This window comes from Paracoccus nototheniae (assembly GCF_004335005.1).
Taxonomy (GTDB): Bacteria; Pseudomonadota; Alphaproteobacteria; order Rhodobacterales; family Rhodobacteraceae; genus Paracoccus; species Paracoccus nototheniae.
In genome coordinates this window covers 1-54,868 of record NZ_RQRT01000008.1, presented here as the reverse complement: position 1 = coordinate 54,868, position 54,868 = coordinate 1, and the positions used below count along the sequence as shown (strand labels likewise).

General features: G+C 66.4%; 57 protein-coding genes, 1 tRNA gene and 1 pseudogene (1 of these 59 cut by a window edge). 22 read left to right on the top strand and 37 right to left on the bottom strand.

Annotated elements, in window-relative coordinates; genetic code table 11:
- The 4 genes in view from EG885_RS05785 to EG885_RS05770 are tightly spaced (at most 2 nt apart) and all read right to left on the bottom strand, a layout consistent with a single transcriptional unit that may run on beyond the window.
- A protein-coding gene (locus tag EG885_RS05785; protein ID WP_131573531.1) for a hypothetical protein crosses the window boundary here: on the bottom strand, window positions 1-124 show its 5' portion. It extends 68 nt beyond the left edge of the window; 124 of the gene's 192 nt are visible here — the first part of the coding sequence; its start codon is at window positions 122-124; the stop codon falls past the left edge of the window.
- Between the two features lie 2 nt (window positions 125-126).
- Window positions 127-315: a hypothetical protein gene (locus EG885_RS05780; RefSeq protein WP_131573530.1), complete on the bottom strand. Its 189-nt coding sequence runs from the start codon at window positions 313-315 to the stop codon at window positions 127-129.
- A complete protein-coding gene (locus tag EG885_RS05775) occupies window positions 312-617 on the bottom strand; it encodes a hypothetical protein (RefSeq protein WP_131573529.1) in 306 nt (101 codons plus the stop codon). The genes EG885_RS05780 and EG885_RS05775 overlap by 4 nt, the downstream gene beginning before the upstream one ends.
- 2 nt (window positions 618-619) lie before the next feature.
- Complete coding sequence (locus EG885_RS05770; protein WP_131573528.1) at window positions 620-841, bottom strand: Arc family DNA-binding protein; 222 nt, start codon at window positions 839-841, stop codon at window positions 620-622.
- A 103-nt stretch (window positions 842-944) separates the two neighbouring features.
- Here EG885_RS05770 and EG885_RS23440 point away from each other — a divergent pair, with 103 nt between their 5' ends.
- Complete coding sequence (locus EG885_RS23440; protein ID WP_131573527.1) at window positions 945-1,292, top strand: Arc family DNA-binding protein; 348 nt, start codon at window positions 945-947, stop codon at window positions 1,290-1,292.
- A 415-nt stretch (window positions 1,293-1,707) separates the two neighbouring features.
- Here EG885_RS23440 and EG885_RS05760 read toward each other — a convergent pair whose 3' ends face one another.
- The 15 genes from EG885_RS05760 to EG885_RS05690 form a co-directional block, all read right to left on the bottom strand.
- Entirely contained in the window at window positions 1,708-2,205 is a 498-nt protein-coding gene (locus EG885_RS05760) for a hypothetical protein (RefSeq protein ID WP_242679525.1), read from the bottom strand.
- 12 nt (window positions 2,206-2,217) lie between these two features.
- Window positions 2,218-3,291 carry a phage portal family protein gene (locus tag EG885_RS05755; RefSeq protein ID WP_131573525.1) on the bottom strand — a complete coding sequence of 358 codons (1,074 nt, stop codon included), beginning with the start codon at window positions 3,289-3,291 and terminating at the stop codon, window positions 2,218-2,220.
- A gap of 1 nt (window position 3,292) precedes the next feature.
- On the bottom strand, window positions 3,293-3,847 hold the full coding sequence (locus EG885_RS05750) for an HK97 family phage prohead protease (RefSeq protein WP_379107471.1): 555 nt from the start codon (window positions 3,845-3,847) through the stop codon (window positions 3,293-3,295).
- The gene (locus EG885_RS05745) at window positions 3,844-5,079 is read right to left on the bottom strand and encodes a phage major capsid protein (protein ID WP_131573524.1); all 1,236 of its coding nucleotides are present in this window, start codon (window positions 5,077-5,079) and stop codon (window positions 3,844-3,846) included. Before EG885_RS05745 ends, EG885_RS05750 begins: the two co-directional genes overlap by 4 nt.
- A gap of 9 nt (window positions 5,080-5,088) precedes the next feature.
- A complete protein-coding gene (locus EG885_RS05740) occupies window positions 5,089-5,421 on the bottom strand; it encodes an HNH endonuclease (protein WP_131573523.1) in 333 nt (110 codons plus the stop codon).
- Window positions 5,412-7,040 (bottom strand): terminase large subunit domain-containing protein, encoded by a 1,629-nt coding sequence (locus tag EG885_RS05735; RefSeq protein ID WP_131573522.1) that lies wholly within the window; start codon window positions 7,038-7,040, stop codon window positions 5,412-5,414. Before EG885_RS05735 ends, EG885_RS05740 begins: the two co-directional genes overlap by 10 nt.
- A complete protein-coding gene (locus EG885_RS05730) occupies window positions 7,037-7,246 on the bottom strand; it encodes a hypothetical protein (protein ID WP_131573521.1) in 210 nt (69 codons plus the stop codon). Before EG885_RS05730 ends, EG885_RS05735 begins: the two co-directional genes overlap by 4 nt.
- A gap of 378 nt (window positions 7,247-7,624) precedes the next feature.
- Window positions 7,625-7,864 carry a hypothetical protein gene (locus tag EG885_RS05725; protein ID WP_242679520.1) on the bottom strand — a complete coding sequence of 80 codons (240 nt, stop codon included), beginning with the start codon at window positions 7,862-7,864 and terminating at the stop codon, window positions 7,625-7,627.
- On the bottom strand, window positions 7,861-8,397 hold the full coding sequence (locus EG885_RS05720) for a head-tail connector protein (RefSeq protein WP_131573520.1): 537 nt from the start codon (window positions 8,395-8,397) through the stop codon (window positions 7,861-7,863). Before EG885_RS05720 ends, EG885_RS05725 begins: the two co-directional genes overlap by 4 nt.
- Window positions 8,394-8,864 (bottom strand): hypothetical protein, encoded by a 471-nt coding sequence (locus tag EG885_RS05715; RefSeq protein WP_131573519.1) that lies wholly within the window; start codon window positions 8,862-8,864, stop codon window positions 8,394-8,396. The genes EG885_RS05720 and EG885_RS05715 overlap by 4 nt, the downstream gene beginning before the upstream one ends.
- Window positions 8,865-8,952: 88 nt before the next feature.
- Entirely contained in the window at window positions 8,953-9,249 is a 297-nt protein-coding gene (locus EG885_RS05710; protein ID WP_131573518.1) for a PRC-barrel domain-containing protein, read from the bottom strand.
- A 99-nt stretch (window positions 9,250-9,348) separates the two neighbouring features.
- Complete coding sequence (locus tag EG885_RS05705; protein WP_131573517.1) at window positions 9,349-9,618, bottom strand: hypothetical protein; 270 nt, start codon at window positions 9,616-9,618, stop codon at window positions 9,349-9,351.
- 151 nt (window positions 9,619-9,769) lie between these two features.
- Window positions 9,770-9,973, bottom strand: coding sequence for a hypothetical protein (locus EG885_RS05700; RefSeq protein ID WP_131573516.1), 204 nt, complete (start codon window positions 9,971-9,973; stop codon window positions 9,770-9,772).
- A 167-nt stretch (window positions 9,974-10,140) separates the two neighbouring features.
- On the bottom strand, window positions 10,141-10,641 hold the full coding sequence (locus tag EG885_RS05695) for a PaaI family thioesterase (protein ID WP_131573515.1): 501 nt from the start codon (window positions 10,639-10,641) through the stop codon (window positions 10,141-10,143).
- A 1-nt stretch (window position 10,642) separates the two neighbouring features.
- Window positions 10,643-11,068, bottom strand: coding sequence for a PaaI family thioesterase (locus EG885_RS05690; protein WP_131573514.1), 426 nt, complete (start codon window positions 11,066-11,068; stop codon window positions 10,643-10,645).
- Window positions 11,069-11,199: 131 nt separating this feature from the next.
- Here EG885_RS05690 and EG885_RS05685 point away from each other — a divergent pair, with 131 nt between their 5' ends.
- The 11 genes from EG885_RS05685 (at window position 11,200) to EG885_RS05635 (ending at window position 24,008) form a co-directional block, all read left to right on the top strand.
- Complete coding sequence (locus EG885_RS05685) at window positions 11,200-11,577, top strand: MerR family transcriptional regulator (protein WP_131573513.1); 378 nt, start codon at window positions 11,200-11,202, stop codon at window positions 11,575-11,577.
- Window positions 11,578-11,684: 107 nt separating this feature from the next.
- Entirely contained in the window at window positions 11,685-12,083 is a 399-nt protein-coding gene (locus tag EG885_RS05680; RefSeq protein ID WP_131573512.1) for a MerR family transcriptional regulator, read from the top strand.
- Between the two features lie 45 nt (window positions 12,084-12,128).
- Window positions 12,129-13,907 (top strand): acyl-CoA dehydrogenase C-terminal domain-containing protein, encoded by a 1,779-nt coding sequence (locus EG885_RS05675; RefSeq protein ID WP_131573511.1) that lies wholly within the window; start codon window positions 12,129-12,131, stop codon window positions 13,905-13,907.
- A gap of 300 nt (window positions 13,908-14,207) precedes the next feature.
- Complete coding sequence (locus EG885_RS05670) at window positions 14,208-14,849, top strand: glutathione S-transferase family protein (protein WP_131573510.1); 642 nt, start codon at window positions 14,208-14,210, stop codon at window positions 14,847-14,849.
- A complete protein-coding gene (locus EG885_RS05665) occupies window positions 14,846-16,057 on the top strand; it encodes an acetyl-CoA C-acetyltransferase (protein WP_131573509.1) in 1,212 nt (403 codons plus the stop codon). The genes EG885_RS05670 and EG885_RS05665 overlap by 4 nt, the downstream gene beginning before the upstream one ends.
- Before the next feature lie 10 nt (window positions 16,058-16,067).
- Complete coding sequence (locus EG885_RS05660) at window positions 16,068-18,254, top strand: 3-hydroxyacyl-CoA dehydrogenase NAD-binding domain-containing protein (RefSeq protein WP_131573508.1); 2,187 nt, start codon at window positions 16,068-16,070, stop codon at window positions 18,252-18,254.
- A 178-nt stretch (window positions 18,255-18,432) separates the two neighbouring features.
- Entirely contained in the window at window positions 18,433-19,635 is a 1,203-nt protein-coding gene (locus tag EG885_RS05655; protein ID WP_131573507.1) for a toxic anion resistance protein, read from the top strand.
- Window positions 19,635-20,693, top strand: a complete 1,059-nt coding sequence (locus EG885_RS05650) for a DUF2927 domain-containing protein (RefSeq protein WP_242679519.1) — start codon at window positions 19,635-19,637, stop codon at window positions 20,691-20,693. Before EG885_RS05655 ends, EG885_RS05650 begins: the two co-directional genes overlap by 1 nt.
- Before the next feature lie 52 nt (window positions 20,694-20,745).
- Window positions 20,746-21,876, top strand: coding sequence for an SPFH domain-containing protein (locus EG885_RS05645; protein WP_131573506.1), 1,131 nt, complete (start codon window positions 20,746-20,748; stop codon window positions 21,874-21,876).
- Window positions 21,877-23,034 (top strand): TFIIB-type zinc ribbon-containing protein, encoded by a 1,158-nt coding sequence (locus EG885_RS05640; RefSeq protein ID WP_131573505.1) that lies wholly within the window; start codon window positions 21,877-21,879, stop codon window positions 23,032-23,034. It abuts the gene before it with no gap.
- 56 nt (window positions 23,035-23,090) lie between these two features.
- Window positions 23,091-24,008: a carbohydrate kinase family protein gene (locus tag EG885_RS05635; RefSeq protein WP_131573504.1), complete on the top strand. Its 918-nt coding sequence runs from the start codon at window positions 23,091-23,093 to the stop codon at window positions 24,006-24,008.
- Between the two features lie 115 nt (window positions 24,009-24,123).
- On the opposite strand, the gene hflX is transcribed toward EG885_RS05635, so the two are convergent.
- The 9 genes from hflX to dusB all read right to left on the bottom strand — a co-directional run bounded on the left by hflX (window position 24,124) and on the right by dusB (window position 36,360).
- Window positions 24,124-25,515, bottom strand: a complete 1,392-nt coding sequence (gene hflX / locus EG885_RS05630) for a GTPase HflX (RefSeq protein ID WP_131573503.1) — start codon at window positions 25,513-25,515, stop codon at window positions 24,124-24,126.
- Window positions 25,516-25,749, bottom strand: coding sequence for an RNA chaperone Hfq (hfq, locus tag EG885_RS05625; RefSeq protein ID WP_042250201.1), 234 nt, complete (start codon window positions 25,747-25,749; stop codon window positions 25,516-25,518).
- A 121-nt stretch (window positions 25,750-25,870) separates the two neighbouring features.
- The gene (locus EG885_RS05620; RefSeq protein WP_131573502.1) at window positions 25,871-27,502 is read right to left on the bottom strand and encodes a TrkH family potassium uptake protein; all 1,632 of its coding nucleotides are present in this window, start codon (window positions 27,500-27,502) and stop codon (window positions 25,871-25,873) included.
- 13 nt (window positions 27,503-27,515) lie between these two features.
- Window positions 27,516-28,892, bottom strand: a complete 1,377-nt coding sequence (gene trkA / locus EG885_RS05615) for a Trk system potassium transporter TrkA (RefSeq protein ID WP_131573501.1) — start codon at window positions 28,890-28,892, stop codon at window positions 27,516-27,518.
- A 129-nt stretch (window positions 28,893-29,021) separates the two neighbouring features.
- Window positions 29,022-30,413 carry a nitrogen assimilation response regulator NtrX gene (gene ntrX / locus EG885_RS05610; protein WP_131573500.1) on the bottom strand — a complete coding sequence of 464 codons (1,392 nt, stop codon included), beginning with the start codon at window positions 30,411-30,413 and terminating at the stop codon, window positions 29,022-29,024.
- Window positions 30,410-32,671 carry a sensor histidine kinase NtrY-like gene (locus tag EG885_RS05605; RefSeq protein WP_131573560.1) on the bottom strand — a complete coding sequence of 754 codons (2,262 nt, stop codon included), beginning with the start codon at window positions 32,669-32,671 and terminating at the stop codon, window positions 30,410-30,412. The genes ntrX and EG885_RS05605 overlap by 4 nt, the downstream gene beginning before the upstream one ends.
- A gap of 75 nt (window positions 32,672-32,746) precedes the next feature.
- Window positions 32,747-34,198 (bottom strand): response regulator, encoded by a 1,452-nt coding sequence (locus EG885_RS05600; RefSeq protein ID WP_131573499.1) that lies wholly within the window; start codon window positions 34,196-34,198, stop codon window positions 32,747-32,749.
- A 12-nt stretch (window positions 34,199-34,210) separates the two neighbouring features.
- Complete coding sequence (locus EG885_RS05595; protein WP_131573498.1) at window positions 34,211-35,320, bottom strand: two-component system sensor histidine kinase NtrB; 1,110 nt, start codon at window positions 35,318-35,320, stop codon at window positions 34,211-34,213.
- Window positions 35,317-36,360: a tRNA dihydrouridine synthase DusB gene (gene dusB / locus EG885_RS05590; RefSeq protein WP_131573497.1), complete on the bottom strand. Its 1,044-nt coding sequence runs from the start codon at window positions 36,358-36,360 to the stop codon at window positions 35,317-35,319. The genes EG885_RS05595 and dusB overlap by 4 nt, the downstream gene beginning before the upstream one ends.
- Window positions 36,361-36,601: 241 nt before the next feature.
- On the opposite strand from dusB, the gene EG885_RS05585 reads away from it, so the two are divergent.
- Window positions 36,602-37,984 carry an L-serine ammonia-lyase gene (locus EG885_RS05585; protein ID WP_131573496.1) on the top strand — a complete coding sequence of 461 codons (1,383 nt, stop codon included), beginning with the start codon at window positions 36,602-36,604 and terminating at the stop codon, window positions 37,982-37,984.
- A gap of 12 nt (window positions 37,985-37,996) precedes the next feature.
- On the opposite strand, the gene EG885_RS05580 is transcribed toward EG885_RS05585, so the two are convergent.
- A complete protein-coding gene (locus tag EG885_RS05580; protein WP_131573495.1) occupies window positions 37,997-39,010 on the bottom strand; it encodes a PAS domain-containing sensor histidine kinase in 1,014 nt (337 codons plus the stop codon).
- A 437-nt stretch (window positions 39,011-39,447) separates the two neighbouring features.
- Here EG885_RS05580 and EG885_RS05575 point away from each other — a divergent pair, with 437 nt between their 5' ends.
- The 3 genes from EG885_RS05575 to EG885_RS05565 all read left to right on the top strand — a co-directional run bounded on the left by EG885_RS05575 (window position 39,448) and on the right by EG885_RS05565 (window position 43,062).
- Entirely contained in the window at window positions 39,448-40,029 is a 582-nt protein-coding gene (locus EG885_RS05575; RefSeq protein ID WP_131573494.1) for a COG3650 family protein, read from the top strand.
- 178 nt (window positions 40,030-40,207) lie between these two features.
- On the top strand, window positions 40,208-42,394 hold the full coding sequence (locus EG885_RS05570) for a YjbH domain-containing protein (protein ID WP_131573493.1): 2,187 nt from the start codon (window positions 40,208-40,210) through the stop codon (window positions 42,392-42,394).
- Complete coding sequence (locus EG885_RS05565) at window positions 42,391-43,062, top strand: YjbF family lipoprotein (protein ID WP_131573492.1); 672 nt, start codon at window positions 42,391-42,393, stop codon at window positions 43,060-43,062. The genes EG885_RS05570 and EG885_RS05565 overlap by 4 nt, the downstream gene beginning before the upstream one ends.
- Window positions 43,063-43,236: 174 nt before the next feature.
- Here EG885_RS05565 and EG885_RS05560 read toward each other — a convergent pair whose 3' ends face one another.
- From EG885_RS05560 to EG885_RS05545, 4 genes are all read right to left on the bottom strand, one after another.
- A complete protein-coding gene (locus EG885_RS05560; RefSeq protein WP_379107460.1) occupies window positions 43,237-43,440 on the bottom strand; it encodes a hypothetical protein in 204 nt (67 codons plus the stop codon).
- A 198-nt stretch (window positions 43,441-43,638) separates the two neighbouring features.
- A complete protein-coding gene (locus tag EG885_RS05555; RefSeq protein WP_131573490.1) occupies window positions 43,639-44,421 on the bottom strand; it encodes a metal ABC transporter permease in 783 nt (260 codons plus the stop codon).
- Window positions 44,422-44,448: 27 nt separating this feature from the next.
- Window positions 44,449-45,303 (bottom strand): metal ABC transporter ATP-binding protein, encoded by an 855-nt coding sequence (locus EG885_RS05550; protein WP_131573489.1) that lies wholly within the window; start codon window positions 45,301-45,303, stop codon window positions 44,449-44,451.
- A complete protein-coding gene (locus EG885_RS05545; protein WP_165571050.1) occupies window positions 45,300-45,797 on the bottom strand; it encodes a Fur family transcriptional regulator in 498 nt (165 codons plus the stop codon). The genes EG885_RS05550 and EG885_RS05545 overlap by 4 nt, the downstream gene beginning before the upstream one ends.
- A 110-nt stretch (window positions 45,798-45,907) precedes the next feature.
- Between EG885_RS05545 and EG885_RS05540 the strand changes: the two genes are divergently transcribed.
- Complete coding sequence (locus tag EG885_RS05540) at window positions 45,908-46,990, top strand: zinc ABC transporter substrate-binding protein (RefSeq protein WP_131573488.1); 1,083 nt, start codon at window positions 45,908-45,910, stop codon at window positions 46,988-46,990.
- A 145-nt stretch (window positions 46,991-47,135) separates the two neighbouring features.
- Window positions 47,136-47,312: a hemin uptake protein HemP gene (hemP, locus tag EG885_RS05535; protein WP_131573487.1), complete on the top strand. Its 177-nt coding sequence runs from the start codon at window positions 47,136-47,138 to the stop codon at window positions 47,310-47,312.
- 68 nt (window positions 47,313-47,380) lie between these two features.
- Here hemP and EG885_RS05530 read toward each other — a convergent pair whose 3' ends face one another.
- On the bottom strand, window positions 47,381-49,198 hold the full coding sequence (locus EG885_RS05530) for a pseudouridine synthase (RefSeq protein ID WP_242679518.1): 1,818 nt from the start codon (window positions 49,196-49,198) through the stop codon (window positions 47,381-47,383).
- A 109-nt stretch (window positions 49,199-49,307) separates the two neighbouring features.
- Between EG885_RS05530 and EG885_RS05525 the strand changes: the two genes are divergently transcribed.
- Both EG885_RS05525 and EG885_RS05520 read left to right on the top strand, forming a co-directional pair.
- Window positions 49,308-49,760, top strand: a complete 453-nt coding sequence (locus tag EG885_RS05525; protein ID WP_242679517.1) for a nucleoside deaminase — start codon at window positions 49,308-49,310, stop codon at window positions 49,758-49,760.
- Window positions 49,761-49,811: 51 nt separating this feature from the next.
- Window positions 49,812-49,885 (top strand) — tRNA-Gly (locus tag EG885_RS05520).
- A gap of 131 nt (window positions 49,886-50,016) precedes the next feature.
- Here the strand turns inward: EG885_RS05520 and pheT are convergent.
- Window positions 50,017-52,404, bottom strand: coding sequence for a phenylalanine--tRNA ligase subunit beta (pheT, locus tag EG885_RS05515; protein ID WP_131573486.1), 2,388 nt, complete (start codon window positions 52,402-52,404; stop codon window positions 50,017-50,019).
- Between the two features lie 197 nt (window positions 52,405-52,601).
- On the opposite strand from pheT, the gene EG885_RS05510 reads away from it, so the two are divergent.
- Both EG885_RS05510 and EG885_RS05505 read left to right on the top strand, forming a co-directional pair.
- Window positions 52,602-53,942, top strand: a complete 1,341-nt coding sequence (locus EG885_RS05510; protein ID WP_131573485.1) for a DVUA0089 family protein — start codon at window positions 52,602-52,604, stop codon at window positions 53,940-53,942.
- Window positions 53,943-54,076: 134 nt separating this feature from the next.
- Window positions 54,077-54,376 carry a TM2 domain-containing protein gene (locus tag EG885_RS05505; RefSeq protein ID WP_131573484.1) on the top strand — a complete coding sequence of 100 codons (300 nt, stop codon included), beginning with the start codon at window positions 54,077-54,079 and terminating at the stop codon, window positions 54,374-54,376.
- A 56-nt stretch (window positions 54,377-54,432) separates the two neighbouring features.
- On the opposite strand, the gene EG885_RS05500 is transcribed toward EG885_RS05505, so the two are convergent.
- Together EG885_RS05500 and EG885_RS05495 are read right to left on the bottom strand one after the other, a co-directional pair.
- The gene (locus EG885_RS05500; protein ID WP_131573483.1) at window positions 54,433-54,729 is read right to left on the bottom strand and encodes a hypothetical protein; all 297 of its coding nucleotides are present in this window, start codon (window positions 54,727-54,729) and stop codon (window positions 54,433-54,435) included.
- A gap of 27 nt (window positions 54,730-54,756) precedes the next feature.
- Window positions 54,757-54,868: pseudogene (locus tag EG885_RS05495) on the bottom strand (IS5/IS1182 family transposase); the annotation flags it as partial.

Below are 54,868 nucleotides of genomic sequence, written 5' to 3'. Positions count from 1 at the left end.
CGAAGGTGATGCCTTCGGGGCCGACGCGCGCGATGCGCGCGCCGGGATTAACAAGCGTCACGGCCTTGAACGCGTCTTGGATCTGGCGTTCCGTCGGCATGGACGGTGCGGAAGGCCGGGACATGATCAGGCCGCCTCGCTCTGTTCTTGTTCCCAGTCCTTGCCATCCGCAAGCGACAGCAGCGGGGCCGCCAGGTCGGGCAAACCACCTGCGGCTTCACCGCTGCAGAGGACTGCCAATTTCCGGATCTGGGCCGGGGACAGCCGGTCGAGGATCGACAAAAATTGAGCTTCGTTCAGCGGGGCAGAAGTCATGCCGCACCCCCGAAAGCATCCCTGATCGCCGCGTCGTAGCTGTCGGTTTCAACCTCGATCAAGATTGCATTCGCACGCTCCTTGATCGCGCCGATGATGCCTCTTAGAGCCAGCACCTCGGGCGCGCTTTCAAGGTGGCGCAGCTTGTCAGAGTTCAACAGAATGAACATGCCCGCGATGCACAGCTCAAGCTGGCTGTTCATTGCAGCCTCGACCCGATCGCAGAACTGTTCGACCTCTTGATCGGCCTCCGACAGCTGCGCGCGGTCCTTGCTTTCGTCCTTGGTCTGATCCATATTCATGGCTAGATCCTTTCTGAGAGTTGGGATTGCTCAAGACCGTCAGGGTAGCCGCCCTGGCGGTCTTTTTCATGGCTGGTCAGTGCGGCGGACAGGATCATCACCGCATGGGTGTTGTATGACCGCCCGGCTCTGATCGCTTGGATTTTCAGCGCGTCGCGAACGTCTTTGGGCATCCGAAGAGAGGTCGCAACAACCTCCTCACTGCCCGCTGCACTTTGGATCATGATGATTGCCCTCTATGATATGCAATTCCTATGATATGCAAAGCGTAGGATTGCAGTCAAGGTGGAATAATCGCATCTGCGTATCACACAATGGATAAGCGTCATGACAAAACCTCCCAGCAAGCAACTTGATCAGTTTGTAGTGCGGCTCCCTGACGGGATGCGCGACCAGATCAAGTATGCCGCAGAGCTAAACAACCGGAGCATGAACGCTGAGATTGTGGCCAGGCTTGAAGGTTCTTTTGATCCTAGATCAATAAAAGTCTTTGACGCCCGGTCGATCTATGAAGCGAGGCGCGCGGTTAAGGACATTGCCGAGATGGTTGCCAGCCCATCATTCAAGTGGGTTTTGAGTGGGCTTTCGCCTGACCCAGATGGGCGATACTTGCCCAACAGTGACGAGTCCCTGCATGGTGATGGATCTCTGCCCGGCGATGAAAAAGAAAATTAGAGCTTTTCACGCGCGCGCCTGCACCTCTGCGAACAGCAAACCTGCTCGACACGGTGAGGTCTGAACGTCCGACGGCAGACCGGGCATTCCTTTGGATGCCGCGTCCGCTTGCTCTTCCCATAGCATTCATGACGGCAGAACCGCCCGTGCCCACGGAAAACCTTGCCACAATTGTCGCAGGATCTGCGTTTCTTTTCCTGATCGCTTTGACATCTCCAGCTGCATCGTCGGCTGCAGTATATCGTTCCTGGGCGCAGTTCGGGGGCGATCGGTCCGCTACACCACAGGCATTTGCGGTCTGCGACCGTCCGGGCGCGCTTGTCAGCGGCGCGGAAGCGGGCAGCACATGCCTTGTCGCAGTATTCGCGGCGGATCGTGCAGCCTGCGGGCAGTTCAGCGCCGCACCAGGCGCAGGTCAACCCATGCGCGCAGCTATCTGCATCACGTTGCTCTCCTCTGCCCGGCGCATGTTCGAAAGCCACGAATTGAAGGCCGTGCTGCACAGGCGTGAGCAGAACTTGTAATGCCCCTCCGGCAGCGGTGCTTGGCACCGGGCGCAGCGCGTCCGCGCGATCAACGTCCCTTGCTCGATCGTCCATTCCGGCTGTCCCTCATTCCATGTCGGGCGGATCGCCCAAAGGCTGGCCAGCGCAGCCGCGACCAGCTGGCGGGCCGTGTCGTCGGCATCCGCCCATTGCCAGCCTTGCAGGCACAGCGTTTCCCGCATCGCGTGACGCATCGGTCCTTCCAGTCCGAACAATGTTGCCGTGCGACCCTCGACAAACTCATGCCGCATGATGCGCCGCAGACCGGCCACGATGGCTTCGGATCGGTCCTTGCCCAATCGCCCACGCAGGCCATCGCGCTCGCGGCGGCGCTCGTTACGCAGCATCCTCTTTGCGGCGGGAGTCATCACGAGCACGGCTCAATCCTCCTGCCAGTCGATGAAGTTCAGGGCATCCTGAAACGCTACGTCCGCAATACCTGCCGCCTTGGCCTCGGCCAGCGCCTTGACCATCGCGCCCAGGGCGCGGGCCTTGCCGCCGTGGTCGAACGCCTGCATCGGGCGCACCACGTCGATCGTCACCGCATCGCCCAGCTTGTCTGTGGCCTCCTCGGCCAGCAGGTTGGCGATGGGCTGCAGGACCAGCTGAGCCAGATGCCGCTGCGCCTCGCGGACCATCGGGCCGGTGGTCGATTGATTGACCAGACCGGGCAAGATGCCGAACACGCCGTAGATATCGCCCTTGGCCTCGATCAGCAGCTTGTCGGCTAGCGTCTTGTCGAGTTGCGGGGAAAGCTGGTCAGGCGACTTGCCAAGCTGAGGGTGCATCCCTGCCGCGACTGCCTGTGCCACGCCCTCGACCACCAGTGTGGCGCCGCGCCGCCCTCGGAAACCGCCTCGAAGATCTTCCATCTGTTCGGCGCTGCCATCGGGTGTGGGCACGATCTGACTGCCGATCGGCGCATCCCGGAACACGTCGCGCATAGCGGTGGTGATTTCTTCAAGCAATTCAGCCGAGAGACGGGCGCGCGACAGGGGCGCAGATCCCGCCCAGGGCGTCGTGGCATCGCAGCCGATCCGAAAATGCAGCACCTCCCCCGCTAGCACGGTCTCATTCCGCCCTCCCCCAATTTCGGGCAGCCCGACGCGATAGGCGCGGGGCTGGCCGTAGCGGGTCAAGATGTCCCAATCGGTGCAAGGAATGATCTGATCATCCCTGATCAAGAACAAGCATTCGCCACGCAGCGCCAGAGCGCGGGCGGTCAAGGCCATGCTGCGCCGATCCAGCATGTTGGTGCCCCGAACGTCTGCGAGGCTCAAACCTGCCTCCCAGAGGCTCACGGAGGATTGCACCGCTGCCGTCAGTTCGCCCAGACCCGCCGCCCCGGAGATCCACGCTTCGCGCGTGGCCATCAAAGAGGCAGTATAGCCCGGCTGGACGGCGCGGGTTTCGATTGCCGGTGCCCTGCGCCGGAAAATGTCCATCAGCCCCATGTCAGAGCCTCCAACGCTTGAAGTGATGCGTGACCAGGCGTTCGGCCACCTCGCCCACGGGTTGCCAGTTGCGCGCCTCGATCTGCGCTTCCGGATAGGCCGGGCGGGTAACGGCCGAGATTTCGAACAGCTCGGCCGAGGCGATCGTGCGCAGGATGCCCGCGCCGCGCCGCTCGATCCGTTCCCCACCGCGCGGGACGCGGAAACCCGGCGACACGCCCCGGATCAGGCCGGAACCATGCGCGGCCAGAAAATCGCGGGCCCAGCTGGTCCCGCTGTCAATCTCGGCCTCGATCACCAAGGCATCGTCACTGTCGGTCAAGGTCAGGTTGCCCGTCGATCGGGCCGCAAGCGGGCGGTTGAAATCATGCCCGGCCAACAGGTGGATTTCCTCGCCGCGCTCGATCCGGTCGCGGAAGGCGCGCGGGGCGATCACCTCAAGACGCCCCGCCGCGATTTCCGTTTCCCGGCCATAGGGAAAGCGGGCCGTCAGGCGGGTTGCCCCGCCCTCCGACCGCAGCTCAAGGCTGCCATTGTGACCGCCCCACAGCATCATTCGCCCCCGATGCCGGTCAGGATGCGGGTTTGCAGGCCGCGCGGGACGGTGAAGTCCGCAGTGACCAGACCGGTCAGGACCAACTGGCCCGACTGCGCCTTGGTGTAGGGGTCGCGGATCAGGTCCACCCCGCCATAGATGCCCAGATAGCCCGGCGCGATGCCCTGCACGGTGGCCGTCATGATCGCGGTCGCGTCCGGGATCACGTTGCTGATCGCGGGGGTGCCGACATGCTTGGTCAGTCGGTCCCATTCCGACACAGCAGTGCCGGTGATCAGCGCTTCGTCCAGCTCGGCCCAGATGGCGGGGTCGAAGCCCAGATTGACTTGGCTGGCCGAGGTGATCGCATTGGCCTCCATGAAGGCCACGATCTGCGCCCGGAACGCCGCCCAGGTGGCAGCCGCGCCGACAGGGGTGATGGCAATGCCATATTCCTCTGCGCCGGGGATCATGCCCAGAGGCTGGCCCGCCGCGCCGCTTCCCATGATGGCAACACGGTCCAGCTCTGCACCGATCGCCGCATTCAGATCGCGCCGAATGGCCGCTTCCAGCCCGTCGCCCGCCTGTTTCAGCGCCTTGCGCGACAGGATCATCTGCGCGCCGCCCGTGTGATCGGGGTTCAGGCTGCGTTCGGTGGTCTGGTATTCCGACGCCGCGCCGACATTGCCCAGCTCGGTCGTCTGCCAGCCGAACACGGCACCCGCCGTCGCCACCGGGAAGGCTAGTTCGCCCGAGGTGATATTGATGCGCTGGATACCAAGGCGCTCGGCCACGCTGCCGGGAAACAGCCGGTCGATGACGGGGCGGATCACCTTGGGATTGGGCACGTCTGCCGCGATGGTTTCGCCTGCACGGGTTTCCAGCGCCGCCAGAGGAACCGGGATGCCCTGATAGCCGCCCGCGTTGCGCAGCTCGGCCACGATTTCGGCAGTCGCGCCCGACAGCGCCTTGCCCTCGTCCAGCGACAGCGCGACCTGACGCAGCTCGAACCGCCCCATCAGATCCTGCCATTCGCGATCCGACCGGGTTTCCAGATCGGCCCCGGCCTCGCGACGTTCCTGATCCTCGGAGACGAGGGATGCGCGATAGCGGGTCTCATTGGTCCGATACTCGCCGTCCAGCGTTTCCATCTGGCGGGTTTCGTCCTCGGTCGGGGTGGGCTTGCCGACCAGCTCGGCCAGAGCCTGCCGGATTTCCGACTGGCGACGGGCGATTTTCACAGAGTTCAGCATGTGTTTTCCTTACATTGCCGGGTTGGGGGTCGTCGCCAGATCGGCAACGGCTTTTGCCCACGCATCACGCGCGGACGACTGGATCGGGGCGGGCTGGCCGCATTCGATCCGGGTTTTCTTGGTGTGACAGGGGCTGCAAAGGGCCTGTAAATTGGCAGGGTCAAAGGCCCGCTCGGGGGCGTGGCGCACCGGCCTGATATGGTCGATTTCCAGCCTGCCACGCGCGCCACAGCAGCGGCATTTCCAGCCGTCCCGCTCAAGGATGACATGGCGCAAGACCTGCCAACGGCGGGTTGCGGTAACGCGCTTCGAGTGCCGGGTATGTGCTGCCCTCACATCCATTGCACACGCGCCTTCCGCTGCGGGGTCGCCTTCATGCGGGCACCCTGCGCCACGGCCAGCACGGTCGCCGCCGCCGCGTCGATGCGGCCAAGGGACCGGCCCTTGCCCAGCTTGGCATTGCCTGCCGGGTCGATGATGGTGACCGCATCCGAAAAGGCGAAGCGCAGCAGCAGCGACGGCGCGACCTTCAGTTCTCCATCGAACAGGGCACGGCGGAACCGCTCGATGTCCTCGCTGCCGTCCTTCCAGCCGAAGCCGCGCCACAGGAAGGGCACCCGGCCAAGCCCGGCCTTGTTCAGAGCCTCGTTGAACTCGGCCACCCGGAAGCGGTCGCCCACGATGCACACGGGCTGGATGCCGTCGAGCTGGCGCACGATTTCGGCCAGCCACGGGCCGGGCGGCACCGTGTTTTCGCCCATGACGGACAGTTCGCCGCGATCGTGCATTTCGCTGTAGCGCCCCGACACGCCATCGGACGCGCCTCGATCTGCCAGTGAGGGGAAGGCCGGGAACGTGCCCAAGGCTTCAAGCCGTCCGGTGTCGGGCCAATAGAATGCCGCCGCCGACATGCTGCGCGATCCACCCAGGTCCACGCCCAGAATGCAGGGGCCTTCACGGGCGGGCAGATCATCGGGGGCCACCTCGGCAGACAGCCATTCGTCCACCGTGACCAGAACGCTGCGGTTCTCGATCGACACACGCTCATTGCGGTTCAGGTTGCGGAAGCTGGACAGGGCCGATCCGCCGCGCGCAATCGCGCTTCGTGCCTGGGAAACCAGCCAGTCGGCAGACGAGCCGATGCCTTCGGACGCGCCGGGATTCGCCGCCAGCAGCGACGGCAGATCATCGGCGGGCAGGCCGAAGGAAGGCCGGTGTTCCTGAACGTAACTGCCGGGGGGCGGCTGATCCAGCCAGCGCGAAAACGTGTTGGTGTCGTCGGGGGCCGATGTCGAGATGATCAGCGCCCGACCGTCGCGCTTGCCAAGACCCGACAGGATGGCGTTCTCAAGGTCGTCGCCCTTGGCCCGTTCCCATGCCGCGCGTTCGTCCATGATCGCCAGCGTCGGGGAACCGCCGAGAACCGACTTGCCATCAGCGGCGATGCAGCGCGCCAACCCGCCGCCGTTGCCGCCAAATTCGACTTCCAGCTTGGAGCCGCGGCGGATCGTGAACAGCGACTGGTCAGCCTCGGGCAGGCCCCGGATGTAGCCCAGCAGGAAATTGAACGCGATGCGGGCCTGATCGCGGTTGCGGGCTGCGAAGATGATTTCCCGATTGGGCTGAGGGCGTTCCTCAAGCGCGCCGACCAGCTCGGCCAGTGAAAGGCCCGCCGACAGCGCCGTCTTGGCATTGCCGCGCCCGATCGACAGGACGCCGACCGTGACATTCTTGGCAAGTGCCCCTTTCACGAAATTCCGCTGAAAATTTGCCAATTTTAGGGGTTTTCCGGCTTTTTTCCCCTCGGGCACGTGCAAAAGCCCCAAAAACTGAATTGCGCGGATGCCCGGCGATTTTCCCCGGATTTTTTCCAAAAGGGAGAAAGGAACAGTCTGTCGTCGGTCCCCAGCCAAAACCGAAGTCGGGGCATTGGGACCATTTTCAAAGAGGTCAGGGGTCATTGGGACACCGCCCGCGCCACGTCGCGGATGTAGGCGACGGCTTCAGCACGGTCCACGAAAGGCACTTGAACCATCGTCCGCGCCCACACCTTCCGCAGCTCGGTTGCAAACTGTTCATAAGGCAGGCTGACAGGAAGAGCCGGGCGGCCAGTGCTCACCAGCCAAGCGTTCACTGCCAGTCTCGCGCTTTTGTTGTTCAGTCTCATGCCCGTCTCCATTCTCAGCCGTCGCCTATCTTCTGGCTTGCCCATCGGTTCAGCCCGTTGTGACGGTCAGGAAGCGGGTTAAGGGCCGGGGTTGAAAACCCAGCCTTCCCGCCCTGACCGCCGCGATCTTGACCTGCCCATTCGGACGAGCCCGCCGCTTAGGTCAGTCCTGCCTTTCCCAAGGCTCGGACCGCTCTCCCATGTTCGCCGCCTTTGGGTGGCAGCGTGGCCTTAGGGCTTGGAGAGACCGCGTGACGCGGGATAGCTGCCCTTGCGCTCTGGCCCGTTCCCGGTAGCGCTTTAAGACGGATGCGCCGGCTAACCCGTGAAAGCCCGCACCTGTCCGAAGAACCCGCGCACATGGCGCGCGGGGAAGTCTCAGTTTCGCTCGATCAGATCGGGATCGTCGTCGCCCTCGACGGCGGGCAGCTCGGCCACCAGCTGGCGCATGATGGACAGCTGGCGCACACTGGGCACCCAGCCTGCCTTCTTGCGGTCGCGCTGGATGGACAGGGCAAAGCCCCGCGACCAGCCCTTTGCATCTGCGATGACGCGACCCCAACTGAACAGCAGATGGTCCACCTCGGCCACGCCGGTATAGGCATGCTCGGCCCTCATATGCGGACCCCGCGATACCGTCCGACGATCCGGGCAAAATGGGGCGATAGCGCCTGAGCCTTGGGGTCGCCCGGCCCGCGCGCATCGTAATAGGCAAGGGCCTGATCCATGAGGGCATGGGCCAGATCAGTGGGAATTTTATGGCTTTGGTATTCGCAACCTGACGCATACTCGATCACGACCTGTCCGCAGGGACGTGCGCCGGTCAAGCGCAGCACGGGCCACTGGCCGGTCATCGTGTTGAAGTCTTCGAAAGGCTGGCCGTCCGCCGTGGTGCTTACGCTGTCCCAGTCCAGCAGTGGTCCGATGGGCAGGCGGAAAGTGTGCCCACGCGGCCATGCGTCCAAGGTGACCCGCACTGTCTGCGGGAACAGAGCAAGCTGACCATGTTCCTCGGCTTCAAGGACGGCTGCGACGAACATTCGGCGAAGGGCTACATCGTCGTAACCATTGGGATCGACGCGCGCGTGATCTCTCAGATCTTGCAGATCCTCAAGTAACCACGGGGTGCGATCAAGGCGCTGCACGATCATGCCGCCCTCCGTTCTTCGATGAAGATGCGAAAGGCGTCCTGGTCCTCGGGGTCGAGGCAGGCGAAGCAGGCGGCGCAATAGGCTTTGCGCTCGGCGCGGCTGGCGCGGTCGGCCCAGAAACTGGCCTCGGCCATGATTGTGCCAAACAGGGCAATCGGCATCCCGGCCCGCAGGCCATCCAAGATTGCCTCAAGGAAGGGGATTCGGTCGTCACGGTCGCAGTTCAGCACCGCCACGGTTAGGGCGTGTGCCTGTGCCTCACGCTGCATAACGGCCTGCATCTTGAATGCATCGCCGGGATTTTCGTGTCCCGAACCGGTCGCTAAGCCATTGGCGCGCAACGCGCCGTTATCGTGGCCGGTGTCCCGTGCAGTCCCATTGTTTTGATTTGGAAAAACGTGATCTCGCGGCGTCCTGCCGGGGTCACCATCATCATGCCTGCCAGTCGACCGGGTGGGCTGGTGCATGCACCGCCGCCCCTGTTCGATCGGCCTGAAAAAACGCCCGCGAGGACATCGGTCCTGCGGGCGTTCTTCGTTGGATGTCAGGGGCCGGTCAGTGCGTGTGTTCCGGCATGTCCTTGAGGCTGTCCTTGGTCCATTTGGTGACCGCGTGAACCTCGCCCGCCTCGTTGCGCATCAGGTCCAGATCGCGGACCGGGACCAGAACCGACTTGGCGCCGATGCCCAGAAACCCGCCGACCTCGATGACGGCCTGCGCACCGTCGCCAATGCCATGCGTATGCGAGATGCTGCCGATCTTTTCATCGCCGGGTCCATAGACCGTGGCGCCGGTCAGAACGGCATCGGTATATTCCTCGGTCGTCAGTCTGGGGTGATTGGTATGGTCCATATCCAGTTCCTCCTTCTGGGGTCTGGGCCGATAACGCGCGGCCCTGTCTGCCGTTCCCTGCACACGCAGGGGCTGCAGCGCAGATCCGCCGACGGGGTCTCAGCCCTTGGCGGCGGGCTGGATGCGGCGCAGCGTCAGTTCCAGCTCGTCCGGGCCGTCCTCCAGCCCCGGTGTGGGATGGCGGGGATGGGCGCTTTCCAGAACCACATCCTCGGACGCCCCGTCCATCACGACCACGCCATCGCGCAAGCCGTCCAGATCCTCCATCGACAGGGAAGGCGATGTGCGAAAGCGCAGATAATCGCCGCCGGTCTCGACCATGCCGGTCAGGGGCGGAAGGCCGTCAAACGTCAGGGTGGCATCAGTCATGTGTTCATTCCTTGCTGGGTTCGGCCCGGCCGGGTTCGGCCTTGCCTGGATCGGCACTGCCTGGGACAGAGCCTTGCTGGCAGCAAAGAGAGAACGCGCCGGCGGGACATCAGGTCCACATCACCGGCGCTACAAAGCCTGTTCCGCGCGATTACCCCCTGCGCAGCTGAAGGCTGCGCGGCTCCAGATTGGCGGCGGGGGTGTGGTCCATATGGGACATTTGTCGCCCCAACCTGTCCAGAAGGTCGCGATATTCCGAATTGTGCGAATAGGGGACCAGCGCGTTGGCGATCAGCGCCCAATCGCTGCGCGAGATGACCGGGCGAAATTGGGTCTGGGCAACAGGTGCACGCATAACATTGAACTCCGAACTAAAAAACACACTGTGAAAGAATATACGGCTGCCTGCGACAAACCGGCACCCCAACGCGCGCACAGCCCTTGTGCAATTTTGCACAGAACTATTCATCTCATACCCGCATAACGTGCGCTGGCGAACCTTCGTTCCCGCAGTGGCAGGGATCAGCCCTGCGGCATCAGAAAATGGCCGGTTGCCTGTGCGATCAGCCGGGCGCGGTTGTCCTGCCACGCCTCGACATGGACCGAGGCATAGCGCCGCCCCGACCGCACCACCCGCGCCCGCGCATAGGCGTCGCGCGGCAGTCCCGCCCTCAGGTAATCGACGGTGAAATCGATCGTCTTGGGCAGGCGCGGCAGGCTGCCCTCGACTGCGGCATCGGGGGTGATGCGGCCGGATTCCAGATCTTCCCACATGGCGGTCCAGCCCAGCTCGATGATCGCCGTCACCTCCAGAAAGGCGGCCGTCACGCCACCATGCAGCGCGGCAGGGGCGGGATTGCCGATCAGCTTGTCGTCATAGGGCAGGATCGCCGTCAGCTCGTCTCCGCGCCGGTCGAAACGAATGCCCAACCAGCCCAGATAGGGCACATTGCTGACCATCGCATGCAGCGCGCTGTCGCGGCGCGACTTGATCTGATGCAGGGGTTCGTTGCGGTCGCCCATCTCAGCGCACCACGTTGAAGGCGCCGGTGGCGGTGGCCACGGGATTCTGGTCATCCTCGTCCAGCGCCACGGCCCGCAGAAACGCCACGCTGCGGGTCATGTGATAGCATTCGGCCCGCGCCGTGATCCGCTGTCCCGGCGTCGCCGCGCGCATGTAATCGATCCGCAGATCGATCGTCGCGGTCGATTGCGGCGCCGTCGGATGCGCCATCACCGCCGCCCCGCAGCAGGTGTCCATCAGCGTGGACACCACGCCGCCATGAATGACACCGCTGCGCGGATCGCCGACCAGATGTTCGGCCCAGGACATGCTGATCGTGGCGCGCCCCTTGCCGATCTCGTCCACCTGCATGCCAAGTGCCCGCGCATGAGGGATCGCCTCGATGAATTGCTGGGCGATGCGGGCATGGTCATCGGGTTCGGTCATCGGGGGGCTTCCTTCAGGGTTCGTCGGCCAGACTGCGGCGCGGGGTTGCACGCCCAAACTGCGCGATTCGGTTGAGAAAGGATGCGTCTGCGCTTAGGTTGACGCCAAGGGAAATCGTGAAGGAGGCGCGGATGACCGACGACCGGATCAGCTTTAAAGACATGTGCGCGCGCTTTGACGTGACGCCCCGGACGCTGCGCTATTACGAATATATCGAACTGCTGCAGCCCCGCAAGGAAGGCCGCACCCGGTTCTATGGCGCGCGCGAGGTGGCGCGGATGACGCTGATCCTGCGCGGCCGCCGCTTCGGCTTTTCGCTGGAAGAGATCCGGCAATGGCTGCAGATTTATGACAAGAAGGGTTCCCGGGAACAGTATCAGGTCTGGATCGACATGGCCGACCGCCAGCTGGCGGTGCTGGACGGCCAGATTGCCGATCTGCAGACCGCCCGCGCCGATCTGGATCAGCTGCGCCGCAGCACGGCAGACCAGCTGACCCAGCTGAACTGACGTCACGGCAGGTCCGCCCGTGACGCCGCGTCTTGCTTACGTCCGCGTCAACTTGCGGCTAGACAGGGTGCAAGGACGGAACGCCGGTTGAGGAGGAACCGCACCCAATGTCCGACGATCTGATGACCATCCGCCAGATGTGCGACGATTTCGAGGTCACGCCCCGCACCTTGCGTTTCTACGAGGCGCGCGAGCTGATCTTTCCCCATCGCCGCGGCCAGCATCGCCTGTACGACCGGCGCGACCGGGCCAGACTGACCCTGATCCTGCGCGGCAAGCGGTTCGGCTTCAGCCTGGAACAGATCCGCCAGCTGCTGGAACTGTATGAACCCGGCGGCGCCAACCGGACCCAGATCGCCGCAACGATCGAGGTCGGACGGGCAAGGCTGGCCGATATGGAACGCCAATATGCCGAGCTGAGCGATGCCATCGCCCAGTTGCGGACCCAGATCTCGGATGCCGAGGGCCGCCTCTCTGCCGCCCCGCCGGACGCCGCCGACCCCTGAACGCCGACCTGTGAACCTTGACGAACAGCCCCAAGGATGACCGCCATGCCAAGCTATACCCCCCCGATCCGTGACCTGCAGTTCATTCTGCACGACGTGCTGAAGCTGTCGCAATCCGATCTGCCCGGCCATGACGAACTGGACCCCGGCTTTACCGAGGCCGTGCTGGAAGCGGCGGGCAAGCTGGCCTCCGAGGTGCTGGCGCCCCTGAACCTGCCCGGCGACCAGCAGGGCTGCCGGCTGGAAAACGGCGTCGTCCGCACCCCGGATGGGTTCGGTGCCGCCTTCGAGCAGGTCAAGGAGGGCGGCTGGACCTCGCTGGATTGCGATCCCGACTATGGCGGTCAGGGCATGCCCTATACGATGGGCGTCGCCACCGGGGAGATGTTCGTCAGCGCCAACATGGCCTTCAACATGTATCAGGGCCTGACCCATGGCGCCTATTCCGCCATCCATGCCCATGGCACGGATGCGCAGAAACAGACCTATCTGCCCAAGATGGTCAGCTGCGACTGGACCGGCACGATGAACCTGACCGAACCGCATTGCGGCACCGATCTGGGCCTGCTGCGCACCAAGGCCGAGCCGCAGGACGACGGCAGCTATCTGATCACCGGACAAAAGATCTTCATCTCGGCCGGCGATCACGACATGGCCGAAAACGTCATCCATCTGGTTCTGGCCAAGGCACCGGGCGGTGGCGCCGGCACCAAGGGCATCAGCCTGTTCATCGTGCCCAAGATGCTGGTGAACGAGGATGGCACGCTTGGCGCGCGCAATGGCGTGTCGGTCGGCGCCCTGGAACACAAGATGGGCATCCATGCCAATGCGACCTGCGTCATGAACTATGACGGAGCGCGCGGCTGGCTTTTGGGCGATCTGCACAAGGGCATGCGGGCCATGTTCACGATGATGAACGAGGCGCGGATCGGCGTCGGCCTGCAGGGCTATGCCTGTGCCGTGCCCGCCTATCAGAACGCGCTGGCCTATGCGAAAGATCGCCTGCAGGGGCGCGCGGTCACCGGGGCTGCCAACCCGTCGGGGCCCGCCGATCCGCTGATCGTGCATCCCGACATCCGCCGCAGCCTGATGGATCAGAAATCCTTCCTGGAAGGCGCGCGCGCGCTGGCGCTTTGGTCCGCCCATCTGGTCGACCGCAGCCATCTGGCGGATGATGCCGATGCCGACGGGCTGGTGTCGCTGATGACCCCGGTGATCAAGGGCTTTCTGACCGACAAGGGGTTCGAGACGACGGTGCTGGCCCAGCAGGTGCTGGGCGGGCACGGCTATGTCGAGGAATGGGGCATGAGCCAGTTCGTCCGCGATGCCCGCATCACCATGATCTATGAAGGTGCCAATGGCGTGCAGGCGCTGGATCTGGTGGGCCGCAAGCTGGCGCAGGACGGCGGCAAGCATGTCATGGCCTTCTTCGATCTGATCAAGGCGTTCTGCAAGGAGCAGTCCGGCAACGCGGCCCTTGCGGCCGATATCCTCGACCCCCTCAAGGCGGCGTCCAAGGATCTGCAATCGGCGGCGATGTTCTTCATGGAGCGCGGCATGAAATCCCCCAACGATGCGCTGTCGGGATCCTACGATTTCATGCATCTCTTCGGTCATGTGACGCTTGGCTATGTCTGGGCCCGGATGGCTGTCGCCTCGCAGGCGGCGCTGGAGGCCGGGACGGCGGATGAGGCTTTCCACAAGACCAAGCTGGCAACCGCGCGTTACTACATGGCGCGGCAATTGCCGATGACCGCGACGCATCTGGCCCGCATCAAGTCGGGCGCCGCCACGGTCATGGAACTGGACGCCGAGGCGTTCTGACGATGGCGGGCGCGGCGTCGGCCCACCGGCCGCCGCGCCTTTTCTTCCCGCCGGAGCCTCCGGCGGGGATATTTCAGTGAAGAAGAAACGGCATTCCCGGTCCCCGCAGGCCCCGTGGGCATCGACGCGAGAACCGGGAACTTCTCCTTCAGCGGTCATCGGCTTCCCAGCCTGTACCGCAGCGCCCAAAGTGGCGGCGAAAGATTGAGGAAGGGTTAACCCGCCCCCTTCTTCTTCACGAAAATATCCCGCGGGGGGTCCGGGGGGCGCGAAGCCCCCCGGCTGTGGTCGGAGGACAAGATGACGGCACAACTCTGGTGCTTTGGCGAATCGGGCAATGCCTACAAGGCGGCGCTGACGATGCAGCTGGTCGGCTATGACTGGCATCCCGTCTATGTCGATTTTTTCGGCGGCGAGGCGCGCAGCCCGGCGTTCCGGGCGATCAACCCGATGGGCGAGGTACCGGTCTTTCGCGAGGGCGATCTGACCCTGACCCAATCCGCCGTGATCCAGCTGCATCTGGCCGAACGGACCGGGCGGCTGATGGGCAGCGACCGCAACGAGACCCTGCGCTGGCTGATGTTCGACAATCACAAGATCTCGGGTCAGGCAGGCCCGGCGCGGTTCCTGATGAACTTTCTGCCCGAGGACAAGCGCCCGGCGGGGGCTGCGTCCTATCTGCAGGGGCGGTTGCAGGCGGCCTATCAGGTTCTGGACGCGCATCTGGCCGACCGGGACTGGGTTGCGCCCGGCGGCCCCACGATCGCCGATGCCGCGCTGTGCGGCTATCTGTTCTATCCCGAACCGTTTGGGTTCGACCGCGCCGACTGGCCCCATATCGACCGCTGGCTGGGGGGCATCGCCGCCCTGCCCGGCTGGAAACACCCCTATGACCTGATGCCCGGCCATCCTTCGGACCGGGCGCCCAAGGAGGACACATGACCGACGCGTTCATCTATGACACCGCCCGCACCCCCCGCGGCAAGGGCCGCCCCGATGGCAGCCTGCACGAGGTCACCTCGCTGGCCCTGTCCGCCCGCCTGCTGAACGCCGTCAAGGCGAGGAACAACCTGGAGGGCCATGCGGTCGAGGATGTGATCTGGGGCAATGTCACGCAGGTCAAGGAACAGGGCGGCTGTCTGGCCCGATCTGCCGTTCTGGCATCCGATCTGGACGAGCGGATTCCGGGCCTGTCCATCAACCGCTTTTGCGCATCGGGCATGGAGGCGGTGAACCTGGCCGCCAACCAGATCAAGGGCGGCGCCGGTCAGGCCTATATCGCGGGCGGGGTCGAGATGATGGGCCGCGTCGCCATGGGCAGCGACGGGGCGGCGATCGCCGTCGATCCCAGCCTGGCGATGAAGACCTATTTCGTGCCGCAGGGCATCAGCGCCGATATCATCGCGACCGAATACGGCTTTACCCGCGAGGATGCCGACGCGCTGGCGCTGGAAAGCCAGCGCCGTGCCGCGCAGGCATGGAAGGAAGGCCGGTTCGACAAATCCATCGTGCCGGTGCTGGATCAGAACGGGCTGACGATTCTGGCGCGCGATGAATACATGCGCGCTGCCACCACGGCCGAGGATCTGGCCGGGCTGCGTGCCGCCTTCAAGGACATGGGCGAGACGATGCCCGGCTTCGACAAGGTGGCGATGCTGAAATACCCGCATCTGAGCCATATCGACCATATCCACCATGCCGGGAACAGCAGCGGCATCGTGGACGGGGCCGCCGCCGTGCTGATCGGCAGCAAGGAATTCGGCGAGGCCTACGGCCTGAAACCCCGCGCGCGCATCCGCGCCACCGCCAAGATCGGCACCGATCCCACGATCATGCTGACCGGCCCGGTGCCGGTCACCGAAAAAATCCTGAAGGACAGTGGCCTGTCGATCGGCGACATTGATCTGTTCGAGGTGAACGAGGCCTTTGCCGCCGTCGTGCTGCGCTTCATGCAGGCGTTTCAGGTCGATCCGGCGCGGGTCAACGTGAATGGCGGCGCCATCGCCATGGGCCATCCGCTTGGCGCCACCGGCGCGATCATCATCGGCACTCTGCTGGACGAGCTGGAGCGTCAGGACAAGACCATCGGCCTTGCCACCCTGTGCATCGCGTCCGGCATGGGCGCGGCCACCATCATCGAACGCGTGTGAGGAAACATCCATGACCGATTTCACCATGAAGACCGGCGATGATGGCGTGGCGATCATCAGCTGGGACGTGCCGAACAAGTCGATGAACGTGCTGTCGATGGATGGCGCGGCGAGCCTTGGCGGGCTGATCGATCAGGCTTTGGCCAATGATGCCGTCAAGGGCGTCGTCATCACCAGCGGCAAGCCCGATTTCGCGGCCGGGATGGATCTGAACGTCATCGCCGGGATGAAGGATCAGGGCGGCGCGCAGGGCGTCTTTGACGGCGTCATGACGCTGCATCATCTGCTGCGCAAGATCGAACGCGCGGGCATGGACCCCAAGACGCTGAAAGGCGGCAAGCCCATCGCCAGCGCGCTGCCCGGCACCGCCCTTGGCATCGGGCTGGAGCTGCCTCTGGCCACGCATCGCATCTTTGCCGCCGAGAACCCCAAGGCCAAGATCGGCCTGCCCGAGATCATGGTCGGCATCTTTCCGGGCGGTGGCGGCACCACCCGCCTGACGCGCAAGCTGGGTGCGATGATGGCCGCGCCCTTCCTGCTGGAAGGCAAGCTGTCGGACCCGAAAAAGGCCAAGGCGGCGGGGATCATCGACGAGGTCGTGGCCGATCCGGTCGCAGCCGCCCGCGCATGGGTGCTGGGCGCCAAGGATGCCGATCTGGTCAAGCCCTGGGATGCCAAGGGCTATAAGATGCCGGGAGGCGAGCCGTTCCATCCGGCAGGCTTCATGACCTTTGTCGGTGCATCCGCGATGGTTCATGGCAAGACGATGGGCGTCTATCCCGCCGCCAAGGCCTTGCTGAGCGCGGTCTATGAAGGCGCGATGGTGCCCTTTGACCAGGCGCTGAAGATCGAGGCGCGCTGGTTCACGCATGTCCTGATGAACCCCAGCAGCACCGCGATGATCCGCAGCCTGTTCATCAACAAGGAAGCACTGGAAAAGGGCGCTAACCGTCCCGAAGCGCCCGATCAGACGGTGCGCAAGGTCGGCATTCTGGGGGCGGGCATGATGGGCGCGGGGATCGCCTATGTCAGCGCCATGGCCGGGATCGAGGTGGTGCTGATCGACGCGCAGCAGGCCAGCGCCGACAAGGGCAAGGCCCTGTCCGAGGGGTTGCTGGACAAGGCGATCAGCCGCAAGAAAGCGACGGCTGAGAGGAAGGCCCAGGTGCTGGACCGCATCACCGCCACCACCGACTATGCCGCGCTGGAGGGCTGCGATCTGATCGTCGAGGCCGTGTTCGAAGACCCCGCCGTCAAGGCCGAGGTCACGAAGAAGGCCGAGGCGGTCATCCCCGCAGATGCGATCTTTGCGACCAACACCTCGACCCTGCCGATCAGCGATCTGGCCCATGCCAGCGCGCGTCCTGAACAGTTCATCGGCATCCATTTCTTCAGCCCGGTCGATAAGATGCTGCTGGTCGAAATCATCAAGGGCAAAGAGACCGGACCCAAAGCCGTCGCCAAGGCGCTGGATTTCGTGCGCCAGATCCGCAAGACCCCCATCGTCGTGAATGACGAGCGATTCTTTTACGCCAACCGATGCATCATCCCCTATATCAACGAAGGCATCCGCATGCTGGCCGAGGGGGTGAACCCGACGCTGATCGAGAATGCCGCCAAGATGATGGGCATGCCCTTGGGGCCGCTGCAGCTGGTCGATGAGACCTCGATCGATCTGGGCGTCAAGATCGCCAAGGCGACCAAGGCGGCGATGGGCGATGCCTATCCCGATGGCGCGGTGGACGATGTGCTGTTCTGGATGGCGGATCAGAACCGCATGGGCCGCAAGGCGAATGCCGGTTTCTATGCCTATGACGATGCCGGCAAGCGCCACGGCCTGTGGGACGGTCTGGACGCGCAATATCCGCGCAGCCCCGACCAGCCCGACCTGCATGATGTCCAGCACCGCCTGATGTTCGCGCAGGCGCTGGAGGCCGTGCGCGCGCTGGAGGACGGCGTGCTGGAAGATATCCGCGAGGGCGATGTCGGCGCCATTCTGGGCTGGGGCTTTGCGCCCTGGACCGGCGGGCCGTTCGGCTGGCTGGACATGCTGGGCGCCGCCCGCGCGGTCGAGATCTGCGACGGGCTGGTCTCGGCGCATGGCGACCGCTTTGCCGCCCCTGCGCTGCTGCGCGACATGGCCGCCAAGGGCGGCAGCTTTTATGGCCGCAAGGCCGCTGGCAAGACGGCCGCCTGAGACTGAACCCGACGGGGCCGCCAAAGCGTGGCCCCGTCGCCCCTGACCCTGCCCCCCTGTGTCCGCTCTGCCATGACGCGAAACTTTCCGCGCGCGATCTCGTTCTTTGGACAGGATTTTGCCATAAGCTGTCATGGCTAAGCCGTAATGGCGTGTGGCTGACAAAGGGACATTCTTCATGACCGACGACACCAAACGCCGCGCCGAAGCCGCTCAGGCCCAGATCGATGCGCTGACGCAGGCGCCTTTGCCCGAACCCGCGCCCGCCCCCTCGGGGCTGACCGATGCCGACCCGGCCACGCAGGCCCAGATCCGCAGCCGCATGGCCGAGATCGACCTGCGCGACAGCGGCTCGATCCTGCGATTCGGCACCCGCGCGCAGGCCGATCTGCAGCAGATCAGCCAATCCATGCTGGCCGATGTCAAAACCAAAGAGGTCGGCCCCGCCGGCGACAGCCTGCGCGAGGTGGTGACCACCATCCGAGGCTTTTCCACGACCGAACTGGACATGCGCCGGGATCGCAGCTGGTGGGAAAAGCTGTTGGGCCGGTCCGCCCCCTTTGCGAAATTCGTGGCCAATTACGAACAGGTCCAGACCCAGATCGACCGCATCAGCGCCGAGCTGGAGGCGCATGAGCAAAAGCTTCTGAAAGACGTCAAGTCGCTGGACATTCTTTATGACCGCACGCTGAATTTCTATGACGAGCTGGCGCTGTACATCGCCGCAGGCACCGAAAAGCTGCGCGAGCTGGACAGCGACACGATCCCCGCCAAAGAGGCCGAACTGGCCGCGAAACCCGAACCCGATCAGGTGATCGAGGCGCAGGAGCTGCGCGATCTGCGCACCCTGCGCGACGATCTGGAACGCCGCGTGCACGATCTGCGGCTGACCCGGCAGGTGACGATGCAATCGCTGCCGTCGATCCGGCTGGTGCAGGAAAACGACAAGTCGCTGGTGACCAAGATCAACTCGACCCTGGTGAACACGGTGCCCCTGTGGGAAACCCAGCTGGCGCAGGCCGTCACCATCCAGCGCAGCGCCGAGGCCGCCCGCGCCGTCAAGGAGGCCAGCGATCTGACCAACGAATTGCTGACCCGCAATGCCGACAACCTGCGTCAGGCCAATGCCCAGATCCGGGCGGAAACCGAACGCGGCGTCTTTGACATTCAGGCAGTGCAGACCGCCAATGCCCAGCTGATCGCCACGATCGAGGACAGCCTGCGCATTGCCGACGAGGGCCGCTCGCGCCGCGCCGCCGCCGAGACCGACCTGACCCGGATGGAGGCAGAGCTGCGCGACACGCTGGCCCGTGCCTCATCGCGCGAGACGGTCAGCACGACGCCCGCCAGCCCCCGGCTTGGACGGACCGGAGCCCGCTGATGCCGGTGACGGCCCTGCCCCCGCGCGCATCCCTGCCCTCATGCGCCCCGGCCTTTGGTCTGGCGCTGATGCTGCTGGCCGCCGCTGCCTGCGGCCGGATCGACCCCGAAGGGCCGTCGGGGCCCTCTGCGCCCGCGCCGCGTCCAAGCGTTCAGGACGATGCCGCCACCCGTCAGGCCGAACTGCGCCGCGCACGCGCGGAACGCAACCGTGCCGCCAATGCCGCAGCCCAGCAGGCCAGTGCCAGCCCCAGCCCGGCCAGTCAGGCGCAGCGCGATTTCTATGCCGCAGCCGAACGGCGGCTGGTGGCCCAGGGGCGTCTGCGCCGCGAGCGGGTTCCGCAGGACGCGCCCATCGACGCCGACACGCTGGCCCGCAACTTCATCGCCATCGCGCTGCGTGACGAATATGGCCAGACCTCGGGCGGGCTGGTCCAGCAATCCAGCGCCGCCCCGCTGCGCCGCTGGCGTGCCCCGGTGCGCATGCAGCTGGAATTCGGTGCCTCGACCGACATGGCCGCCCGCCCGGCATGGCGGTCCGAAGTGGCGGAATTCGCAACCCGCCTGTCTGGCCTGACCCGCCATCCTGTGGGCCTGACCGCCGAGGGCGGCAATTTCACCATCCTGGTGCTGACCGAGGATGAACGCCGCGCCGCAGGCCCGCGTCTGGCCCAGTTGGTGCCGGGCATTCCGACGCAGGACATCGCGATCCTGACCGACCTGCCGCCTTCGATCAGCTGTTCGGTCTTTGCCTATTCGCGCGGCAATGCCGCCGATTACGCCCATGCCGTCGCGGTGATCCGGGCCGAACTGCCGCCGCTGTTGCGCACATCCTGCATTCACGAGGAGCTGGCGCAGGGCATGGGTCTTGCCGCCGACAGCCCGGCTGCGCGCCCCTCGATCTTCAACGATGACGAGGAATTCGCCCTGCTGACCCGGCATGACGAATTGCTGCTGCAGATGTTGTACGACCCGCGCCTGACCCCCGGCATGTCCGAAGCCGAGGCCGCGCCCATCGTGCGCCAGATCGCCGCCGAACTTCTGGGTGAGGCCGCTTGATCCACCCCCCGGCCCGCCCCTACAAGGGGACACCGGGTCAGGGAGGCAGACCATGTCCATATTCGATATTCTGGGCGGCGAATTCATCGAGATCATCGAATGGGTCGATGACAGCCGCGACACGATGGTCTGGCGCTTCGACACGGTCGGGCGGGCGATCAAATACGGCGCCAAGCTGACCGTCCGCGAAGGTCAGGCGGCGGTCTTTGTCCATGAGGGTCAGCTGGCCGATGTGTTCGGCCCCGGCCTCTATCTGCTGGAAACCAACAACCTGCCGGTGATGACGCGGCTGCAGCACTGGGATCACGGCTTTCGCAGCCCCTTCAAATCCGAGGTCTATTTCGTCAACAAGACCCGTTTCAACGATCTGAAATGGGGCACGCGCAATCCGATCATCGCGCGCGATCCGGAATATGGCCCGATCCGCCTGCGCGCCTTTGGCACCTATTCCATGCGCGTCAGCGACCCGGCGCGCTTCATGTCGGAAATCGTCGGCACCGATGGCGATTTCAGCCGGGACGAGATCACCTTTCAGATCCGCAACGTGATCGTGCAGGAATTCTCGCGCGCGATTGCGGCGGCGAATATCCCGGTTCTGGACATGGCGGCCAATACCGATCAACTGGGTGCGCTGGTGGCGAAAGCCATCGCCCCGATGATCGAGGGTTACGGCCTGATCCTGCCGGAATTCTATATCGAGAATATCAGCCTGCCCGCCGAGGTCGAGGCGATGCTGGACAAGCGCACCAGCATGGGAATCATCGGCGATCTGGACCGTTTCGGCCAATACGCGGCCTCCGAGGCGATGCTGTCGGCGGCCCGCAACGAGGGCGGCGCAGGCGCGGGCTTTGGCGCCGCGATGGGCGCGGCGATGGGGATGGGGGCGGCGGCGCGCCCCGGTCCCTGGGGTCAGGCGCCCACCGCCCCCGCGGCCGCAGCACAACCAGCCGCCACACCGCCGCCTTTGCCCGGGCGGACCGTGGAAACCGTCTGGCATGTCGCGCTGGAGGGCAGCGCGCAAGGCCCCTTCGGGCGCGGCCATCTGGGCCGCATGGTGTCCGAGGGCGGCTTGACTCGGGACACGCTGGTCTGGACGCCGGGTCAGGACGGCTGGCTGCAGGCCGAAGACGTGCCCGAACTGGCCCAGCTGTTCACCACCCAGCCCCCGCCTTTGCCGCAATAGATGCCCGGCGCCGAGCACCGCTTTCCCTGCGCGCAATGCGGGGCCAGCCTGCGCTTTCAGCCCGGTCAGGACCGTCTGGTCTGCGACTGGTGCGGTCACGCGCAGGATATCGGCCCCGGCCCGGCCCGCGCCCCCGGTCTGACCCGTCAGGGCGAGGCGCCGCCCTTGCAATGGGAGGCCGCCCACAAGGCCCCGGATCTGGCCGAGATCCCGCTGGATCAGGGCCTGCATCTGGACGCAGGGTCCGATATCGCGCAGGTCGTGCGCACCCTGTCCTGTCCGCAATGCGGCGCTCGGGTGGATCTGGACGACACCCATCACGCCAGCACCTGCCCGTTCTGCGCCACCCCCGTGGTCACCGATACCGGCACGACCCGCCGCATCAAGCCGCAGGGCGTGCTGCCCTTTGCGGTGACCGAGGATCAGGCCCGCGAGGCGATGAAATCATGGCTGGGCAGCCTGTGGTTCGCGCCCTCGGGGCTTTTGGCCTATGCCCGGCACGACCGGCGGCTGACCGGGGTCTATTCGCCCTTCTGGACCTTCGATGCGGCCAGCCGGTCACGCTATCGCGGCCAGCGCGGCGATACCTATTACGAGACGCAATGGGTGACGCAGACCGTCAACGGACGCAGCCAGCGCGTCGCCCGGCAGGTGCCACGCATCCGCTGGAGGCCGGTTTCGGGTCAGGTCGCGCGGGATTTCAACGATGTGCTGGTGCTGGCCTCGACCGCGCTGCCGCCGCGCATCACCGATGCGCTGGCCCCTTGGGATCTGTCGCAGCTGGCGCATTATGCCCCGGCCTATCTGTCGGGCTTTGAGGCCGAGGGCTATACCGTGCCCCTCGCCTCGGGGCACGAGGCGGCGCGGGCGCAGATGGCGCAGGTGATCAGTGCCGATGTGCGCCGCGATATCGGCGGCGACCAGCAGCGCATCGACGCGCTGGACAGCGATTTTTCGGCCGAGACGTTCAAGCATATCCTGCTGCCGGTCTGGACCGCCGCCTATCGCTATAACCGCAAAAGCTTTCGCTTTGTGGTGAACGGGCAATCGGGGCGGGTTATGGGCGAACGTCCATGGTCGGCCTGGAAAATTGCCGGCGCCGTGATCGTGGCGCTGGTCGCGCTAACAGCAATCCTGTATGTCACGCAGTCAGGCTGAGGACCACACAAGGCCAGAGGGGCCAAAGGGGCCAGAGGGGCCAAGGGGGAACATACATGATCCTGTGCGCGGGTGAATCGCTGATCGACATGGTGCCGCAGGACGGCGCCTTCCGGCCGCTGGCGGGGGGGGCGGTCTATAACACCGCCATCGCGCTTGGCCGTTTGGGGCAGCCCACGGGCTATCTGTGGCCGATCAGCCGTGATCCATTTGGCGAACAGATCCTGCGCCCGTTGGCCGAGGCCGGGGTGAGCACCGATCTGTGCCCGCGCACCGACCGGCTGACCACGCTGGCGCTGGTGACCCTGACGAACGGCGAGGCGCGCTATTCCTTTTATGACGAGGGTTCGGCCGGGCGGATGCTGATGCCGGACGATATCGGCCCGCTGCCGGACAGCGTCCGCGCGCTGTTCGCGGGCGGCATCAGTCTGGTTCCCGATCCCTGCGGCGCCACGATCGAGGCGCTGATCAAGGCCCATCACGCCCGCCTGCCGGTGATGATCGACCCCAATATCCGGCCCTTCTTCATCACCGATCCCGACGCCTATCGCGCCCGCCTGTCGCGGCTGCTGCCGATGGCCGATATCGTCAAGATGTCCGCCGACGATCTGGAATGGCTGCATCCCGACCTGTCCGCCGAAGAGGCTGCGCGACGGATCCTGGCATCCGGCCCCCTTCTGGTCCTGCAGACCGGCGGAGAGGCCGGGGCCAAGGCGATCTGGGCAGGCGAGACGGTCAGCGCCCCCGCCGTCCGCACCACCGTCGCCGACACGATCGGCGCGGGCGACACGTTCAATGCGGGCGTGCTGGCCAGCCTTGATCGTCAGGGCATCCTGAGCAAGGCGGGGATCGCCGCCATCACCCCCGCCCAGATCCACGCGGCCCTGACACTGGGCGCCGAGGCGGCATCCGTGACGGTGTCGCGGCCCGGTGCGAACCCACCTTGGGCACATGAGATGCCGCAATCTGCCTGAGGCTGCGCGAGGTGGCTGAGGCCGCAGGGGGGCTTTGCGCCCCCCGTCGCGCAAGGCGCGCCTCCCCCCGCAGGATATTTTTACCAAGATGAATGGGTGGGCGGGTCTGTCAGCCTTAGTCGGCCGGATGCCACTGTCCGGGCCGCCAGTCGTCGGGTTCGTCATCGTCTTCCGGCGCGGTGGCGGTGCCCGAGAAGGCCTCGAAGGCGCCTTTCTGGCGGGCGGTCCAGCGCAGGTGCAGCTCGAGGCCGGTTTCGGTGGCCTCCTCGCGTTCGACCACGCCGGCCTCGTGCAGCCAGGCGCGGCTGCGGCCATCGGCGAAGTCGAGGGTCAGCCGATCCTCGGTCCGGGGTTCGTCCAGAACATCGCCCAGCAGGCGGTCGATGGCACCGATCAGATCGTCCAGCCCCTCGCCGGTCAGGGCGCTGACGGCCTGCACGCCTTCGGTGCGGGCATCGGTGCGGCGCAGGGCTGTGCGGGTGTCGGGGCCGAGCGCGTCGATCTTGTTCCAGACCTCGATCGCGGCCACGTCCTCGTCCACGCCCAGGCTGTCGAGGATGTCGGCGACGTCTTCGGCCTGTTCCTCGGTCTCGGGGTGGCTGATGTCGCGGATATGCAGGATCAGGTCGGCCTCCAGCACCTCTTCCAGCGTGGCGCGGAAGGCGGCGACCAGTTCGGTCGGCAGGTCGCTGATGAAGCCCACCGTGTCGGACAGAATGACCTTGCGCCCCGATCCGCCCTCGCCCGCATCGGGCAGGCGGATGGCGCGCATGGTCGGGTCCAGCGTCGCGAAGAGCATGTCCTTGGCGAAGACATCCGCCCCGGTCAGGCGGTTGAACAGCGTCGATTTTCCGGCGTTGGTATAGCCCACCAGCGCCACGATCGGATAGGGCACCTTGGCGCGCGCCGCGCGGTGCAGGGTCCGGGTTTTCACCACCCGGTCCAGCTGGCGGCGCAGCCGGGTCATCTGTTCGTCGATGGCGCGGCGGTCGGCCTCGATCTGCGTCTCGCCGGGGCCGCCCACAAAGCCAAGCCCGCCGCGCTGGCGTTCGAGGTGGGTCCAGGCCCGCACCAGCCGCGTGCGCTGATAGGACAGCGCCGCCAGTTCGACCTGCAGCACGCCTTCGCGGGTGCGGGCGCGGTCGGCAAAGATTTCCAGAATCAGTCCGGTCCGGTCCAGAAGCTTGACGCCCCATTCCTTTTCTAGATTGCGCTGCTGCACGGGCGTCACCGGGCCGTCGATCAGGACCAGTTCAGCCTCGACCGCGTCCAGCCGTTCCTTGATCTCGGCCAGCTTGCCCTTGCCGAACAGCTTGCCGGGATTGGGTTCGCGCAGGTTCGCGACCTCGGACCCGACCATCTCGATGCCGGGCAGGGCCAGCGCCAGCGCTACGGCTTCGGCCAGCGAATGTTCAGGCTCGCGCCGTTGGGTGCGGGCGCGGCCCAGATCGGGATGGATCACATAGGCGCGCGTCGGCCGGGCGGCGGTTTCCGTCAGCTCGGCCAATCAATCCTCGCCTTCATAAAGGGTGATGGGCTGGCCGGGCATGATGGTGCTGATCGCATGCTTGTAGACCAGCTGCGACTGTCCGTCGCGGCGCAACAGCACGCAGAAATTGTCGAACCATGTGATCACGCCCTGCAACTTGACGCCGTTGATCAGGAAGATGGTGACGGGCACCTTGGCCTTGCGGACATGGTTCAGGAACGCATCCTGCAGGTTCTGCTTGTCGCCAGCCATTTGTTATCGTCCGTTTTTCACTGTCCCTGTCGGATCAACATCTAAGCACATGCGCCCCCCCTTGCAAGCAAAGGCGCTTTTTCGACCACAGAGCGATAGCATTTGCGCCACACCCCCCAGCCTAGCGGCGCCAGAAGTCGGGCGAGAACAGCGCCAGAACCGCCAAAGTCTCGATCCGGCCCAGCACCATGGCAGCGGCCAGCACCGCCTTGGTAAAGCCGGGCAGGCCCGACCACCCCTCCCACGGGGCCGAGGCGATGCCTGCGGTGCCCTCGAATGTGGGGGTCAGGGGGATGGCCCCGGCCAGCGGGCCGGCATTCGTCAGCGCGGCGATGGACAGGATCGTCGCGGTTTCGAATTCGATCGCATGGACCGAGACCAGCGTCACCACCACCGCGATCGACATGGCGAACAGCATGAAGAAGATGAAGGCCAGATAGGCGCCTTCACGGCGCAGCCTGCGCGCGATGCGCCCGCCGCCGGACACGGAACTGGGATGGATGATGCGTTCCATCTCCCGCTGGCCATGGCGGGCCAGTGCATAGACGCGCAGCAGCTTGACCCCGCCCGCCGTGGTAGCGATGCCGCCGCCCATCATCGCCAGCCCCGCCAGAATCAGGCCCGGCGCGTCCAGCCCCGACCAGGCCCGCGCATCGGCCCATTCGACCGAGGTCCAGCCCGTCGTCGTCAGATAGCTGAGAGCGCTGAACAGCCCCCCCCACAGCGCCGCCAGTCCCCGGCCCAGGCCAGCCAGCGGATGCGCGCCGTCGGGCGTCCCGCGGTCGATCTCGATCGCGCCCAGAAAATGGCGCAGGAACAGGATCGCGCCGACCAGCAGCACCAGCCCTGCCGCCATACGCAGTTCCGGGTCGTGGCTGAGCCGTTCGGTGGCCCGCAATTCGGCCCCGCCGGGCCAGAAGCGGCGTGACAGGGCCGGGATCAGGAACACGAACACCAGCATCTCGCCCGCGATGCCGGTCGCCTCTCCGGCGGGGCCGATGACCGGCGAGATCCCCGAGGTGGACAGCGTTCCCATCGCCCGCGTCAGCGCCACGAAGGACGGATCGCCCAGCATAAGCAGCCCCACCCACAGGGCCAGCGTCAGGCCGACGTAAAGCGGCCCGACCTCCAGCGCGGCGCGGGCCAGACGGCTGGTGGGGTCGGACAGATGCCCCTCGTATCGCGGATCGGACAGGTGCAGGACGGGGCGGCGCGGGTCCGAGGACCGGGGCAGATGCTGGCGGTATTCCTCGCGGCCATAGGGGCTGGACATGATCTCGAACCCGCCGACGCGCAGGGGCGCCAGAATCGCCACCGCTGCGACCAGCACGAAGAACCCGCCCATCCAACCGACGATGGCCCGCCACAGATGCAACGGCATCGGCAAAAGATCGGCGGAATAGAGCGAGGCACCGGTGGTCGTCAGCGACGACACCATTTCCCACCATGCGTTGAAAAAGCCGGTATCGGGCTGGCTTTCCGCAAAGGGCACGGCCAGCAGCAATGGCAGGATGCCATAGGCGCCCATCATCATCAGCAGCGTCTCTCGCGCCCGTTGCGGGCGGGGATTGGCCTGCGTGGCCAGCCCGATCAGCCCGCAAAAGACCAGCGTCAGCAAGGCGGCGTAAAAGAAATTCCGCGCGATCGCATCATAGCCGATGACCGAGGCATAGGCAGCGGGCAGCAGCATCAGAACCGCGGCCATTGCCGACAGCAGGATCAGAAGCGGCAGACGCTGCAGGGTGGCGACCATGTCCCGCGCCCCTTCAGAAAAAGTCGATCGAGACCTGCAGCAGGCGCTCGACCTCGGGGACGTCTTTGGTCAGGGCAAAGATCAGCACGATGTCGCCCTCGTCGATGCGGGTGTCGGCCAGAGGCTTGAGAACCCGGTCGCCCTTGCGCACCGCGCCCAGCAGCGCGCCTTCGGGAAAGTCGATGTCGCGGATCGCCCGGCCCGCCATGGGGCTGGTGGACAGAACCTGCGCCTCCATCACCTCGGCCTCGGCATCGCCGATGGAATAGATGTCGCGCACCCGTCCATGGCGGATATGGCGCAGGATCGTCGACACGGTCGTGGCGCGCGGGTTGATATAGGCGTCGATGTCCAGCGCCGCCATCAACGGCACCAGCGTCGGATCGTTGATCAGGGCGATGGCCATTTTCGCCCCCGCCTGCTTGGCGCGGACCGATGCCAGGATGTTGGTCTTGTCGTCATCGGTGACCGCCAGCACCGCATCGGCCAGCGGCACGCCCGCCTCGTCCAGAATTTCGGCGGACAGCCCGTCGCCGTTCAGAACGATGGTGCGCTCCAGCCGGTCGGCGGCAAATTCGGCCCGGGCGCGGTCGCGTTCGATCAGCTTGGCGCGGATGCGGTCGGGCCGCGCCTCCAGCGCCTGCGCGACGGCAAGGCCCACATTGCCCGCGCCGATGATGGTCACGCGTTCCTGTTTTTGCGGCGGTTTGCCAAAAATATCCAGCGTGCGCGCCACATCGTCGGCATGGGCGAAGACATAGATCTGGTCATGCGCGAACAGCTGATCGCCGGGATCCGGCGCGAACAGCCGCCCCTTGCGGCGCACCCCCGCCACGATGGCGCGCAGGCTGGAAAACAGGTCGGTCAGCTGGCGCAGGGGCGTGTTCAGCGCCGGACAGTCGGGTTCCAGATCGATGCCCAGCAGCTGCACCTTGCCGCCCATGAAGGTTTCCACATCGAAGGTCGAGGGCGCGGACAGCCGCTGCAACGCCGCCAGCGCGACCTCTCGTTCGGGGCTGATGACCACATCGATGGGCAGATGTTCAGTGCGGTAGAGATCGGAATAGATCGCGTCCAGATAGGCGCCGGACCGCAGCCGGGCGATCTTGCGCGGGATCTGGAAGACGGAATGGGCCACCTGACAGGTGACCATGTTCACCTCGTCGGAATGGGTGGCGGCGATGATCAGATCGGCATCGCGGGCGCCCGCCTGATCCAGCACGTCGGGATGGCTGGCAAAGCCGGTCAGGCCCTGCACGTCCAAAGCCTCGGTCGCGCGGCGCACCAGATCGGGATTGTTGTCGATCACGGTGACATCGTTGCGTTCACCCGACAGATGACGCGCGATCTGCCAGCCGACCTGACCGGCCCCGCAAATGATGATCTTCATCCACAGCCCTCTTGCCGCTGCCGTGACCGGCGCCTGTCCTGCCTATGCCGGGCGCGCGCGGGGCGCAAGCGCGGCGCTTGCGACCGGCACCCTGCCCGGCCCAAGATGCCCGCCCCTATTTGCCCGCCCCTATTTGCCCATCGCCATTTCGTCATCGCCGCGCATGCCGCCGACCACGCCAAGCGATTTCAGCTTGCGGTGCAGGGCGCTGCGTTCCATCCCCACGAATTGCGCGGTGCGGCTGATATTGCCGCCGAACCGGTTGATCTGAGCAACAAGGTATTCGCGTTCGAACAGCTCGCGCGCCTCGCGCAGCGCCATCGCGGTGACCGAGGGGCCAAGGCTCAGCGTCTCGCTGTTGTCGGGGGTGGCGCCCTGCGGTTCCAGTTCCGATGGCAGGATCGGCCCGGCGCTTTCGGCCAGGATCAGCACCCGCTCGATCACGTTGCGCAACTGGCGGATATTGCCGGGCCAGCGCATGGATTGCAGCGCGGCCACGGTTTCCTCGGGCAGATCGCGCGGGGTCAGGCCCTGATTGCTGTGGAATTGCCCGATGAAATGCCGCGCCAGCGCGGCGATGTCGTCGCGCCGGTCGGCCAGCGAGGGCACCGCGATCGGCACCACGTTCAGCCGGTCGTACAGTTCCTGCCGGAACCGCCCGGCGGCGATCTCGGCCACCAGATCGCGGTTGGTGGATGACAGCACCCGCAGATCGACCCGCACCTTGTCGGCGCCGCCCGCGCGCACGAACTGCTGTTCGGTCAGCACGCGCAGGATCTTGGGCTGGGTGCCCATCGGCATGTCGCCTACCTCATCGAAATAGATCACCCCGCCATGCGCCTGTTCCAGCAGCCCCGGCTCGACCCCGCGTTCCGGCGATTCGCGACCGAACAGAACCTCTTCCATCCGCTCGGGCTCGATCGTGGCGCAGGGGACGGTGACAAAGGGCGCGGTGGCGCGGGGCGAATGGGCGTGGATATAGCGGGCGGCCATTTCCTTGCCGGTGCCCGGCTCGCCCGCCAGCATCACCCGGCCATTCGACTTGGCCAGCTTGTCCAGCCCGTCGCGCAGCCGCTTGAAGGCGGCGGAATGGCCCAGCATCTCGGCGGCCTTGTCGCCGCCCCGGCGCAGGGTGCTGTTTTCGCGGCGCAACCGGGCGGTTTCCATCGCCCGGTTGATGACCACCATCAGCTGGTCGATGTTGAAGGGCTTTTCGATGAAGTCATAGGCCCCCTGCTTGATCGCCGCGACCGCGATCTCGATATTGCCATGCCCCGAGATGATGATCACCGGCACGGCAGGGTTGTTGCGCTTGACCTGCTTGAGGATGTCGATCCCGTCCATCCGGCTGTCCTTCAGCCAGATGTCCAGGATCATCAGCGCCGGTTCGGCATCGTTCAGCGCCGCCACCGCCTCGTCGGAATTGGCGGCGACTCGGGTGTCAAAGCCCTCGTCCTTCAGGATGTCCGCGATCAGCTCGCGGATGTCGCGTTCATCATCGACGATCAGAATGTCGCTCATGGTGTCGCCTCGTCTTTTTCTTGTCTGCTTTTCGGTTTCGCCCCCCGGACGGGATGACGTTCGCGCGGCAGCCTGATTTCGGCCATCGCACCCACGCGGTCGGGCGCGTCGGTCAGGGACAGGCTGCCGCCATGTTCCTCGACGATCTTCTTGACGATGGGCAGGCCCAGACCCGTCCCATGGCTTTTCAGCGTCACATAGGGTTCGAACAGGCGCGACCGGTCGGCGGGCAGGCCGGGGCCGTTGTCGATGATGCGGATGCAGACCTGTTCGGGCTGGGTGTCCATGCTGATATGGATCAGCGGCTGCCAGCCCTCGGGCGGATGGGCGGCCTGTTCCTCGACCGCCTCACCAGCGTTTTTCAGCAGGTTGGTCAGCGCCTGCCGCATCATGCCCGCATCGCAATCGACGATGACCGGCGTGTCGCCGATCTCGCTGACCAGCGCGCCATGCAGGGCATCGCGTTGCAGCAACGCGACCTCTCGCAGCAGGGCGGCCATGTCCGTTTCTGCCCGGTCGGGTTCGGGCATCCGGGCAAAGCGGCTGAATTCGTCCACGATCCGGCGCAGATCGTTGGTCTGGCGGATGATCACATCGGTATATTGTTCCAGCGCGGCGCGGTCGCCCTCGGCGGCCAGAGGGCCGAACTTGCGGCGCAGGCGTTCGGCGGACAGCTGGATCGGCGTCAGGGGGTTCTTGATCTCATGCGCGACGCGGCGGGCCACATCGCCCCATGCGGCCATGCGCTGCGCACTGACCAGTTCGGTCACATCGTCAAAGGCCACCACATAACCCTCCAGCGCGCCATCGGTACCGCGCCGGACCGCCATGCGGACCAGCAGGCTTTCGACGCGCCCCTCGCGCATCAGGCGCACCTCGTCCTGAATGGTTTCCGCGACCGAGGCCGACAGCCGTTCGAACAGCGGCGCAAATTCGGGCACCGCCTCGGACAGCAGGGCGTCGATGTCGCGTTTCGCATCCAGACCCAGCAGGCGGCTGGCCGAGCGGTTGACGAAATCGATCTCTCCGGCGGCATCCAACCCGATCACCCCCGAGGTGACAGAGGTCAGCACATTGTCGAACAGCCGCCGCTGATCGTCGGACAGGCGATAGCTTTCGATCAGCTCTTCGCGCTGCGTCTTCAGTTGACGGGTCATGCGGTTGAAGGCCGCGCCAAGGGTCTGGATCTCGTCCCCGGTCCGGGGTTCGGGTACCTGCACGTCCAGATCGCCCCGTCCCACCCGGTCGGTCGCCTGCGCCAGCAGGCCGATGGGCCGCGACAGCCCGCGCGCGAACCACAGGCCCAGCCAGATCGCCGCCGCCACCAGAAGCAGCGCAAATCCCAGATAGACCAGAGAAAATTCCAGCAGCACTTGCGCGCGCATCTCCTCCAGCTGGCGGTAATCGCCGACGGTGGCGCGGGTGTCGTCCAACAGGCCCAGCAGGCTGCCATCGACCTCTCGGGTCACATACAGATAGCGGTCGGCCAGCGGCGGCAGCGCGACCAGCGCGCGAAACTCGTCATTGTCCCAATCCTCGATCAGGGTCAGGCCCTCGGCCTGCGCGCGGTCCAGCTGATCGCTGGAGGGGGCCTCGTACCAGAACAGATAGCTGCGTTCGCCGCGGGCGCGGATCTCTCCGGTCCCGTTGATGATATAGGCCTCGCGCAGGCCGCGCTGGATCAGCGACTGACCCTGCGTCAGCAGCTGACGCATCTCGCCATCCTCGATCAGCGGATTGGCGCGCCCGGCCTGCGTTAGCACCCCGGCCAGGGCCCGCGCATCCTGCGTCAGATCGCCCCGATGTTCGGCATGATAGGCCTCGGCTGCCGCCTGAGAGGTGGTGACCACCTGCTGCACCCGGTCGGAAAACCAGCCCTCAAGCCCGATATTGACCAGAAACCCCGCAAACAGCGCGACCAGCACCGTCGGCACCAGCGCCAGTCCGCCAAAGATCGCCACCAGACGCGCATGCAGCCGGGATGCGGGCGCCGTGTTGCGCCGATCGGCGATCAGCCGCGCCATGCGGGCGACGATAAAGCCGATCAGGACCACCAGATAGGCAAGATCTGCCAGCAGCACCACGCGCAGCGTCTGCCCCTGCATGCCCTGCGCAAACGGACCCATGACCCGCAGGGTCGCCACCGCCAGCACAAAGCCGGACAGCACGATGCCCCAGGTCAGCAAGCCACGCCATTGGCGCGGCAATCGGATACGGGCCAGCCTGTCCCAGCTGAGCCCCGACACAAGGCCTGCCATAACCCCCACTCGCCGTCTTGTGCGGCTTTTGCTCGTGGGCGGCGCGTGTCGTTCGCGCTGCCCCCTGTGGCGGTTTTACATCAGTTTGCGTCGCCGTGTCACCTCGATATTCAGCTCGGTCAGTTTCTTGCGCAGGGTATTGCGATTGATGCCCAAAAGGTCTGCGCAGCGCAGCTGATTTCCGCCTGTCGCATCCAGTGCGACCTGCAGCAGCGGACGTTCCACCTCGCGCAGGATGCGGTCATATAGGCCCGGAGGCGGCAGCGCGTCGCCATGCAGATCGAAATAGCGCTGCAGATGCGCCTCGACCGAATCCGACAGGCGCGATCCGGCCTGCGGCAGGGCCACCACACCGGCGGGTTCGGGGGCCTGAGGCGCGGCGCTGTTGCCGGTCACCGGGGCGGGAACGCGGCTGGTGCCGGTCTGCTGGGTCAGCGCCTCGCGCATTTCGGTGGCGCTGATGGCCGCGCCGCTGGCGGTCAGGGCCAGACGGCGCATCATGTTTTCCAGCTCCCGCACATTGCCCGGAAAGGGATGCGCGCGCAGCAGGCTGGCCGCATCGTCCGACAGGCTGCGTTCGGGCAGACCCTGCGCTGCAGCGCGGGCCAGCAGATGGGCGGCCAGGGGCAGGATGTCATCCACCCGCGCGCGCAAAGGCGGCACGCTGACCGTCACCCCCGCCAGCCGGTAATACAGATCGGACCGCAACCGCCCGGCCGAGACATCGGCCTGCGGATCGGCGGCGGTCGTGGCGACGATGCGCGGCGCCTCGGCGCGGTCGGGGCCCGATTCCATCGTTTCGATCAGCCCGATCAGACGGGCCTGCGCAGCGGGGTCGAAGCCTGCCGGATTCTCGATCACGATCGTCCCCGCGAGGGCCTTGTCGGCGGCGCGCGCAATCGCCTCTTCGCTGGCATCCGACGAGGTCAGGACCGCCATGCCCCGGTCGCGGCGGTCGGACAGTTCATGAAAGCTGCGCGCGATGGTGGTCTTGCCCACCCCCGCCTCTCCGGCGATGATCACCGGCAGATCGGCATTCAGCACCCGGGCGACCATGCGGAACAGCGCCTGCATGCTGGGCGCATGGCCGATCAGCGGCATGGCCGGATCGGCGGCCTCGCGCGGGACCGGCAGCGGATCGGGCAGCGGATCGGATTTGCGCGGGCGGCGCGACAGGGCCTGATGGGCCTTGGCCATCAGGTCGGGCAGATCGAAGGGCTTGGGCAGGTATTCGAACGCCTCGGCCTCGGTCGCGCGGATCGCCGTCACGATGGTGTTCTGGGCCGAGATCACGATCACCGGCAGATCGGGGCGCGCCTCGCGGATGGCGGGAATGCGGTCGATGCCGTTGCCATCGGGCATCATGACATCGGTGATGACCAGATCGCCGCGCCCTTCCTCGACCCATTTCGACAATTGGGCCAGACTGCCCGTCGCATGCACCCGGCAGCCCGCGCGGGTCAGCGCCTGCGTCAGCACCGTGCGGATGGTGCGGTCGTCGTCAGCGATCAGAACGGTGCCGTCCATGGGATCAGGTCCTTATGCCTTGGGCAGGGAAATGCGGAACACGGTGCGACCGGGGCGACTGTCCACCCGGATCAGGGCGCCATGGTCGGTGATGATCTTGCTGACCAGCGCCAGCCCCAGCCCGGTGCCATTCTCGCGGCCCGAGACGAAGGGCTCGAACACCTGGTCGGCGATGGCGGGGGGAAAGCCGGGGCCGTTATCCTCGATCTCGATCTGCAGGGGCAGAGGCCGGCCTGCGGGATCGGTCTCGTCGGGGGGGCGACGCAGGGTGTGATCGTAATGGCTGTGCAGGCGGATGGTGCCACCGGCCTTGCCCTCCATCGCCTCGGCGGCGTTCTTGACAAGGTTCAGGCAGACCTGCGTCAGCTGGTCCGCATCGGCCAGCGCCATCGGCAGCGAGGGGTCGTAATCCGTCACGATCTGCACACCCCGCGCGAAACCGACCTGAGCCGACCGGCGCACCTGTTCCAGCACGTCATGGATGTTCAGCGCCGCCAGCTTGGGCGCCGAGGTGTCGCCGAACCGTTCGACCTGATCCAGCAGCGCCACGATCCGACGCGATTCGCTGACGATCATCTCGGCCATCTCGCGGTCTTCCGGCGTGGCGTTCATGGCCATCAGCTGGGCGGCGCCGCGAATGCCCGCCAGCGGGTTCTTGATTTCATGTGCCAGCATCTCGGCCATGCCGATGGCGCTGCGGGCGGCGCTGCGGACATGGCGGGCCTGATGCAGCCCGTCATCGTCCTGCGGCACGATCAGCAGCATGACGACCCCGCCCACCACCGCCGCCGGCCCGGCATGGACCGCCGCACGCCGCGCCTGATGGCCGCCCGCACGGTCGCCGATCTCGAACTGGACCGAGGTCTGATACAGCGCCTCGTCACTGGCCTGAACGCGGGTGATCAGCGGCGTCAGGCTGGGCAGCAGACGCAGGCGGGTGGACAGCTCGTCCCCCTCCAGCACCCGGCCAAGTGTCGAATTGCGAGAGATGTTCAGCCAGATCTCGGCCGCGTCGTTCATCGCCGCGACCCGGCCGCAGCCATCGAGGATCAGCGAGGGCAAGGGCAGCGCCTGCCATCCCGGCCCGGGCTCGGCCTCGATGAAATCGCGCGGGCGGGTCATGCGGCGGCCTCGTCAGGGGTCTTGGCAAGGGCGTCCAAAGCGGGCGCATCATCCGGTGCGTCGGCAAAGGCGCGGCGGATCAGGGCGATCGTGGCCGCAGGCGTGGGCGCGCGCAACAGCTGGTCGCGCAGCGGTGCGGCATTCGCGTCGGCATACCAGCCCAGATGCTTGCGCGCGACGCGCAGGCCCAGATCGATGCCATAGAAATCCAGCATATCCTCGTAATGCGCGGCGACCAGATCGGCCAGCGCGTCGCCCTGCGGAATGACCGGGGCCGGGCAGCCCCACAGCCGGTGGGCGATATCTGCCAGCAGCCACGGCCGCCCCTGCGCCCCGCGTCCGACCATCACCGCCTCGGCCCCCGATGCGGCCAGCGCGGCGCGCGCGCTGTCGGCATCGGTCACATCGCCATTGGCCACCAGCGGCGGTCGCCCGGGCAGATCGGCCACGGCGCGGATCGCCGTCCAGTCGGCGCGGCCCTTGTAGAACTGCGCCCGCGTGCGGCCATGCACGGTCAGCATCGCCACCCCGGCACCCTGCGCCCGGGCCGCCAGATCCGCCGCGTTCAGGCAATCATCGTCCCAGCCAAGCCGCATCTTCAGCGTCACCGGGACCGAGACCGCGCCCACGACCGCATCAACCAGCGTCAGGGCATGGTCCAGATCGCGCATCAGCGCTGCGCCCGACAGCCCGCCGGTCACCTTCTTGGCGGGGCAGCCCATGTTGATGTCGATGGCCCTTGCGCCCATGCCTTCGACGATGCGGGCGGTTTCGGCCATCGGCTGCGCCTCGCGCCCGGCGATCTGGACGCTGACCGGCAGCAGCCCTTCGGTCAGGGCCTTGGCGCGCACGGCGGCGCGGGTCGAGGGGCGGGGCGTCACCATCTCGGTCGAGGCGACCATCTCGGACACCATCAGCCCGGCGCCGAACCGCGCCACCGCCCGGCGGAACGGCACATCGGTGATCCCCGCCATCGGCGCCAGAAACACCGGCGGTCCCAGAGGCATGTCGCCAAGAATGATGGGTTCGGGCAATTGCATGTTCGTTCCTTCACCCTGCTCGCCGCCGCCCGCAAGAAGGGCAGGCGAGGCCCGGCCTGCCCAAATCGCAGGCGCGACCCAGTTGCACTATTTTTGGGCAACTTGCAATATTATTCAGCGGACCGCGCGTCCTGCCCCGACGGGTTCACATGTCGCATCCGGGGGGCAGAAAGGTCGCGACAGACATGGCGGCACGGCCCCCGTCGTGCTTGGATAGGGCAGGATATGCAAGGGGAGTGTGATGTTTCTGTCGGTCTTCGATCTGTTCAAGCTGGGGGTGGGGCCCTCCTCCTCGCACACGATGGGGCCGATGGTGGCGGCATCGCGGTTTCTGGATTCGCTGCGACTGCAGCCGTTTCAGGCCCATGGGCTGCGCGCCAGCCTGCATGGCAGTCTGGCATTCACCGGCAAGGGCCATGCCACCGACCGCGCCACGATCCTTGGGCTTGCGGGCTTTACCCCCGCCAATATCGACATGGACGCCGCCGAGACCGCGCTGGCGCTGAACCGCGACACGGGCCAGTTGACGCCCCCCGGACTGGCCCCACTGGCCTTTGATCCCGACCGCGACCTGCGGTTCGACTATGACACCGCCCTGCCGGGGCATGCGAACGGGATGACCCTGTCGGCCACCGATGCCCAGGGCGACGTGATCTTTCACCAGATCTATTATTCCATCGGCGGCGGCTTCGTGATGACCGACCGCGAATTGGCCGAACGCGACGGAGACAGCCGCAGCGACGCCTCCAGCAGCGTGCCCTTTCCCTTTTCCAGCGCCGCCGAGATGCTGGAAATGGCTGAAAATTCGGGCAGGTCCATCGCCCGGATGAAGGAACAGAACGAGCTGTGCTTTCGCTCGGGGGCCGATCTGCAGGCCGGGCTGACGCGCATCTGGCAGGCGATGCGGGACTGCATGGACCGGGGGCTGGCCACCGACGGCATCCTGCCCGGCGGGCTGAACGTCCGCCGCCGCGCCAAGGGCATCCATGGAAAGCTGCTGGCCGAACGCGGGCTGAACATGACCGCGCCGCATGTCATCAACGACTGGATGTCGACCTATGCCATGGCCGTGAACGAGGAAAACGCCGCCGGGGGCGCGGTCGTCACCGCCCCCACCAACGGCGCTGCGGGCACCGTGCCTGCGGTGATCCGGTATTGGCTGGACCATGTGCCGGGCGCTTCCGAACGCCAGCTGCCCGATTTCCTGCTGACGGCGGCGGCGGTGGGGGGCCTCATCAAGCACAACGCGTCGATCTCGGGCGCGAAATGCGGCTGTCAGGCCGAGGTGGGCAGCGCATCCGCCATGGCCGCCGCCGGTCTGGCCGCCGTGCTGGGCGGCACCCCCCGCCAGATCGAGAATGCCGCCGAAATCGCGCTGGAACATCATCTGGGCATGACCTGCGATCCGGTGCGCGGTCTGGTTCAGGTGCCCTGCATCGAAAGAAACGGTCTGGGCGCGATCAAGGCGGTAGCCGCCGCCAGTCTGGCCCTGCGCGGCGACGGCAACCATATCGTCCCGTTGGACGCCGCGATCGAGACGATGCGCCAGACCGGCCGCGACATGTCCGAGAAGTACAAGGAGACATCGCTTGGCGGTCTGGCCGTCAATGTCCCGAACTGCTAGCCCGGCACGACCCTAGGGCGTCAGCCGCCCGCGCAGGCTGTAATGCAGCCCGGCTGCCGCATAATCGCTGATCCCCTCGCCGTCGAAATAGGCGGGGACAATCTGATTGACCAGCCGCGATCCGAACCCCTCGCGCGCGGGGTCCGTCACCGGGGCGCCGCCGCTTTCGCGCCAGTCCAGCGCGAAACCATCGCCCGCGACCGACCAGCTGACATCGACCGCGCCATCAGGGGTGGCCAGCGCGCCGTATTTGGCGGCATTCGTCGCCAGCTCGTACAGGGCCAGCGACAGGCCCACGGCCTGCTGGCTGCTCAGCGGCACGGACGGCCCCGACAGGCGGATGCGGTCGTTGCCCGCCAGATGCGCGCCGATCGACCGGGCCATCACCTCGGTGATGTCGGCGCTGTCGCCAAGGCCTGTGAACAGCCCCTGCGCGCGGGCCAGCGCCATGATCCGTGCGCCGACGCTGTCGCGGGCCTCCTGGATCGTTTCGGCATTGCGCAGGCTGGAGGACACGACCGTCGAGGTCACCGACAGGATGTTCTTGATCCGGTGCAGCAGCTCTTCCTGCATGATCTGCTGGTCGCGTCGCGCCTGCACCAGCGTGGTCATGTCCACGGTGATGTTCATCAGCCCCGCCACGGTCCCGTCATCGTCGTAAAGCGGGCCATAACTGAAGGTCCAGAAGGTTTCCTCGTCATAGCCGTTGCGGGTCATGACCAGCCGCATCTCTTCCGAAAATGTGCCGTGACCCGACAGCGTCTGATCGACCAGCGGCCTGACGTCGTTCCACACATCGGACCAGATGCGCCGGAACGGCTGGCCCAGGGCGCCGGATTCCTTTCGGCCCAGAACCGGGGCATAGGCGTCGTTATACAGCAAGATCAGGTCCGGGCCCCAGAACATGCTGGTCGCATGGCGCTGCCCCAGCATCATCCGCACCGCCGCCATCAGCGACGCCGACCAACCCGACATCGGCCCAAGCGGGGTCGCGCTCCAGTCATGCGCCCGGATCGCGCGCGCCATCGGCCCGTTGGTCCAGCAAAATTGCGCAAGCCCCCCGGATGCAGAGAGGGGATCAGGGCCGGCGGCTGACGGGGCGGGCTTTGGCGGGGTCATGTCGGGATCATATCGGCGCGGATTTCGGGAAGAACATAGCCCGATCATGATCCGGTTTCGAAAGGAAGTTCAACGAATAACACACCGGATGCGCCCTATGGGGGTAGAAGATATCATTTATCAATCGACCTCATCGCCCACGACCGGCCTGTTTGTCCGGACCGATGGCGCAGCCCGTTGCGTCGCCGCCGCCGTGCCGCTGGCCGCGGACGCTCTGATCGTCTCAGTTACCACAGGGGACGGCGGCTGCTTGCCGGGCGGGGGCGCAGCGCTTGCCCCATGGCGCGGCGATTGGTAACGCTTGGATCACAACGATCGTGACCGACCCAAAAGGCCAAAGCCCCATGTTTCCCCGTCTTGCCGTCCTTGCCCTGATGACCCTGCCTCTGGCCGCCTGCGACAGCGAGGCGATGACCGACCTGCGCCGTGGCATCGGGCTGGATCAGACCGCCGCCCAGCCCGAACAGCCCGCAGGCCCGCGCCCGCCCGCCGTCTCGCCGCTGGAACAGCCGATCGAGACCGCCGCCACCGCCCCCCGCCCGGTCCAGATGGCCGAGCCGCTGACCTATCGCAGCACCGCCTTTGTCGCGGCCGGGAACGAACCGTCCTGGCGGGTCCAGATCAGCGGCAACACCGCGCTTTATCGCACGCCCGACAATCCATCGGGGCGGTCGATCTCGGTGAACCGGTTGGTGTTCAATCAGGGGGTCGAATATGTGGGCGTGCTGAACGGGCGCCCGTTCGTGGTCAACATGCGCGCCGCCCCGTGCCGGGACAGCATGTCGGGGGACCGCTTCCCGCTGACCGCCCGCCTGACGGTCGGGGGCCAGCAACAGCCCGGCTGCGCGGTCACCGCCCAGCCTGCCCCTGCGCCTGCTGCCGATACCGCCGCCGGAACCGATACGGCCGCGACGCCCGCCGGGTAAGACAAAGGCCCTGCAGGTCACGCATTCGTGTGTCGATCCGCAGGGCAAAGCCTGCCACTGCGCCTGAAACCCTTGGGTCTGAAACACTTGGGCGTGAACCCTTTGGGCCTGAAACCCTTGCGCCCGAAGCCCTGCTGACTGATCTGCCCCGACCCTGCCGCCGAAAGGAAGCCCGCCGATGCGCCGCTCGCGCCTGACCCGCCAGCTGATGGCCACCACCCTGCCCATAGCCCTGATCGCGGGGTCCGGGATCGGCATCGCGACAGCAGACCCGATGCTGGGGCGCAACATGTCCAGCTATGGCCTGCCGGGCGGCATCGACACCCCCACCGCCGAAACGCTGGCCGATGGCACGTTGGGCGCGACACTGTCGCTGTCCGATTACGCGCGGCGCGGCAACGTCTTCTTTGAGGCGCTGCCGGGGCTGACGGCGGTCCTGCGCTATGGCCGCGTCGATGGCATTCAGGATTTCCGGCAAGAGGGGTTCATTTCCGACCGCTCGCTGGATCTGCGCTATCAGATCGTGGACGAGGATGGATGGCGTCCCGCCGTCGCGGTCGGCCTGCAGGACTTTCTGGGCACCGGCGTCTATTCGGGCGAATATATCGTGGCCACGCGCAATGTGACGCCGACGATCCGCGCCTCGCTTGGTCTGGGCTGGGGCACGCTGGCGGGCAATCCGCGCGTCATCGATGTGGGGGACGAAGGCGGCACGCCCAATGTCGACGACTGGTTCACCGGCGGGGCCAAGCCCTTTGCCTCGGTCAGCTGGCAGGTCAATGACCGGCTGAACCTTGTGGCCGAATATTCCAACGACATCTATCAGGCCCGCTACAGCACCGGGAACACGTTCCAGCAGGGCGACGAGCCGGGCAGCAAGATCAACCTGGGCGCCAATTACCGCTTTGGCCAGAATTACGAAGCCGGGATCTATACCATCGGCGGCGAGACGATCGGCGCGCAATTCACCATCGCGCTGAACCCGCGCGAGGCGGCCTTCCCCTCGGGTCTGGAAAAGGCCCCGGCGCCGGTGCGTCCGCGCCCTGCCCCGGCGCAGGATCCCGAGGGATGGTCGGGCAGCTGGTCGCAGGATCCGACCGCCCAGCCCGCCATCCAGACGGCCCTTGGCACGGCGATGGCCAGCGAAGGCCAGCTGCTGGAATCCATGGCCCTGTCGCCCACCCGGGCCGAGGTGCGGCTGCGCAACCAGCGCTATATCTCTCAGGCCGAGGCGGTGGGCCGCACGGCACGCCTGATGACCCGCGCCCTGCCCCCCTCGGTCGAGACCTTCGTGATCACCTCGACCAGCGACGGGATGCCGACCTCTTCGGTGACGGTGCGGCGCAGCGATGTCGAACGGCTGGAAAACACCGAGGCCGGGCAGATCGCCGCCGCCTCGACCCTGTCGGACGCCGCCGCCGGTGCGCCCGGGCTGGTCGTGACCGAGGGGCTGTATCCCCGGTTCCGCTGGTCGATCAAACCCTATCTGGATCTGGGCATCTTCAGCGCCGAGGACGGGATCACCCACGAGGTCGGCGCCGAAGCCCGCGCCAGCTATGAGATCCGCCCCGGCCTGATCGTCACCGGCGCCCTGCGCCAGCGCGCCTTCGGCGATATCGGCCAGCGCGGCCCCGGCATTCCGGGCCAGCGTGGCGAGTATTACACGCCCGAGGAATACGAAAACGAACCGTCGCTGGAAACCACGCCCGAAGGCGTGCCGCGCGTCCGGTCCGACACGCGCATGTATACCGGCAATTCCAGCCCGGTGATCCCGGAACTGACGCTGGCCTGGTATGCCAAGCCCACGCCCACCGTCTATTCCCGCGTGACCGTGGGTCTGCTGGAACGGGCCTATGGCGGTGTCTCGGCAGAAGCGCTGTGGAAACCCGCCAATTCGCCGCTGGCCTTCGGGGCCGAGGTGAACCGCGTCCGCAAGCGCGATTTCGACCAGCTGTTCGATTTCCGCGATTACGAGGTCACGACGGGCCATGTCTCGGCCTATTACGAATTTGCGCAGGGGTTCACCGCGCAGCTGGATCTGGGCCGCTATCTGGCGGGCGACGAGGGCGCGACGGTGACCCTGACGCGCGAATTCGCCAATGGCTGGCAGATCGGCGCCTATGCGACCAAGACCAACCTGTCGGCCGAGGAATTCGGCGAGGGCAGCTTTGACAAGGGCATCACCCTGTCGATCCCGCTTGGCTGGGCGACGGGTCAGGCCTCGCGCGATCGCGTCTCGACCAATCTGCGGTCGCTGTCGCGCGATGGCGGATCGCGTCTGGATGTGAACGGGCGCCTGTATGACCGCGTGCGCGAAAGCCATACGGTCGATCTTTATGAAGGCTGGGGGAGGTTCTGGCGATGAGCGGACCGGTTCGGATGCAAGGTTTCAGGATCGCCCTGTCGGCTGTCGCGCTGGTCGCGCTGGCCGCCTGCAGCAATAACAGCGCGGATGAGGGCGGATCGGGACCGCTGGCAGCGCTTGCCGAAACCGCAGCGGGCGTCGTGGGCGCCCGCACGGCTGCGGCCCCTGCCGCCCCGCCCCCAACCCCTCAGCAGGCCGCAGCCGAGGCACTGCGCCTCAATCCCGGCCCGCTGATCCAGATCGGGTTCGAGGGGTTGGGCCGCACGCAGGTTCTGGCCATGACCGGCCAGAACGGCGCCATGCGGACCTATATGACGCCATCGGACGAATCCGTGATCCTGCGCGGCGGGATGCTGATCGGCACGCGCGGTCTGGGTCGCGATCTGTCGGTGGCCGAGCCGGGCACCGAGGCGCTGATCCGGGCGGGCCAGTCCGGCCGCGGCACGCGCATCATGCGCTATCTGGCAGGAGACGGGCTGGAACGCCCTTTGCAGTTCAGCTGCACGACCGCCCCCGGCCCCAATCCGGGCACGATGGTCGAAAGCTGCGAAGGTCATGGCGCGACCTTCCAGAACAACTATGTGGTTCAGGGCGGGCAGATCCCCGTGTCGCGGCAATGGGTCGGCCCGGGCATGGGCTATGCCACCATCCAGACACTGCGCCCCTGATCCCGGCCAAAGCTATGCCCCATAAGGAAAAACCGGCCCTGCGAGGGGCCGGTTTTTTCATGTCCGGTGTCAGGTCGCGATGCCGTCGTCTTCAGCGGATCGGGACATGAAAAAAGGGGCTGGCCATTGGCCAGCCCCTTGTGGCGCGGATCGCGTTGGCGATCCGAACCGATATCAGCTGTCGTCGTCGTCCGAAGCGACAGCGGCAATGACGCCCAGCAGCAGCAGGGCGGGAACCACCAGGCCAGCGTTGGTCGATGCGGGACGCTCTTCAACAATCACCGGCTCGACTTCGACGACGGGGGCGACATAGCCACCGGCCAGAGCCGAAGTTGCGGTCAGGCCGAGAGCGGCCGCGAAAATAGCGAATTTGGTCATGATCATGCTCCGTTTCGATTGACGGCTGCCATTGCTGGCAACATCGAGGAGACAGTTACACAAACCCGAACGGTTGAAAAGCTGGATTGGATTGAATCCCCCGTGGCCCTGCATGCACTGTTGCATATTGGCCAACACCGTTTAACGCCCCTTATTCCTGCACCTGCAAACCCACGGAAAAGTTGTGACAATTCCGCACTAACCCCGTCGAAGCCCTTGCGAGACGACGAAAAAAGCCGCCGCCGCAGTCACGATCGAGGGACCGGCCGGTGTATCCAGATGCAGGCTTGCCCACAGGCCCGCAGCCACCGATCCGGCGGCGATCAGGGCGGCGGCGGCGGCCATCCGCTCGGGTGTGCGCGCCCATCCGCGCGCCGCCGCCGCGGGCACGATCAGCATGGCCGAAATCAGCAACGACCCCACCACCCGAATCGCCAGCGCCACCACCACGGCCAGACACAGCGACAGGACCAGACGCTCGACCCTTGGATCGATGCCTGCGGCCATGGCCAGTTCCTCGTTCAGGCTGCTGGTCACCAGCCGTTGCCAGCGCAGGATCAGCAGCCCCAGAACCAGCGCCGCCCCGGTCCAGATCAGCGCCAGATCGGCCCGCCCCACCGCCAGAATATCGCCGAACAGATAGCTGGACAGATCCGATCGCGCAGCAGGCACAAAGCTGATCGCCACCAGCCCCAAAGCCAGCGCCGAATGCGACAAGACCCCCAGCATCGTGTCCATCGCCTGCCCCCGCGCCACCAGCGCCGAGACAAGGCAGGCCATCGCCACCGCGACCGTCAACGTGCCCGCATAGATCGAGATGTCGAAGGCCAGCGCGAAGGCCACCCCCAAAATCGCCGCATGGGCGGTCGAATCTCCGAAATAGGCCATCCGCCGCCAGACCACGAAACTGCCCAAAGGGCCTGCGACCAGCGCCAGTCCCAGCCCCGCCAGCAGCGCACGCGTGAAGAAATCGTCAAGCATCGGTCATCCCTGCCCGGCCCACGCCCCTCAGGGCGCCGGGGCCGCCTTGTCGCTGTGGTGGTGGTCATGCCCGCAGCCGGGGCCGTGGACATGCGCACCGGCCCCGCCCGCAGCATGGTCATGCGATGCGTCCGGCATCAGGTCGTGATCATGATCGTGGCTGTGACGATACAAGGCCAGCGTGCCCTCGGCCCCGGCGCCGAACAGGGCGCGGTATTCGGGGGCGGTGCTGACATGCTGGGGGGTGCCCTCGCAGCAGACATGGCCGTTCAGGCAGACAACCCGGTCCGAGGATCGCATGACCACCAGCAGATCATGGCTGACCATCAGCACGGCGGCGCCTGTCTGGCGGCGCACATCCTCGATCAGCTGGTAAAAGGCCACGATGCCCGGCTGGTCCAGCCCCTGCGTCGGCTCGTCCAGCACCAGCAGATGCGGGTCGCTGAGAAGCGCGCGGGCCAGCAGAACGCGCTGGAACTGGCCGCCCGACAGCTGCGTCAGCTGGCGCGGGCCAAGGCCCGGCACCCCGGTCCGGGCCAGCGCGCCCTCGGCCTGCGCATCGCTGACGCGGGTGGGCAGCGACAGGAACCGGCGCACGGTCATCGGGATCGCAGTGTCCAGCTGAACCCGCTGCGGGACATAGCCGATGCGCAGCCCCGCCCGCCGCGCCACCTGCCCCGAGGCCAGAGGCATATGCCCCAGAAGCGCCCGGATCAGCGAGGATTTGCCCGACCCGTTTGGCCCGACCACGGTCACGATCTCTCCGGGCAGGATGCGGAAATCGACATGGGACAGCACCGGCTCGGAGGTGCCGGGACGGTGGATGGTCAATGCGCGCGACTGGATCAGGGGGTCGCTTTGCAGGGTGTCGGGCGCGCTCATGCGGCGCCCTCGGCGGCGCAGGTGGCACAGAGGCCAAGCGCCTCGATCGTCGCCCGCTCGACCCGGAAACCGCCCTGGGCCGCGACGGCGGTCAGGGCGTCGCGGACCTCGATCGCGGCGGCCTCGGCGATCTTGTCGCAATTGCGGCAGATCAGGAAGGCGGGGTGGTGATCATGGCCCGGATGCAGACAGGCTGCAAAGGCGTTCAGCCGCTGCAACCGGTGCGCCAGCCCATGGGTAACCAGAAATTCCAGCGCCCGATAGGCGACCGGCGGCTGGCGCCCGAACCCCTCGGCGGCCAGCCGGTCCAGCACTTCGTATGCGCCCATCGCGCGGTGGCTTTCCAGCAGGATCTCAAGCGTGCGGCGGCGGACCGGGGTCAGCCGCGCACCCTGCCCCGCCAGTCGCACGGCCGCCTCGTCCAGCACCCGATGGGCGCATTCGCGGTGGTCATGCGGCGCAAAGGTCGCGGCGATGGCATCATCATGAGGCACGGCAATCCTTCCCCGGCAGGGTCGTTATACTGTAACATTCCGGTTGACTTGTTATCCTGTAACACACAGAACCCGGTCATCGCAACAAAGCCCGCCCAAAGGAGATCCCGATGCGCCATCAGGCATCCGTCGCCGCGTTCCTGTCGCTGACAGCCAGCCCCGCCCTTGCCGCCCCGCAGGTGGTGACCGATCTGGTCCCGACCGGCGCACTGGTGCAAGAGGTCATGGGCGATCTGGCCGAGGTCCGCGTCTTGTTGCCGCAAGGCGCCAGCGCGCATCATTACCAGATGCGCCCCTCGGACGCGCAGGCGCTGCAGGGGGCCGATCTGGTCATCTGGATGGGGCCGTCCCTGACCCCCTGGCTGGCCCGCGCCGCCGACACCCTGACCGACAGCGACCAGTTGCGCCTGCTGGAAGTCGAGGGCGTGACCCTGCGCGGCTATGACGAGGCCGGGCATAAGGATCATGACGAGGGCGGCGATCATGACCACGCCGACGAAGGGCATGATCACGGCGAGGCGGATCACGATCATGCGCAGGATCACGGGCACGACCACGATCATGACCATGACCATGACCATGAACACGCCGCAGACGACCACGACCACGGGCATGACCACGCGGATGAGGCCCACGATCATGCGGGCGACGACCATGATCACGATCATTCGGGCAGCGATCCCCATGCCTGGCTGAACCCCGACAATGCCGGTCCCTGGCTGCAGGCCATCGCCGCCAGCCTCTCGGCGCAGGATCCCGGGAACGCCGCCATCTATGCCGCCAATGCCGAGGCCGCCAGCGCCCGCATCGCGGCGCTGGACAGCGATCTGCGCGACCGGCTGGCCCCGTATGGCGACGCGCGGTTCATCGTCTTTCACGACGCCTATGGGTATTTCACCGATCATTTCGGGCTGCAGCCGGCGATCCCCGTCTCGCTCGGCGATGCCTCGACCCCCTCGGCGGCCCGGATCGACCAGATCCGCAGCATGATCACCCAGACCGGCGCCCACTGCGCCTTTCCCGAATTCGCCCATGATCCGGCCCTGCTGAACACGGTGACCGAAGGCAGCCCCGTCCGCCTTGGCGGCGAGCTGAGCCCCGAGGGCGGCGACCTTGCCCCCGGCGCGGGCCAGTACGAGGCGCTGCTGACCGGCATGGCCGATACGATCATCGCCTGCCTGTCGCAGGACTGACCTCCGGGCGGCCCGCGAAGGGCCGCCGCCCCCGGCTTGCAAGGAATTTCGAGGGATTTCAGATTCCCGACTCTTTTACTTTGACAAACCTGAATGAATTTGTCAGCTTTAGGGCATCATCAATGCCACATCACGAGGCTGACCCATGACCGCAACGCGCCCCGCCGATTTCACCCGCCCCGGCACCTCGATTCTGGCCCGGATGCCGCAACATGATGCCAACCAGCTGACGCAGGGCGGCAATCAGGCCCTGATCGTGCTGGACGAACAGGTCTATCAGTTGCGCATCACCCGCGCGGGCAAGCTGATCCTGACGAAATAGACCCCGCGCCAGACGGGCGATCGCGTCAAGAAAAAGGCCGGACCCTGGGGTCCGGCCTTTTGTCGTGATCAGCGCGGCGTGCGCGGCTTGCCAAAGGGTTTGCCCGCACCGCCGGGCCGTGGTGCGCCACCCGGCTTGCCGCCACCTGCGGGACGACCGGCGCCAAAGGGCTTTCCGGCCCCGCCCGGCCTGCCCGGTCCCGCCGGGCGATCGCCGCCACGTTCGGGGCTCGGTCCGCCATAGGGTTTGCCGCCACCGCCCGACCGGGGCTTGCCACCCTCGCCGGGCTTCGATCCGGCATAGGGCTTGCGCGGCCCGTCGCCTGCCCCGTCACGCGGCGCGCCAAAGGGCTTGCGCGGACCCTTGGGCCCATCCCCACGCGGGCCGGCATAAGGCTTGCCGCCCTCGAACCGCGGCTTGGCCGAGGACGCGCCTGCATCCCCCGCATCACGCGGCTTGCCATAGGGCTTGCGGCCACCCTCGGGCGCCCCGTAAGGCTTGCGCGCCCCGTCGGCAGAATCCCCGCGCGGCCCGCCAAAGGGCTTGCGCGCACCATCCGGACCATCCCCGCGCGCCCCATAAGGCTTGCGCGCACCATCGGGGCCATCCCCGCGCGGCTTGCCATAGGGTTTGCGACCGCCATCGGGCCCGCCATCACGGGATGCGCCAAAAGGCTTGCGCGCATCGCCCGGCTTGGCCGGGAAACGCGGCTTGTCGCCCGCAGGACGCGGCCTGTCCGACGGTCCACCCCGGCCCTCGCCGCGCCCCTCGGGCGCGCCGCCGCTTTTCCAGCGCGGCTTGTCACCCGCAGGGCGCGGTGGCCGGTCGCCGAAATCGCCACGCGGACCGGCGGGCTTGCCCTGAAAGCGCGGACGCGCCTCATCGCCCGCAGGCGCCTTGGCCCCCCAGCTGCGCGGCGCCCGGTCATCGCCGCCGGCAGCGCCGCGATCCCCCGGACCCCGCGCCCCCGGCTTGCCCGCGAAGGCCGGTTTCCCCGCAAAGCCCGGCTTGGCGGCAAAGCGGCGCGGCCCGGCATCACCGGCCTCGGGCCGGGGCCCACGCGACCCTTCGGCCCCGCGCGGGCGCATCTCGCGCGGCTTTTCATCCACATCGCCGGTCAACAGCCCGCCCAGCTGGTCGCGCATCACCTTGCGCTTGACCTCGATCACCTGATTCTTGTCGATCCCGGTCAGCTTGAACGGCCCATAGCCGATCCGGATCAGCCGGTTCACCTGCAGCCCGACATGCGCCATGGCGCGGCGGATCTCGCGGTTCTTGCCCTCGCGGATGCCGACGCTGATCCAGGCATTGGCGCCCTGCTGGCTGTCCAGCTTGATCTCCATGGGCGAGAAATCCTCGCCCTCGATGGTCACGCCCCGGCGCAGCGGGTCGAAGGTCATGTCGCTTGGCGTGCCGTTCACCCGCACCCGATAGCGGCGCAGCCAGCCGGTCGAGGGCAGCTCCAGCCGCCGCTTCAGCTCTCCGTCATTGGTCAGCAGCAGCAGGCCTTCGGAATTCAGGTCCAGCCGACCGATGGTCATCACCCGCGGCATCTCGCGCGGCAGGGCGTCAAAAACCGTCTGCCGCCCCAGTTCGTCATTCTCGGAGGTGATCAGCCCCAAAGGCTTGTAATACAGCCACAGCCGGGTTTCCTGCGGATCTTCCAGCTTCTTGCCATCGACGGTGATACGGTCGGTGGGCAGCACGTCCAGCGCCGGGCTGTCGATCTTCTTGCCGTTCACGCTGACGCGCCCCTCGACGATCATGCGCTCGGCCTCGCGGCGGCTGGCGATGCCCGCACGGGCCATCACCTTGGCGATGCGGTCGGCCTCGGTACGCGGCGCGGTCTGGGGGGTCTTGCGGTCGGGGATCTGGTCGTCGGTCATGCGCGTCTCCTTCGCATCTCTGCGGGGCAAAGAGGGGTGTCTACGCCCAACCCCCGCACAAGGAAAGCGTTTCCTTGCGCAGCCGCCCCCAGCTTGCCACAAGGGCGGCATGGCGGATTTCACCACCCATATGGATCAGGCCCTGGCCGAGGCGCGGGCCGCCGCCCTGCGCGGCGAGGTGCCGGTGGGCGCCGTCATCACCGACCCCCGGGGACGCGTCATCGCCGCCGCAGGCAACCGCACCCGAGAGCTGAACGACCCCACCGCCCATGCCGAGATCCTCGCGATCCGCGCCGCCTGCGCGCGCCTCGGGTCGGAACGCCTGCCCGGCCATGACCTGTGGGTGACGCTGGAACCCTGCCCGATGTGCGCCGCCGCCATCTCGGCCGCCCGCATCGCACGGCTCTATTTCGGCGCCGACGATCCGCGCATGGGCGGCGTGACGCATGGCGCGCGGGTCTTCGACCATCCGCAATGCCACCACCGCCCGCAGGTCTATGACGGCCTCTCGGCCCAGCCCTCCCGCGCGCTGCTGCAAAGCTTCTTCGCCGCGCGGCGCTGATGCCGCAAGCGCTTGAACCCGCCGCCGCTCCGTCCTATACAGCCGCTCAGCGCGGGTGTTGTGTAATGGTAAGACCCTAGCCTTCCAAGCTAGAGACACGGGTTCGATTCCCGTCACCCGCTCCAAAATCCCTCCCCCCCCCCACAAAAAAGACGCAGCCCGACCCCATCGCCGCGGCGCCTCTTTCATCTTGGCAAAAATATCCCGGGGGGACCGGGGGGCTGGCCCCCCGGCTTTCCGGCCAAAGGCGCTCCGCTCAGGCGCGCAGGGTGCCGCCCGTCGCCTTCTCGACCTTCTCGACGATCTTGCGGCTGACCGCCTCGATCTCGGTATCGGTCAGGGTCTTGTCGCGCGGCTGCAGGCGCACGGTGATGCCCACCGATTTCCGGTCGCCCTCCAGCCCGACGAACTGATCAAAGACCGACACCTGCGCGATCAGCGCCTTGTCGGCGCCAAGCGCGGCATTGACCAGCGTCAGCGCCTCGACCTGCGGCCCCACGACAAAGGCGAAATCGCGGTCGACCGCCTGCAGACCCGCCAAATCCAGCGCCGGACGCGTCGGAGTCTTCGCTTTGGGAAAGGGCACGGCGGCCAGCCGGATGGTAAAGCCGACCGCAGGGCCCTTGACATCCATCCGGGCCAGCACGCGGGGATGGATCTCGCCGAATGTCGCCAGCACATTGGGGCCAAGCGCGATGGTCCCTGCCCGGCCCGGATGCCACCAGCCCTCCAGCTTGCGGGTGATCTGGGCGCGGGCCGGGGCACCGATCGCCTGCAGGATCGCCTCGGCATCGGCCTTGGCGTCATACAGATCGACCTTGCGGCGGCTGGTAAAGGGATCGCGGGGCGCACTGAAGCCGATCAGCAGGCCGCTGATGCTCAGCGACTGCTCGCCCGGCTCGCCGCCTGAAAAGACGGGGCCCATCTCGAACAGGGCCAGATCGGCAAAGCCGCGCGCCTGATTGCGCGCCGCCGCCTGCAACAGGCCGGGCAGCAGATCGGGGCGCAGATGGCTCATCTCGCTGCTGATCGGGTTGTCCACCCGCAGCGCATCCGTGCCACCGCCGAACAGCTGCGCCGAACGCTGGTCGATGAAGCTATAGGTCACGCATTCATCATAGCCCAGGGCCGCTGCCATCCGCCGCGCGGTCCGTTCGCGCACCTGCAGGGGCGTCAGCACCGGCAAGGGCACACCGGCGCGCAGACGCGGCAGGGGTTTGCCCTGCAGCTTGGTCAGACTGGCGATGCGGGCGATCTCCTCGACCAGATCGGCCTCGCCCAGCACATCGGGGCGCCAGCTGGGGACATGGGCCATGTCGCCCTCCAACCGGAAACCAAGCGCCTCCAGCGTTGCGCGCTGTTCGGCCTCGGGGATGTCCATGCCCACAAGGCGGCTGGTCCGCTGCGGGTCCAGACGATAGGCGCGGCTTGTGTCGGGCAACGCGCCTGCGGTCACGACCTGCGAGGGTTCACCGCCGCACAGATCCATGACCATCCGGGTCGCCAGCTCCAGCCCGTCGCGCGTAAAAGCCGGGTCGATGCCGCGTTCGAACCGATAGCGCGCATCGCTGTTGATCTTCAGCGCCCGGCCTGCGGCGGCGGTGCTGATCGGATCGAAATAGGCGGCCTCGATGAACACATCAGTCGTGCCCTCGGACACGCCCGAGGCCGCCCCCCCCATGATGCCCGCGATGCTTTCCACGCCCGCATCGTCGCAGATCACCACCGCGCCTTCGGGCAAGGCATAGGTCTTGTCATCCAGCGCCAGCAGCTGATCGCCCGGCACGGCCCCGCGCAGGGTCAGATCGCCCGAGACCTTGCCCGCATCGAAGACGTGCAAGGGGCGGTTCAGGTCAAAGGTCAGGAGATTGGTGATATCGGCCAGTGCATTGATCGGGCGCAACCCGATCGCGCGCAGCCGCTTTTGCAGCCAGGCGGGCGACGGACCATTGGTCACGCCGCGAACCACCCGGCCCGCAAAGAACGGCGCCTTGGCCGCCACCTCGGGTGCGATGGTCACGCCGATGGGACAGGGGAACGCGCCCTCGACCGGCTGGACCGTCACCGGTTTCAGCACGCCCAGACCCCGGGCGGCCAGATCGCGTGCGATGCCATGCACGCCAAGCGCATCGGGGCGGTTCGGGGTGATCTTGATATGGATCATCGGGTCGATCTTGTCGGGCGCGTTCTGCGCCAGCCAGTCGACAAAGCGTTGGCCGACCTCGCCCGAGGGCAGCTCGATGATGCCGTCATGTTCCTCGGACAGCTCCAGCTCTCGTTCGCTGGCCATCATGCCATGGCTTTCGACGCCCCGGATGCGGCCCACGCCAAGGGTCGTGTCGATGCCCGGCACATAATCGCCGGGCTTGGCCAGGACGACCGTGATGCCCGCCCGGGCATTCGGCGCCCCGCAGACGATCTGCTTTTCGCCCTCATCCGTCATCACCCGGCAGACCCGCAGCCGGTCGGCATCGGGGTGCTGTTCGGCCTGGTCGATCCGCGCCAGCGTGAAGGTGCCAAGCCGTGCGGCGGGGTCTTGGATATCCTCGACCTCCAGCCCCAGATCGGTCAGCGCCTCGGCGATCTCGCCCAGGGTCGCGGTGGTGTCGAGATGCTCCTTGAGCCAGGAGAGGGTGAACTTCATGGGCTGTGTGCTTTCCGGATCCGGGCCGCTAAAGGGGTTTGCCGTCTTGAACCGTGCCGGGCGCCAAGGGTCAAGCCGGATCGGCGGAAAACCCCCGGAACCGGACAAAAACCACGGGATGCGCGCGCTTGCGGTTGCCGGTCCGGGGTGACAGTCTGCCGCCAACCGACCGTTCCGTTCAACCAGAAGGTGTCATCATGAGTCTCATGTCCCGTCTTGTTCCGCTGCCCGTGGCCTTGCTGCCCGTGGCCTTGCTGGCAGCCTGGCCGCTGCCCGCCCTGTCGCAGGACAGCGCGCCGCCGGCGCCCGAGGCCGCAGCCGAAGGACCGACCTGTTCGGGCCAGCCCGCGCTGTGGCTGGGCGACGGGGCCGAGACCAGCGACCTCAGCACGGCGGACGGCCCGCTGTCCCGGCAGATGTCCACGACAGCCACGACCAGCCCCTATGCGATGTTCCGCGTCAGCGCGGCGTCCCAGGCCCTGCGGGTCGAAGCGGATGCGCCGGACGCCGACCCCTCGCTGCGGCTGGAAACGCCCGAGGGCGATCTGCTGGCCGAAAACGACGATGCGGTGGGCCTTGCCTCGCGGATCGAACAATCGGTCGGGCCGGGCGATTATTGCGTGCGGCTGATCCCCATCGGCGCATCCGACATGACCGCGACCGTGCAGCTGTCGCGCCCCGAGATGTCGCCCTTGCTGAGCGAACCGGCCAGCACCACCATCACCGCCTGCACGCCCGAGACCGAGGGCCAGCCCCTGTCGGCCGAGGCGCTGTCGGACGGCGCGCTGGACGGGGCCCTGCCCGCCCGCACTCAGACCGATGGCAGCCTGCGCTATCTGCGGTTCTCGCTGGATGCGACCACGCCGGTCACCCTGCGCGCCGCCAGCGTCGGGCTGGACCCGAACATGGTGCTGTTCGACGGCGCGGGCGCCCAGATCGCCGCGAATGACGATGCCGACGGGCTGAATGCGCGGCTGGATTTCCCAAGCGGGCTGGCGGCGGGCGATTACTGTCTGGGGGTCGCCCCGATCTCGGCAGGCGAGGGCCTGATCGATGTCTCGGTCGAGGCGCTGGACCGCGACAACTTTCTGCGCAGCGCCTGGCGCAAGGGCGAACTGGCGCCACCCTTTGACGGCGATTACCCCATGCAGACCATCGATCTGACCACCACGACCGAGACGGTCGTCCTGCAGGATGGCAGCGCGCAATGGCTGGATTTCACGCTGGAGCGGGAAACCGCGCTGGTCGTGGGCGCCTATGGCGGGCTGGTCGGTGTCGATGCCAAACTGGCGCTGTTCGGCGAAAATGGCGCGGTGGTCGGGCAGGACGACGATTCGGCAGGCGGCACCGATGCCCGGATGGGCCCGGTCGTGCTGGAGCCGGGCCGTTACCGGCTGGCCCTGACCGATCTGAACCGCCCCGATCAGCCCGGCGCGCCGATCCGCCCCGTGGGTCTGGTCTTTGAGCGGTTCGAGCGTGTGGGTCAGGACACGGACGCAGCCCCGGCGCCCGCCCCGGCAGCGCCCGCCGCGCCGTGATCCCCACAAGCATGTGAATCCCCGCAAGGATGGGACTGGCCCCGCGCAGGCGAAACCTTGCGCGGGGTTTCCGTGTTCTTATGTCCTGAAGGCGGGTCATCACGGCCCGGCGCAGGACAAGGAGCCTTGGACGGATGGACACGCAACGGGAATTGCTGATCGAGCAACGGGTCGCCAATGAGGCGAAGTCGCCGCTGATCGCCTATCTGCTGCTGATCTTTCTGTGGGGCTTTGGCGTGCACCGCATGTATCTGGGCCGCTGGATCAGCGGGCTGTTGATGCTGTCGCTGTGGGCCTTGGGCTGGCTGCTGACGATGGTGCTGATCGGCTGGCCGCTGGTGGCGTTTGTCGCGCTGTGGTGCGTGATCGATCTGTTTCTGATCCCGGGGATGGTGCGCGGGGATCGGGATGATATTCGGAGGCGGTTGCGGTAGGCTTCTATAACTTTACGGCAAACTCCTATATCATTCCCCCCCTCATCACAAAATAATCACTCCATTGCGATATAGCCTCTCAATTCTTTCTCCAATTTCTCAACGGCAAAATTCAGCTCCTTTATGCTGCCTGTATCGTACGTCTCTGGGGTCAACAGCTTGACATGGTAAGCGTTTAGCTCACTTTGACCCTTATCAATTTCATTAATTAACGAATGTATCGCGTTTCCAATTTTTTGACGAAGCACCCCAATAGACAGAACCTGGTCACCCCCCTCAAATGAAGGGACCAAGAATTGAAAGTGCGTGTAAGCCCGCCTGAGATCTTGAGCATCCTGATTGGTCGCCTCCACTAGAGCGTCTTTTGCTAGGGTCAGGATTCATAACCAATAGATGACGGTTGCTGCGAGGGCGATGGCCGAGAGGAAGATCTTCGGACATCTGTCATATCGCGTTGCCACGCGCCTCCAATCCTTGAGCCTGCCGAACATG

What these genes read in the sequence shown, in the direction of transcription:
- EG885_RS05775 (WP_131573529.1), bottom strand. Translation starts at nt 617, where the DNA reads ATGAATATGGATCAGACCAAGGACGAAAGCAAGGACCGCGCGCAGCTG.
- trkA (WP_131573501.1), bottom strand. Translation starts at nt 28,892, where the DNA reads ATGAAGATCATCATTTGCGGGGCCGGTCAGGTCGGCTGGCAGATCGCG.
- EG885_RS05655 (WP_131573507.1), top strand. Translation starts at nt 18,433, where the DNA reads ATGACCGACGACACCAAACGCCGCGCCGAAGCCGCTCAGGCCCAGATC.
- EG885_RS05555 (WP_131573490.1), bottom strand. Translation starts at nt 44,421, where the DNA reads ATGCTTGACGATTTCTTCACGCGTGCGCTGCTGGCGGGGCTGGGACTG.
- EG885_RS05560 (WP_379107460.1), bottom strand. Translation starts at nt 43,440, where the DNA reads ATGACCAAATTCGCTATTTTCGCGGCCGCTCTCGGCCTGACCGCAACT.
- EG885_RS05550 (WP_131573489.1), bottom strand. Translation starts at nt 45,303, where the DNA reads ATGAGCGCGCCCGACACCCTGCAAAGCGACCCCCTGATCCAGTCGCGC.
- EG885_RS05695 (WP_131573515.1), bottom strand. Translation starts at nt 10,641, where the DNA reads ATGGGCGACCGCAACGAACCCCTGCATCAGATCAAGTCGCGCCGCGAC.
- EG885_RS05700 (WP_131573516.1), bottom strand. Translation starts at nt 9,973, where the DNA reads ATGCGTGCACCTGTTGCCCAGACCCAATTTCGCCCGGTCATCTCGCGC.
- EG885_RS05565 (WP_131573492.1), top strand. Translation starts at nt 42,391, where the DNA reads ATGAGCGGACCGGTTCGGATGCAAGGTTTCAGGATCGCCCTGTCGGCT.
- EG885_RS05750 (WP_379107471.1), bottom strand. Translation starts at nt 3,847, where the DNA reads ATGATGCTGTGGGGCGGTCACAATGGCAGCCTTGAGCTGCGGTCGGAG.
- ntrX (WP_131573500.1), bottom strand. Translation starts at nt 30,413, where the DNA reads ATGAGCGACATTCTGATCGTCGATGATGAACGCGACATCCGCGAGCTG.
- EG885_RS05720 (WP_131573520.1), bottom strand. Translation starts at nt 8,397, where the DNA reads ATGATCGTGCAGCGCCTTGATCGCACCCCGTGGTTACTTGAGGATCTG.
- EG885_RS05715 (WP_131573519.1), bottom strand. Translation starts at nt 8,864, where the DNA reads ATGCACCAGCCCACCCGGTCGACTGGCAGGCATGATGATGGTGACCCC.
- EG885_RS23440 (WP_131573527.1), top strand. Translation starts at nt 945, where the DNA reads ATGACAAAACCTCCCAGCAAGCAACTTGATCAGTTTGTAGTGCGGCTC.
- EG885_RS05760 (WP_242679525.1), bottom strand. Translation starts at nt 2,205, where the DNA reads ATGACTCCCGCCGCAAAGAGGATGCTGCGTAACGAGCGCCGCCGCGAG.
- hfq (WP_042250201.1), bottom strand. Translation starts at nt 25,749, where the DNA reads ATGGCTGGCGACAAGCAGAACCTGCAGGATGCGTTCCTGAACCATGTC.
- EG885_RS05710 (WP_131573518.1), bottom strand. Translation starts at nt 9,249, where the DNA reads ATGGACCATACCAATCACCCCAGACTGACGACCGAGGAATATACCGAT.
- EG885_RS05780 (WP_131573530.1), bottom strand. Translation starts at nt 315, where the DNA reads ATGACTTCTGCCCCGCTGAACGAAGCTCAATTTTTGTCGATCCTCGAC.
- EG885_RS05685 (WP_131573513.1), top strand. Translation starts at nt 11,200, where the DNA reads ATGACCGACGACCGGATCAGCTTTAAAGACATGTGCGCGCGCTTTGAC.
- EG885_RS05600 (WP_131573499.1), bottom strand. Translation starts at nt 34,198, where the DNA reads ATGGACGGCACCGTTCTGATCGCTGACGACGACCGCACCATCCGCACG.
- EG885_RS05730 (WP_131573521.1), bottom strand. Translation starts at nt 7,246, where the DNA reads ATGAGACTGAACAACAAAAGCGCGAGACTGGCAGTGAACGCTTGGCTG.
- EG885_RS05540 (WP_131573488.1), top strand. Translation starts at nt 45,908, where the DNA reads ATGCGCCATCAGGCATCCGTCGCCGCGTTCCTGTCGCTGACAGCCAGC.
- EG885_RS05660 (WP_131573508.1), top strand. Translation starts at nt 16,068, where the DNA reads ATGACCGATTTCACCATGAAGACCGGCGATGATGGCGTGGCGATCATC.
- EG885_RS05580 (WP_131573495.1), bottom strand. Translation starts at nt 39,010, where the DNA reads ATGGCGCGCGCGATCCGGGCGCATGACTGGAGCGCGACCCCGCTTGGG.
- EG885_RS05510 (WP_131573485.1), top strand. Translation starts at nt 52,602, where the DNA reads ATGAGTCTCATGTCCCGTCTTGTTCCGCTGCCCGTGGCCTTGCTGCCC.
- EG885_RS05675 (WP_131573511.1), top strand. Translation starts at nt 12,129, where the DNA reads ATGCCAAGCTATACCCCCCCGATCCGTGACCTGCAGTTCATTCTGCAC.
- EG885_RS05525 (WP_242679517.1), top strand. Translation starts at nt 49,308, where the DNA reads ATGGCGGATTTCACCACCCATATGGATCAGGCCCTGGCCGAGGCGCGG.
- EG885_RS05620 (WP_131573502.1), bottom strand. Translation starts at nt 27,502, where the DNA reads ATGGTCGCCACCCTGCAGCGTCTGCCGCTTCTGATCCTGCTGTCGGCA.
- hemP (WP_131573487.1), top strand. Translation starts at nt 47,136, where the DNA reads ATGACCGCAACGCGCCCCGCCGATTTCACCCGCCCCGGCACCTCGATT.
- EG885_RS05640 (WP_131573505.1), top strand. Translation starts at nt 21,877, where the DNA reads ATGCCCGGCGCCGAGCACCGCTTTCCCTGCGCGCAATGCGGGGCCAGC.
- pheT (WP_131573486.1), bottom strand. Translation starts at nt 52,404, where the DNA reads ATGAAGTTCACCCTCTCCTGGCTCAAGGAGCATCTCGACACCACCGCG.
- EG885_RS05530 (WP_242679518.1), bottom strand. Translation starts at nt 49,198, where the DNA reads ATGACCGACGACCAGATCCCCGACCGCAAGACCCCCCAGACCGCGCCG.
- EG885_RS05570 (WP_131573493.1), top strand. Translation starts at nt 40,208, where the DNA reads ATGCGCCGCTCGCGCCTGACCCGCCAGCTGATGGCCACCACCCTGCCC.
- EG885_RS05505 (WP_131573484.1), top strand. Translation starts at nt 54,077, where the DNA reads ATGGACACGCAACGGGAATTGCTGATCGAGCAACGGGTCGCCAATGAG.
- EG885_RS05680 (WP_131573512.1), top strand. Translation starts at nt 11,685, where the DNA reads ATGTCCGACGATCTGATGACCATCCGCCAGATGTGCGACGATTTCGAG.
- dusB (WP_131573497.1), bottom strand. Translation starts at nt 36,360, where the DNA reads ATGCAATTGCCCGAACCCATCATTCTTGGCGACATGCCTCTGGGACCG.
- EG885_RS05740 (WP_131573523.1), bottom strand. Translation starts at nt 5,421, where the DNA reads ATGGATGTGAGGGCAGCACATACCCGGCACTCGAAGCGCGTTACCGCA.
- EG885_RS05725 (WP_242679520.1), bottom strand. Translation starts at nt 7,864, where the DNA reads ATGAGGGCCGAGCATGCCTATACCGGCGTGGCCGAGGTGGACCATCTG.
- EG885_RS05770 (WP_131573528.1), bottom strand. Translation starts at nt 841, where the DNA reads ATGATCCAAAGTGCAGCGGGCAGTGAGGAGGTTGTTGCGACCTCTCTT.
- EG885_RS05665 (WP_131573509.1), top strand. Translation starts at nt 14,846, where the DNA reads ATGACCGACGCGTTCATCTATGACACCGCCCGCACCCCCCGCGGCAAG.
- EG885_RS05585 (WP_131573496.1), top strand. Translation starts at nt 36,602, where the DNA reads ATGTTTCTGTCGGTCTTCGATCTGTTCAAGCTGGGGGTGGGGCCCTCC.
- EG885_RS05575 (WP_131573494.1), top strand. Translation starts at nt 39,448, where the DNA reads ATGTTTCCCCGTCTTGCCGTCCTTGCCCTGATGACCCTGCCTCTGGCC.
- EG885_RS05605 (WP_131573560.1), bottom strand. Translation starts at nt 32,671, where the DNA reads ATGGCAGGCCTTGTGTCGGGGCTCAGCTGGGACAGGCTGGCCCGTATC.
- EG885_RS05735 (WP_131573522.1), bottom strand. Translation starts at nt 7,040, where the DNA reads ATGACCCCTGACCTCTTTGAAAATGGTCCCAATGCCCCGACTTCGGTT.
- EG885_RS05595 (WP_131573498.1), bottom strand. Translation starts at nt 35,320, where the DNA reads ATGACCCGCCCGCGCGATTTCATCGAGGCCGAGCCCGGGCCGGGATGG.
- EG885_RS05670 (WP_131573510.1), top strand. Translation starts at nt 14,208, where the DNA reads ATGACGGCACAACTCTGGTGCTTTGGCGAATCGGGCAATGCCTACAAG.
- EG885_RS05755 (WP_131573525.1), bottom strand. Translation starts at nt 3,291, where the DNA reads ATGGGGCTGATGGACATTTTCCGGCGCAGGGCACCGGCAATCGAAACC.
- EG885_RS05745 (WP_131573524.1), bottom strand. Translation starts at nt 5,079, where the DNA reads ATGCTGAACTCTGTGAAAATCGCCCGTCGCCAGTCGGAAATCCGGCAG.
- EG885_RS05650 (WP_242679519.1), top strand. Translation starts at nt 19,635, where the DNA reads ATGCCGGTGACGGCCCTGCCCCCGCGCGCATCCCTGCCCTCATGCGCC.
- EG885_RS05705 (WP_131573517.1), bottom strand. Translation starts at nt 9,618, where the DNA reads ATGACTGATGCCACCCTGACGTTTGACGGCCTTCCGCCCCTGACCGGC.
- EG885_RS05635 (WP_131573504.1), top strand. Translation starts at nt 23,091, where the DNA reads ATGATCCTGTGCGCGGGTGAATCGCTGATCGACATGGTGCCGCAGGAC.
- EG885_RS05690 (WP_131573514.1), bottom strand. Translation starts at nt 11,068, where the DNA reads ATGACCGAACCCGATGACCATGCCCGCATCGCCCAGCAATTCATCGAG.
- EG885_RS05645 (WP_131573506.1), top strand. Translation starts at nt 20,746, where the DNA reads ATGTCCATATTCGATATTCTGGGCGGCGAATTCATCGAGATCATCGAA.